This is a genomic window from Streptomyces sp. HNM0575, assembly GCF_012726265.1.
Lineage (GTDB): Bacteria > Actinomycetota > Actinomycetes > Streptomycetales > Streptomycetaceae > Streptomyces.
Genome location: NZ_JAASAG010000006.1, coordinates 400,543 through 457,706, shown reverse-complemented (window position 1 = coordinate 457,706; position 57,164 = coordinate 400,543). Strand labels below are relative to the sequence as shown.

The following is a 57,164-nucleotide window of genomic DNA, read 5'->3' as shown; positions in this document are numbered from 1 at the left end:
ACCGGCAAGAACAACCCCGAGAAGATCAGGAAGTTGAAGGACCTGGCCGACCCCAAGCTGAAGGTCGTGCTCGCCGCGCCCGAGGTGCCGGTCGGCCGCTACAGCCGGCAGGTGCTGGACGAGCAGAAGATCAAGGTCAAGCCGGTCTCCGAGGAGGCCAACGTCCGGGCGGTGCTGAGCAAGGTCGAACTCGGGGAGGCGGACGCGGGGATCGTCTACAAGACGGACGCCGCCACCGTCCCGGACAAGGTCCAAGCGATCAAGATCCCGGACGACGAGAACGCCGTCGCCTCCTACCCGGCCGCCACCCTCAAGTCGTCCAAGAACTCCAAGGCCGCCGCCGCCTTCGTGAAGTGGCTGAGCACTCCGGAGGCGCAGAAGCTGCTGCGCGACGCGGGCTTCCAGAAGCCCTGACCTGAACGCAGAGCTCTGGGGCTGTCCGGTGACGCGCGTCGCCGGACAGCCCCGTGCTACGCCCCACCCCCCCCCCAACTCCCCAGTCTGGACACGTCGATGAGCCGCCTCCGCGCACCCGGCACCCGCACACCGGCTGCTCTCGCCGTGCCCGCCCTGGTCGCCATCGGGTTCCTGCTGCTGCCGCTGGTCGGCATCCTGGCCCGTACCGAGTGGAGCGAACTCGGCTCCCATCTGACGAGCCCCGAGGTCACCGTCGCGCTGCGGCTGTCGCTGCTGGTGTCCTTCTGCGCGCTCGGGCTGTCCCTGCTCCTGGGCGTACCGCTGGCGTGGCTGCTGGCCCGCGTCCGCTTCCCGGGGAAGGCGCTGGTGCGTTCGCTGGTGCTGCTGCCGATGGTGCTCCCGCCGACCGTCGGCGGTGTCGCGCTGCTGCTGGGATTCGGGCGGCGCGGGCTCCTCGGGCCGTGGCTGGAGGACGACCTGGGCATCGTCCTGCCGTTCCACACCTCCGGCGCCGTCGTCGCCGCGACGTTCGTGGCGATGCCGTTCATGGTCATCAGCCTCGAAGGCACGATCGCGGGACTGCGCACGACTTACGAGGAGACCGCCGCGTCCCTCGGCGCCTCCCCGGCAAGGGTTTTCTTCACCGTCACGCTGCCGCTGGTCGCCCCGGGGCTGGCCGCCGGGGCCGCGCTCACCTGGGCGCGGGCGCTCGGCGAGTTCGGCGCGACGATCACCTTCGCGGGCAACCTTCCCGGTACGACGCAGACGCTGCCGCTGGACGTCTACCTCCTGTTGCAGGACCAGCCGGAGGCCGCAACGTCCGTGTCGCTGCTGCTGCTTGCCGTCGCCATGGCCGTCCTCGTCGCCCTGCGCGGACGCTGGGCCGGCGCGGCCGGACAGCGCATCGGGAGCAGGGACGAGCAGCAGCCGGACGAAGAGCGGGAGGAAGAGGGAAAGCGAGAGGAAGAGGGAGCGGCGGCGGCAGAGACCGTTCGCGGCACGCCGCCCGCCCCCGCGGAAGCCCCGGCTCCGCAGCGGCTCTGCTCCCTGAACACGGAAGTGACCGGCTTCAACGACGTCGTCCTCGATGCCGCGGGCGGCACCACGATCGCCGTCGTCGGGCCCAACGGCGCCGGCAAGACCACCCTGCTGCGCGCCCTGCTCGGACTCACCCCACGCGCCCACGCCCGGCTGCGTCTCGGCGACACCGACGTCACGCACCTGCCCCCGCACCACCGCGGCGTCGCCTGGGTCCCGCAGGACGGCGCCCTCTTCCCCCACCTCACCGCGCTCGCCAACACCGCATACGGGCTGCGCACCGGCGGCGTGCCACGGGCCGAGGCCCGCCGCGCCGCACAGGACTGGCTGGGCAGGCTCGGAGTCGGGCACCTCGCCCGGCGCAGGCCGTCACAGCTCTCCGGCGGCCAGGCCCAACGCGTCGCACTGGCAAGGGCGTTGGCCGCCCGTCCACGGCTGCTCCTGCTCGACGAGCCGCTCGCGGCGCTCGACCAGACCACCCGCGCCCAGGTCCGCCACACCTTGCGCACACATCTCGAAGGCTTCGGCGGCGTATGCCTGTTGGTGACACACGACCCGGTCGAAGCCATCTCGCTCGGCGACCGCGTCCTGGTCCTCGACGACGGACGGACCCTTCAGTTCGACACACCCGGCGAGGTCTCCCGGCACCCGCGCTCGCCGTGGGTCGCGCGGATGCTCGGCCGCAACGCCTGGCCCGGCACGGCGACTTCGGAAGGCACGCTCTCCCTCGCGGGCGGAGGAACCCTCGTCCTGGCCGATCCGGTGGCCGAAGGGACGCGCGCGCTGGCGGTCATCGCCCCCGAGGCCGTCTCCCTGCATCGCGAACGTCCCAGCGGCAGCCCCCGCAACAACTGGCCCGGAACCGTACGCGAGATCACCGCCGTCGGCAGCCGCCTCCGAGTCCTGATCACCTCCGACGAGGTCCCCGACCTCGTCGCCGAGATCACCCCGCAGGCCGCGAGCGAACTCCGGCTCGCAGACGGCACGACCGTGTGGACCAGCGTCAAGGCGACCGAGATCACCCTGGTCACGCCGTAGGCAGCGAGCGGTTCCCGCGTCCCGCGGGCCGGAGCCCCGAGTCGCCGGCGGCCCGGCCGCCGCGTGCAGACGTACGCGTGCAGACGTACGCGTGCAGGCCTACGCGTGCAGGCGCGCGTCTCGGTGACAGGGCAGCCGCGCCGGCTGAGAGGGGCGTCTCAGCCGGCGCGACGGGCTCAGCGGTCACCTCGGGCCGGGCATCGGGAATCCGCGGTCATCTCGGACCGGGCATCGGGAATCCGCGGTCACCTCGGACCGGGCACCGGGCACCGGGAATCGCCCTCACCTCGGCGATGGCCTGCGGCCCGAAGTGCGAAGTGCTCACAACCGGATCGACTTCTTGTTCATGAACTCCTCGATGCCGAGCGCCCCGAGCTCGCGGCCCATGCCGGAGCGCTTGATGCCGCCGAACGGCAGGTCCGCCACGGAGCCGCCGGACTTGTTGATGTAGACCATGCCCGCCTCGATCCGGTCGGCGACCCTGCGGTTCCGCTCGGGGTCGGTTCCGAAGACGGCGGCGCCCAGACCGAAGGGCGAGTCGTTGGCGATGGCGATCGCCTCCTCCTCGGTCCCGGCTCGCAACAGCAGAGCGACCGGGCCGAAGATCTCCTCGTGGTAGGCGTCCATCTCAGGTGTCACATCGGTCAGGACCGTGGCCTCCAGGAAGGCGCCGGGGCCGAACCGGTTGCCACCGGTCCGCAGCGTCGCACCCTGGTCGACAGCGGTACGCACCTGGGCGGCCACCTCGTCGGCAGCGGCGGCGGAGGCGAGCGGGGGCAGCTTGGTCGCCGGATCCGTGGGGTCGCCGGGCTGGTAGTAGTCCGCGACGCGCTTGGTGAAGCCCTCCACGAACTCCTCGTAAATGTCGGCCATCACGATCATCCGCTTCGGCGCGTTGCAGGACTGGCCGCAGTTGCCCATCCGGGCCGTCGCCGTGGCCTTCACGGTCCGGTCCATGTCGTCGGTGTCCAGCACGATCAGCGGGTCGGAACCGCCCAGTTCGAGGACGGCACGCTTCAGGTTCCGCCCCGCCTCCGCCGCGACGGAGATGCCCGCCCGCTCGCTTCCGGTCAGCGACACCCCCTTGATGCGGGGGTCCGCGAGCACCCACGGGACCTGCTTGCTGGACGCGAAGACGTTCACGTACGCGTCCTCGGGCACCCCTGCGTCGTGCAGGATCCGTTCGATGGCGACGGCGGACCGTGGGCAGATGGAGGCGTGCTTGAGCAGGATCGTGTTGCCGAGCACGAGGTTGGGTGCCACGAACCGGGCGACCTGGTAGCAGGGGAAGTTCCACGGCATCACGCCGAGCAGCGCACCGATCGGCTCCTTCGCGATGGCGGCCTCGCCGGTCTTGAGGGTCAGCGGTTCGTCCGCCAGCAACTCGGGGCCGTTGGAGCCGTAGAACTCGAAGATGTCGCGGACGACGCCGATCTCTCCGCGCCCCTCGCTGATCCGCTTGCCCATCTCGAGTGCCATGATCCCGGCGAGCTCGTCGGCGCGTTCGGCGAACAGCTCCGCCGCCCGCAGGGCGATGTCCGCGCGCTCGGCGACCGGCCGGCGCCGCCAGGAGCCGTATGCGTCGTCGACGCGGCCGATCGCCGCGAGGACCTCCTCGTCGGTCGCGTTGGGGAGTTCCTCGATCAGTTCCCCGGTGGCCGGGTTGGTCACTGAATACATGCCGGACGGACCTCCGATGAATACATGCCGGACGGACCTCCGATTTCTAGGCAGGGCGACAGGTGCGCCGATCTCACCGTCGCCGGGTCCGGAGTGATCGTCAAAGGGAAGTCTTCTATGGGCGCATAGCGGTCCGCTATGAGCGCGGGTGCCCCTTGAGCAGGACGTTGGGAACGCTCAGCGGACGCGGACGGCGCGGGCCACGAAGTGCTCGGTTGCGTCCTCGTAGCAGTCCATCCGCCAGCCGCTGTCCTCCAGCGCGGGCCGCAGATTCGGCTCACCCAGCGGATCGTCCGGACTCAGCGGACGGCCGTGGCGGGCGGCCCGCTCGGCCCGGCCGGACGGATGGAAGAGCAGGAGGACGCCGCCCGGAGCGGTGACGCGGGCCCACTCGTGCAGGGCCGCGGCCGGGCCGGGAAGGTGGTCGAGCAGCCCGGCGCTGAAGATCCCGTCCACCGTGCCCGGCGGCAGCGGCAGCCGCTGGGAGTCGGCGACCAGCAGGCGGGCCTGCTCGTCGCGGCCCTCCCTGACGGCCGACAGCAGCATGGCCAAGGTGACGTCCACGCCCAGGACCGCTCCTTCGGCCCCCACCTGTCCGCGCAGGGCGGGCAGAGCACGCCCCGTACCGCAGCCGAGGTCCAGAGCGCTCTGGCCGGCGCTCAGTCCCATACGGGCGACGGCCGCCGCGTACCGCGGGCCGTCGTCGGCGAACCGCGCCTCCCACGCGTCCGCCCGCGGAGTGAAGAAGGCCCGGGTGGCGGTGAGTTCGGCCCGCTCGGCCACGAGCGCCACGAACCGCGCCAGCACCCGGTCCCGGTACGCTGCCAGCGCCGTCAGCTCATCCGGCGCGGCTTCCCGGAGACCGGGAGCGGTCGCGGCCTCCTCGGGGAACGCCGTCGCGAACGCGTCCACGGCCGCCTCGTCGACCTCCAGATGGAACTGCATCCCCCACGCCGCCCCTCCCACCCGGAACGCCTGCACCGGATACCGGTCGCAGGAGGCCAACAGCACCGCCCCGCCCGGCAGTTCCATGGTGTCGCCGTGCCAGTGCAGGACTCGCAGCCGCTCCGGCGCACTGGCGAACAGCGGATCGTGCTCCGCAGCAGGGCTCAAGTCCACCTCGCCCCAGCCCACTTGCAGCCCGGCTCCCTCGCGGGCCTCGCCGCCCGCCGCCACGGCCAGCAACTGCGCGCCAAGGCAGATCCCGAGCACCGGCACTTCGGCGGCCAACGCCTGGCGCAGCAAGTCCAGTTCGGCGCGGCGCGTGGGAAAGCCGTCATCGCTGTAGGCGGCCCGCGACCCGCCCATCACCACCAGCGCCTCTACGCCGGACAGGCTCTCCGGCACCGGGTCTCCCGCCCACACCCGGCACAGCCGCACATGCAGCCCGGCAGCCCGGCAGCGCCTCCCCGAGCACGTACGGGCCTTCCTCCCGCGCGTGCTGCACGACCAGTACACCCACGGCTTCACCCCCATCAGCAGATGCATGCCAGATTACGGCTGACACCTGCACCTGCGAGCCGCATTCGCCTGTCGGCTGGGTATGCGCAGCACCAACTGTCCTGGCTGTCCTGGCCGTCCTGGCTTTTCCGACCGTCCCGGCCGGTCCGGCCGCCGGATCCGCCGCCCTCCTCCGGCGGCCCCGGCGAAACCTCGAACCGCACTCGCCGCCGTGCCCGAAAAGGCGGGAAGCGGCACGGAGAAGCCGAACTGCCGCCCGCCCCATTGCCGTTCCTTGGATCTTTCTTGGGGCAGCCAATTCCCTGGCATGTGCAGATCAGCGAAATATTGGCGCAGCACGGTGTCTCCCACCGGACACCACGGCTCGCGACGGACCTCGCGGCCGAATTCGAAGGGGGTTTGCATGAGAATTGCCCGTCCGAGAACGCGCGCCGGCATAGCCGCGGCAGCCACACTGCCGCTGCTCGCCGGCGCGATCGCCATGGGCGTGCCGGCGCACGCCGACGGTCCACAGCACGGCAGGCAGGTGCTGAAGACCACCAAGCCGAAGTGGGCCACCACCAAGGCCGACCGCGGCAGCACCGCCAGCTCCGCGAAGGTGACCGCCCGGGTCTACCTCGCCGGGCGCGACGCCTCAGGGCTGGCCGCCTACGCCAGGTCCGTATCCGACCCCGGCTCCGCCTCGTACCGGAAGTACCTGTCGCCCGAGCAGGCACGTGCGCGCTACGGCCCGACCAAGGCCCAAAAGGCCGCTGTCACCGCATGGTTGAAGTCCTCCGGCATGAAGGTGACCGGCGCAAACGAGCACTACCTGTCGGTGTCGGGCGACACGGCGGCGACGGAGAAGGCGTTCGCCACCCGGCTGCACGACTACACCAAGAACGGCAGGACTTACCGCGCGCCGCAGACCGCCGCGTCCGTACCGTCCTCGCTGCACGGAGCGGTGCTGACCGTCGTCGGCCTGGACAACGCGCCCAAGCTCGCCAAGCACGACGAGGAACTGCCGCCGCCCGGCCCGGTCTTCCGCAACTCCGGCCCGTTCTCCGGCTATTACGGCTCGAAGACCGCCACCGGCCTGCCCAAGGCGTACGGGAAGCACGTGCCGTACGCCGTCAAGGGCTACACCGGCAAGCAGCTGCGCGCCGCCTACGGCGCCACCGGCTCGGGCCTGACCGGCAAGGGCGTGACCGTCGCGATCACCGACGCCTACGCCTCGCCCTCCATCGCCGAGGACGCCTCGCGGTACGCGAAGCGCAACGGCGACAAGGCTTACCGGACAGGGCAGTTGAGCCAGGTCCTGCCCGACGACTACAACCACACCAAGGACTGCGACGCGGCCGGCTGGTACGGCGAGGAGACCCTCGACGTCGAGGCGGTGCACGCGCTCGCACCCGCCGCGGACATCACCTACGTCGGCGGCGCCTCCTGCCAGGACGCCGACCTGCTCGACTCGCTCACCAAGATCGTCGACCGCAGGCTCGCCGACGTCGTCTCCAACTCCTGGGGCGACGTGGAGGAGAACGAGACACCGGACGTGGCAGCCGCCTACGACCACGTCTTCCAACTCGGCGCCATCGAGGGCATCGGCTTCTACTTCTCCTCCGGCGACGACGGCGACAACGTCGCCAGCACCGGCACCAAGCAGGTCGACACCCCCGCCAACTCCCCCTGGGTGACCGCGGTCGGCGGCACCAGCCTCGCCGTGGGCAAGGGCAACTCCTATAAGTTCGAGACCGGTTGGGGCACCGATCAGGCCCCGCTGTCGAAGAACGGCAAGAGCTGGAAGGGCCTGCCCGGCCCCTTCACCTCCGGCGCGGGCGGCGGCACGAGCAAGAGCTACGACCAGCCGTTCTACCAGCGCGGCGTCGTACCGGACGCGCTCGCCAAGGCCAACGGCCCGACCCGGCAGCGCGTCCTGCCCGACGTCGCGGCGGTGGCCGACCCCAACACCGGCTTCCTGGTGGGTCAGACCCAGCAGCAGACCGACGGCTCGGACAAGTACAGCGAATACCGCATCGGCGGCACCTCGCTGGCCGCGCCCGTCATCGCCGGCGTACAGGCACTGGCGCAGCAGGCCGGGCACGGCAGGCCGATCGGCTTCGCCAACCCCGCCCTCTACGCCCGCTTCGGCACCAAGGCGTACCACGACGTCACCGACCACCCGCTCGGTCCGACGACCGAACTCGCCGTGGCCCGCGTCGACTTCGCCAACGGCGCCGACGACTCCGAGGGCCTGAGCACCACGCTGCGCACCCTGGGCAAGGACAGCTCGCTCAAGGCCGTACGCGGCTACGACGACGTCACCGGCGTCGGCTCACCCACGGCGGGCTACCTGAAGTCCTTCAAGCGTCACTGAGTCCCGTCTCGTCCGTGGGTCCCCCGGGCCGCCCCTCGCGTCCCCCGGGACCCACGGATGAGGCTCCCCGCGGCCGGTGAGGCGGCCCGAGCGCCGGCGCGTGCACCATCACTCGGAGCCATCGGCTAACCTGTCCAGGGTCGCCCCTCGCGGGCGGCCCTGGCGCTTGCGCGACCGGGTGCGTCCCTCACCGGGGGTCTTCACCAGGCAGGTCACCAAGCCCCGCCTCCGTAGCTCAGGGGATAGAGCACCGCTCTCCTAAAGCGGGTGTCGCAGGTTCGAATCCTGCCGGGGGCACCAGCAAAAACACCCCGGACCGATCATGGTCCGGGGTGTTTGACATCCAGATCTGACATCAACCGTAGGGGTCGGTCACGACCCTGGACGCCGCTTGAGCAGCCGGTCCATGTGACTGATCGCCTCGCGCTGGGTGTCCTGCACGACGTGCGTATAGACGTCCATCGTGATGCTGATCTGGCTGTGCCCCAGGATCTCCATCACCACGCGGGGAGCGACGCCGGCAGCGACGAGGAGCGTCGCGCACCCGTGCCGAGCGTCATGCAGCCGCACGACGCGGAGACCGGCATCCTTGGCGACCCGGGTGAAGGACCGATAGACGTTCCGCGGCTCGACCGGCCGCCCGTTCCGAGTGGTGAAGACGTACTCGCTCGCCTGCCACCTCTCCCCCGCGGCTTTCTTGGCCGCCGCTTGCCGCATCCGATGCCAACGAAGCGGAGCAACGCACATCGCGGGCAACGGCACGACCCGTCGACGGCGCCCCTTGGGATCATCTTCGTAGAGCCGTCCCTGCCGGCGCTGAGTCTGCTGCCGCACGTACAGAACCCGGTTGTCCAGGTCGACATCGCCCCAGCGGAGACCGACGATCTCCCCTCGGCGAAGCCCCATGGTCACGGCCAGCACGAAGGCCGCGTAGAGCGGATCCTTGCGGGCAGCGGCCAGGAAGGTCAGCGTCTCGTCGAGCGTCCAGGGGCTCAGCTCGCGTGAGACGACTCGCGGCGGCTCGACAAGGCTCGCGACATTGCGCGTCACCAGCTCCTCGCGACTGGCGGCCGTGAGAGCGGAACGAAGCACGCTATGCGACTCCTTCGCAGTTGCCGCGGTCGTCTGCTTCTCCAACCGGGTCAGGAAGCGTCGGACGTCCCCAACGCTCAGCGACTCCAAGCGCTTTGCACCGATCATCGGTACAAGGTAGAGCCGGACGTGCGCCTCGTACTTGTCGAACGTGCTCAGCTTCCACCGTGACCGGACGACGTTTTCCAACCAGTACGGCAGCCACTCGGAGAGCTTTGCCGAACGCGTGGGAACGGGAACACCCTGGTCCACCTTGGCCAGCAAGTCCCGCCGCTTGACGTCGCATTCGGCCCACGTCTTGCCGTAGGCGAACTTCCGGGCACGAGTACCGTCCGGCTGCAGGACGTACACGGCAGCCTGATACCGCCCGTCTTTGCGCTTGGTGATGGTGCCGGCTCCATTAGGGTTTCGCTTCCGCTGCTGTGCCATCAAGCGGCCTCGTCAATCTCGTGCTCGATGAACTGACGCACGGAACTGGCGGGGATACGGCGTGAACGGCCAATGGTGATCGAGACCAGGCGACGGGACCGAATGAGGTCGTAGACCGTGGACCGTCCTAGCTTCAGCCGGCGCATGACCTGCGGCACCGTCAGCAGTTCGTCAATCGCTTCGTTCATCGTGAGGCTCCTTCCTGTGCGCGTAGGTCGTGCAGGGCTTCGCGGGCGGTCTCGCGGTTGAGTTGGAGATCGCGCGCGATGGTGCTTGCGAGCAGTGATTCGCCTGGGCTGTGGCCGTGGCCGGCGAACTGCCAGTCGGCGAGGACGAGCACGGTGTCCGGCTCCAGGTACTCCAGGCCGAGTGCTGCAGCTTGTTCGGCAGCGCGGTAGTCGGCTCGCGTCTTGCGGAGTGCGCCGAGGGTGACGGAGTAACGGCGGGACTTCGTCGAGAAGTGGCCGCGGAAGCCGAGCATGTGAGCCCAGGCCCACAGCCGCCGATCGGGATAGAGAGCGTTGAGATCTCGGCAAGCGCGAATGAGGCATCGCGTGTGATCCGGCACCTCGTGGCGGTCGAGTTCGGCGAGCTCGCCGATGCGCCGGTCCAGCGTGCCGGTGGTCTCAGCTGCCTTGGTGGCGTACTTGGCGACGTATGCGGCGACGGCCTGTTCGGTCAACTCCTCACCGGCGCCGAGAGCTTTGATGGGACGGATGTCGAGCTGGGTGCCCCATCGAATGGTGCGGGTCGGTTCGTCACCAGCGGCCGGAACAGTGATCGTGGTGTAGGCATGGACCGCGGCGGCGCGGATTGCATCGTCCAGGAGTTGGGTGCGAGCCCAGTACGGGGGCGCGTCCTCCGGTCCGCCGGGTCCGTCGATGCGGACGACGGCATGAAAGTGGATCGCTCCACGCTTCTGGAATTCGGCGACCTTGCCGAAGGAAATGCGGCAGACCTCCCGCAGTTCGCGTTGCGTCAGTCCGGCGCGGGAGGCGATCTCACGACGCAAGCGCACCGTGAAGCGCTGCCAGAGCTGTCCCGCGTGGTTGTTGAAGAGGACTGCCCCGGCGTAGTCGTAGGAGTCGGGATCGAGCGGTGTGCCCAGGGCCGGGTCGTCGTCGCTGTGGCGGGTGCCGCAGCGGCAGCGGCCGGAATCGGGTCGGTTGTGCACGGGCCCGAAGCTCGGTGCGGTGAGGGTCGCGAAGACGCGCGGATGGTCCCGCACGGTGACTGGGATGTCGCGTCGATCGTCGCCGGCAAGCCCGGCGCGGATGAGGTGGTAGGTGTCTCCCGCGTACGTGTAGGCACAGGACGGGCAGCGGGAGGCGCGGCGGTTGCCGCAGGCGATGCGGAGTCGGCCGCCCGGCTCCTTTTCGGTGCTGTAGTGGTGCAGCGTCTCGCCAGTGGTGCGGTCTTTCGTCAAGGTCCAGCCGGTGAGGTGGATGGGGTTGGAGCATCCTCCGGTGCGGCGAATCTGGTCTTCCCAGCGGGCGAAGTCGGCAGACCCGGCCACCCTCAGCGCGTCGCCGAGGGTGATCGAGTCCACGCCCGCGATGCTTGCGGGCTGGGTCATGCGCGTCCCCCAGTCACCACGGGGGTGCTTCGACGCAGAGAAGTCTTGCCAGTGCCCCGACAGGACGGGCAGGCGACTCGGAGAGTGACGCGGCTTCCATCGCTGTGGCGGGCGCCGGTAGTAACCGCTACGACGGGGAAGCCGTAGCAGCAGCGGCACAGCCGGCCCGGTGCATTGGCCCGGTGGGTCATGATGGGTGTCTCCTTTTCGATCTCGGTCGGGAAGGGGCACGGCTCTCGGGGCGGCAGATGCTTGGCGGTATCGGCGCCGCACCGAGGGCCGGTCAGTAGCGCTTGTGCTGCGATTTCAGAAGCGAGCGGAGCACCACGGCGCACACGGCCACGGATGCCGCGGTGACTGCGACTGTGAGAAGCAGGGAGACCAGGACCGCACCGACGACGAGCGCGACAGCGGCGCCCCCGCCAACGACCGCAGCCAGCCCACCGGGCGTGAGCTGAACGGTGCTGCGAGGAGCCGGGGCCGGCGGAACACTCGGAGCGGGCTCGTGGTGGCGGTGAACATCGGTCGGCACCACAGCAGCCGAAGGGACTGGGACGTTCGGGTACTTGGGACGAAGCACGCTGGTTCTCCCTTCACTCAGTCGTTGGTGCCGTTGACGACCTCAGTCCCGGTGCGGGTGCCTGAGTCGATGGCGGGTGCGAGGAAGGTGTCTGCGAGCAGGAAGCCGCCCAGGAGCAGAACGACGACGAGCCATATCGGCGGCCGGAAGAGGCGGATGCCGAAGTAGCCGACGAGGGCAAGCACGAACACCAGGGGCAGTTGGACGGTCATGACGTGGTCCCCTTTCAGCGGACGCGGCAGCGGTGGGTACGAGCAGCGAGTTGAGCTGCAGAGCGGGAGCCGTAGTCGGCGGACCAACCGCAGCGTTCGGCGGTGCATGCGGCCGCGTGCCGGGGCTGCCCCGTACGGCGGTCACGGTGGGTGCCGATCTGTACGGGACCGATGCGTTGGACGGAGTGGAAGAAGTTGCGTGCGGGCATGGGTGGTTCTCCTTTCAGGTGAGGTGCGCGGCGATTGCGTTGGCCATCGGTGCAGGTACGGCGAGTTGGGCCCGTAGCGCGTCGGTGCCGATGGGCGAGCCGGTGCGGGCTTGGTGTGCGTCGGCGAGCTTTCGCGCGTGGTCGACCAGTGCCGGCGGCACGGACGGCAGCGGCGGCGAAGGCGGCGCAGTCGGCTCACTAGGCCGAGGAGCGGGTTGCGGCAGCTCGGGAACATCGCGCTCCTGGGCCGTCACGGGAGCGGCTGCATCCTCCGCGGCAGGCGTGGGGGCGGCATCCGCCGGCGCTTCCGCTTGCGGCTCCCCCACGGGCGAATGCGCCAACAAGGTTCCGCCGAAGAAGGCGAGCGCGGGCCACCCGGCCACGAGGATGCGCAGCCATGCGGGTACCGCCTCCAGGTCGAGAAGTCCCGCCGTGGCGATGTTCGCGCCGAGGGACGCCGCGAGCGCGACGACGAACCACCACCAGGGCAGTCGCGCCGAATCTCCGGTCTCCTGCAAGGCCCGGATGCGTCGCCATGCAGCCACGAGCAGCAGGTCCACGCTGATGGGGTAGGCCCAGGCTTTCCAGCCGTCCTGCCCGGCTGCACGCGCGATGTCATGCAGGTGTGCGAAGGACAGGGCGCCTGCGATCACAGCCTGGATCAGTACGGCGTCCACGCGCGGCAGCCGGGTCATGATCGATTCACCTCCTGTTTCGGGCATGGGTCGGGTAGGGACGTGGCGCGAAGCGGTCACGCCAACCGTGTTGGAGAAGGGTCAGGCTGCCTTGTGGATCGGCTCGACGGCCGACAGATCAGCCTTGGCAGTTGCGAGTTCGAGCGCGGGCCGAAACGCTGCCAGCTCGGGCAGTTCCGGAGTGCGCTCGGCTTCCGCATTGCAGGTATTCACGGCCTGCCGAAGTGACGTGTACGGCGTACGAGTCGTGACCCACCCGCCGGACGAGTCACCGGCAACGGCCATGCCTGGCCGGTCAGTTGGAATCTGCGTCGTGGCAAGCACGGCATCCGGTGAGATGTCCGCGAACGCCATGTTGGCCGAGGCCTCATCGTTCACCCGGTGGGCGACACGGCCGGTCAGCTGAGCACGGAGCATCGTGATGCCCTTGCCGAGCTCGGAGCCGAATCGCTGCCCGCAGATCTCCACGTAGATGCCGGCCGCACGGCCGAGCTGGACCAGCCGCACCAGTGCGGTGACGATCCGGTCGCGTCGCTTCTCCTCTTCCTTGCTTGCGAAGAGGGCAAGTTCGGCGACCTCGTCGATCAGGAGCACCACCGGTAGGGGCCGCAGGTGCTCGGGCAGCCCCCAGATGTCCGCGGTGATCTCAGCATCGGGTACGTCCACGCTGATGCGCTGTTCCGAGCGAATGAGCTCGTAGTTCGCGTCCATGCGCTCGATGAGCGCTTCCAGCAGACCCAAGGCGTCATCCTGGTTCGAAGCCAGAGCAGAGAACCGGCGTGCGAGCGGCGCGAGTTCTACGCCGTTCTTGCAGTCGATTCCGACCAGAGCGACCGGTTGTCCGGCGAGAGCCGTGACGAGTCGACGCTGGTAGACGGACTTCCCCGACTGAGTAGCCCCCAGGTTCAGGGCGTGCGGCACCTCTCGATAGTCCCGGTAGTGAATCGCTCCGTCCTCACGCAGCGACACCGGGACTCGCAGGACACCAGCTTCGTTCCTCGCCGGCATCTGCACCCGCTTGAGCACGTCATAGCCGGTCATCCGCAGCTCGACCACACCGGCTTTGACCTCCCGGCAGGAGACTCCTTGCATCGTGAAGGAGTGCCGCAGGCGGTCAGTTGAGGCGATGAAGTCGTACGCGTCCTGCCCGGGTCGGAGCTTGATGCGCAGCACCAGACCGGTACGCGTCGGGCGTATTCGAAGGATGTGCGGTACCCGCGAAGACGGCGCTTCGGTACGGGTCGCCCGTGCCAGCGCGAGCCGCATGCGGGACGGCGGAACTGTGAGCCCGCAGGCGTCCATCACGGAGCCGTACCGCAGCAGGACCCGGAAACCCGCGATGAAGACGCCGACCGCGAGCCAGTACCAGGCGGGGCGGCGCCACCGAAGCAGCAGCGCCAGCCCACCGGCGATCAGTGAAGTGATCAGTGCGGCCGTCATGTTCAGGCCGCCTGGTTCTGTCCGGTCTCGGCGAGAGAAGTGACGGCCACGGCGCGGAAGGCGATTCCGTGCCGCTTCTGGCCGTTGAACTCGTTCTCCCACGAGCGAGCCCGAAGGTTGGTCACCGCGACCTGCGTTCCGGGGGTCAGACCCTCCGGGATGCCGGTCTCGGGCACCGAGACGTTGTAGACCTCGGCTTCTCCTTCGTCGGTGACCATCAGGCCGACCGTCATCATCTGTGCACCGGTCTCCCGGTCCACGGCGATTTCGCCGGTCTGCCGGTTCACCAGCTTCTTGGCGGGCGGTACGGCGACGAAGACGACGGCGGTGTTTGTGTCGATCTTGAAGGACGGCACAGTGAAGCAACTCCCTTGCGCAGCGCGCTTCGTAAGCACGCATAGCTGACAAATGACTACGCAACGGGAGGTTGACCGCATACGGACTGGGCGCGATACGCTGCCTGAGCGTTGACATCAACAACGCACCCGGCCTGAGTGGGCTGCCTCCCGCTCAGGCCACATCTATGTCTGTGGCCTTGTTGCTCACGCGCCGGTTCAGGTCTGCCTACCTGTCCGGCGCGTTCGCGTGTCCGCTCAGCAACTCCGTTGACAACGAAGGGCGTTGCGAACACCAACCACAGTAACCCGTACTCTAAGTATTGTCTAGTACTTCAAGTACCAATCCGTACTCCGAGTACGCCTAGCTCCGTGACCAGCGACCGAAGGTCGTCAGAGGGTGGCTGACTCATAGTTGCGAGGTCCGCGACGAGCTGCTTGACGGCAGGCATAGCCCCAACGATCTCGGGCGAGAGCTGCTGCGCGGCCCGGATCGAGGCGACAGATTCGCCGATCTGCCGGCGTTGCGCGTGGGCCCTCGCGACATCGAGATGGAACCTCGTCTGACGTTCGGCTGAGAGCCCAGACGCATCCACGCGGTCAGCGGCGCGGAGCGCGACGCCGGCATCTCCCAGGTCGACCGCAACGGCTACCTCATAGAGGTCGACGTTCGCCGGGCCGAACTCGGTGTTGTAGTCGTTCCGTCCGGAACCGACCACCTCAGCCATCTCACGTGCCGCTCGAATGAACTCGTAGGCGTCATCAGCCTGATTGGCCTTGCCTGCCGCCACCGCCCTCTGGAGGGTGAGCGCACCACGAAGCGCGATCGCTTCGACGTTGCCGGTTGCCGCCAACGGCTCCATCGCGTCAGCGGCACTGCCTGATGCCTGCGCCGCCTGGTCGTAGTGACGAGCACCGAGGAAGACAATCGACAGCCGAAACTCGCCGGCAGCCATCAACAGCGGATCATTCGCACGCTCAGCAGCCACGACGGAGCGGTCCACGGCGATCCATGCCGCCTCCGGCTCCCCCATGTTCGCCAGAGCCGCACTGCACGTGTGGTAGACGGTCGCAAGCAGACGGAACAGCTCTGGACGGTCGTCCTCGGGTGCGGAACGTGCAGCAGACTCTGCCCGCGGCACCAAGCCTTCCAACAGCTCAGCCAGATCTGCGTAGTTGCCCTCATGCGTCAGCGTCCAGGCACGGTCAACGTCGCCACGCAGCTTGTCCACGTTCGGCGGTTCGCGTTCCCCAAGGATCGCCTTCAAGGAGTGCGCGGCACTCAGGGCGAGACGTAGGCGACTGGCCCCCGGCGGCTCAGCCACAGTCGAAGCGACAACGGGCGCCTCCGCCGCCAGTTCGGAGACAGGGAGGTCCAGGACCTCAGCCACCTTCTCCAAGACTGTCATCCGGTCGATGCGACGAACTCCCCGCTCCACCTGGGAGACCCAAGCTTCGGAGCGGTCCAGAAGCGCGGCGAACTCCTTCTGTGAGAGTCCACGGCGCTTCCGGTTGAACGCGATCTTCCGACCGAGCGCCTTCTCGTAATCAGGACTCACCCGTCCACGCCCTTGCCGGACACGAAGTCCAACTTGTCGACCTCTGTCGACGACAGGTACTGCTCACGAGCAGCAAGGAACTCCATGACGTAGCCCTGCGACTCGTGCACCTCGAAGGCATCCCTGTCCGCGTACAGCTCATAGAAGATCCGCTCCAGCGGACGCCCCTCCACGCGGTGCACGGTGTAGATCAGCGTCCCTGGCTCGTTCGCCTTGATCTGCTCGCCGGTCCGCGAGACCAACTCGTCGAATCCGGCTGCCGCTTCCTCGTCCTTGCAGGTGAAGCGGACCATCAACCCGAACATGCAGTGATCTCCCTCCTGATCGTCTCGGGCACCCCTCCCCGTGTGAACACCTGTCCATGAATGACCCGCATCAAAAGTACGGTCTAGCATTCAAGGTACTCACACACCGAGTACGGTGCTAGTACTTATTGTACGGCTCTCCAGGGTTCCGGTCAGCCACTCGGGACAACAAGGTTGGATAGCCGCTGGTCAGTGCCGTGGAGGAACACCATGCCCACCTACAGCCGCACCTTCCCCGGTCTCATGGAGCAGGTCGGCCATGCACGCCAATGGACACGCGACATCCTCGCCCACAGCTCGCATGTCGACGACGCCGCCTTAATCGTCACCGAGCTGGGCACGAACGCCCTCCTCCACAGCGCCAGCGGCAACGAGGGGGAAGCCTTCAAGCTCAAGGTGGCGCACACACCTGAGACGGTATGGATCGCAGTCACGGACGCCGGCGGCACACGCACCACTCCCCACGTCGAGCACCCCGGCGAGAACAACACCCACGGCCGCGGCCTCGCTCTGGTCGCCACTCTCGCGCGACGCCTCCACGTCCACGGCAACGACGAGGCCGGCCACACCGTCACCGCCGAACTCCACGCCAGCCCGTCAACCACCCTCTTGATGCACGGCTACTGGTGCGAGTGCACGGTCAACGGCGGCCAGCTCGGCTCCTTCGACGCCACCGACCCCGAACAAGCTCTGCGCTGGATCCGCACCAGCCTCATGATGATCGCCACTTCACTCGACGAGGAGCCCTACCGCGAAGCCCAGCGCTGGATGACGCACGAACAGCCCCTGGCCCTGCAGGCGTTGCGCAACGGCGATCCCCAAGACATCACGCTCAAGCACCGGACGACCGAGATCACGTGGACTGCCCGGCGGGTTGCCTTCCTACCCTTGACCAGCCGTCAGGGCAGCATCCTCCCGGCATGCGCTGAACAGCACTCAAAGGCTCAGCTCGGCCACGGCATCTCCCAGTAGAGGCGGCGAGTTAGCGCTTCAAGAGTCACTACAGGCCGCATCTCCGACGGTTCACGCATCCACCCAGGTGCGGCCCCAACGTGCAGCCTCGTAGATCGAATCGATCTGATGTCCCTCGAGCACGCCGGTCCTCGCGCCCAGTCCTGCAAGCTCGCGCTCACGTATCGCACGCACGCCAGACAGTGACGAGTGGATGTCGAGCTCTCTGATCCCAACGAAGACCAGGAGCGGTTGAACCTCCACGGTGAACCCGCAGGCCCGCGTCAGTGCCTTCGTCGCTCTCTTCGCTTCGCTGCGACTCCGTCGTACGTACGGGTAGGACTGCCCACGGATCATCACGGAGTCGTCCCCGACCCAAACCTTCGCGTCCTTGTGCTTCTTGGCGTTGATACAGAAGACCCCGCCAGGCCCCATCCACAGGTGATCGATGTCCACATGGCGCGGCAGCGGTATGGAGTGAAGAACGCGCCAGCCCTGACGGGATAATCGCTGCAGTTCTGCACCAACAGCGCGCTCACCCTCCCAGCCGACGCGCCAGGAGTCGTCTTCGCTGCGGGCGCCCCTCACACGGCGCCACATATAGCCGGCCCTGCTCATCCCCTCCGTGACCATCTTCTGCTTCAAGGCATGACCAGGCTTGCGGAGAGCTAAGTCCTCGTCAGGAATCTGAGCAGCTGTCTGCTCCGGATCGCGTGGGGCAGCCGCAGAAGAACCCTGTGGTGTGAGGTACGGAGCGAGTACTTCGAGCACGGCATCACGATGGTCTTGCAGCACGACGTGGAGCTGTCCGCTCTTGCGATCGAGCCAGGCGACCCTGGTGTCGTCCGGCAGGCTCACATACAGCCGATCATGCCCGTACCGCTTCCATGGCGAGACCCGTAACTCCGTCATCCATCGCCCCCACAAAGAGACTTGGCCTGCAAGTCCATGGGAGCAGCCGCACCAGCACGCCCACAAGGACGCCTGAGCGCGATAAGACTTTCCCTACTTCATCAAGGGCTCGCTCCGCTCGCTGCGCGGCCCGGCTTGCCGCCGGGCCGACGCTCATGTCTCCGCCCCGCTCCGACCCGGCCGCCGGCCCGCGCGCAGCAGCGAGCCACAAAGAAGAGAGGCGCCATCGTGGCTGGGACGGCCGGCTCCGCGGCTTTACGGAGCCAACTTGGGGCGAGGCTCTACGATCATGGCCCACATCGGGCTATTGCGGGCAGGCGAGGAGCCAGCCCGATTCGCGGCCAGCGTATGGGCCATGATCTCTCGCCCCAAGCCAGCTCCACCCCAAAGCCGTTCCGCTCGGCCTCAGTCACATTGCTGCCCCAACAGCCGTCGTGTACCTCTATCCATATAGCTCCCTATGGGCGACCCTCGTGCAAGCGACCACCCTGGACCGCCTAGGTGGCTTAGGGTTGGTCCGTCACAGAAGAAAATGGAGAGTGACCATGACAGTAATCCGACAGCTCACAGGAATTCGCGTCCGCGGACTCCTCGGCCGATTCGACCACGAAATCTCTTTCCCAGAAGACGATGAATTCATTATTTTGCACGGCCCAAACGGTGTCGGCAAGACCATGTTGCTCGAACTAATTCGAGCTCTATCTGGTCCACTTCGCCTTCCAAGCATTCAGCGCATTCCTTTTAGCCAGATTCGACTCGGCTATTCAGATGGTAGTCGCCTCGACATTTCAAGGGCGCAGCAAGAAACTCTTCCTCTAGGGGAAGAGTACGAGAAGCAGATACAGCTACTCTTCTTCTCTCTGCGTCTTCCAGACGGCCAAGAATTTGAATCTGAAGCAGGCTTCGATGGGGAGGCGTTAATCACACCGAGGTTCCGAGAGTGGGCTTATCGGTACTTGAATGTAGAACCTCTAGGCCCTGATCTGTGGGAAACACCGGCAGGTTCCACCATCTCTACCGTCGATCTGGTCCACAGGTATGGTGACCGACTTCCCCATCGTATTCTACGCCAAAAGGAGAACAACGTCGATCCTAATATTCTGCAATTTCTTCATGATAATGAGGTGCATCTTATTGAGACACAGCGCCTCTTGAAATTGGAAGACGAAGAATCCGACGAATATCGAAGCATGAGTGGCCGGCGATCTCCGGCCGTCAGCAAGGTGGAAGCTTTCGCTAGGGATCTCACAAGGAGACTTGGTGACGCTTTGGCCGAAAACTCACGAACTTCGCAGGAATTGGATAGAACCTATCCAAGGCGTGTCCTTCAGCCACGGGTAGGAACTCCAAGCGAGAAGGAGATTCGCGAACGCTACTCTCAGCAGAATGAGCTACGCAAGTCTCTTTCAGCTATTTCTCTACTTGACGAAAATGTGAGCCCCATCGAAATCCCCAACAGGATGGAACCATGGCAGAGAAATGTATTGTGGACATACTTGGAAGACGCAGAGAAGAAGCTATCCACCTTCAGTGATATCCTCGACAAAGTGAGCCTGCTCCAAGAGATCGTAAGTACGCGATTCCTCTTCAAGCGCTTGGAAATCGATCGACGACAGGGCTTGCGTATCGTCAGCGACGAGGGTACCGAGCTCGGCCTCTCGATGTTGTCTTCGGGAGAGCAGCACGAGCTAGTTCTCCTCTATGACCTCCTTTTCAGCGTTCAGCCCGGTGCTCTGGTCTTGATCGACGAGCCAGAGATCTCGCTTCACGTGTCCTGGCAAAAGCGGTTCATTGAGGACCTACAGAGAATTGCCCGCCTCGTTAAGTTCAGGTCTGTCGTCGCGACGCACTCCCCACAAATTGCAGGGAAGTGGGTTAACCGAATGGTCCCGTTGGGGCCCGAGACGACAGACTAGGGGCCACGTTGTTCTCTAATCTCACGGGCGCCGAACTCTACGCTGAGATGATCATGCAGCGCACGAATGACGCACGTAACTTCCTCGTCGTTGAAGGTGATGGAGATGTTGCGATATTCGACCGGTATGTGGCACCCGATCGGTTCACCGTAATTCCTGCAAATGGTAAGAAGCGTGCTTGCGATGCCTTAGCCTTGGCGTTCGCCGATAATTTCGAGGGCGTCTATTCGATCCTCGACAGAGACTGGCTGGAACTAATTCCAGGGGAAATGCGGGATCCTCGTATTGTGCACACAGATCGCTATGATCTTGACGTGTGCGTTTTCTACCTGCCAGGGGTTTATATTTCGGTAGCGAGTAGTTTCTGCGTCAGAGGTGGGTTTCGAGTTGACGCTTCGGGATGTTCTGAAACAGCTATTCGCAATCTATGCATAGCGATGGCTTTCCCAGTAGGGGTATTGAGGTACATATCCGAGAGAGATGGGCTCCAGCTTCGAATGCGGGACTTCCCGCTCCACCTGGTGGTGAACGAAAACGACCTTACTGTCGACACAGATTGCCTAGTGTCCACTACCCTAAATCGATCCAAAGTGGCAACCATTGAATTCCAGTCCCTCAAAGACACCCTACTGGAAGAAATGACGGGAATCAGCGATACCGCGAGGTACTGCTCGGGCCATGACATCGCGCGGGCCTTCTCCATCCTGGCCAAACAGCGCTGGTCGACGACCATATCGGTCGACAATGTTGAGCGAGCAGCTCGCACGGCAGTGAGCTGGGAGAAATTCCGAAAACTTTCGGTCTATCTGGACTCCGCGCGATGGTTTGGAGGTAATACTGCATTAGTTTGGATCGAATGATTTTTGGTACGCTGATTCTCCTACCCAACCGCAGTAGACGAGTCCTCGACAAACGGCCACCGTTGGGTTCGATATCTGAACCACGAAGAGCGCTTTGCGCGCCTCAGAGGCCGAGCGGTCGAACTGCTACACGTGCTGTTCCCTCTGAACCCTCCGCATGTACCTCCTGCTGGAGTCGCGGCGGATACCGGTGATCATAAGAAGAACCGGCCCTTGACCGTTGATCGTGGTCAGGGACCGGGTCTCTCATCTGTGGCAGCCTCTAGGAGTCGAACCTAGGAAAGCTAAGTCGGCAGATTTACGGACTGCCCGACGCATCGCCAGCCCAGTAGGTCATGACCGCATCGCACTAAACGGACTAGTACTGGGTGACTGGCCTGGTAGCGCCCACCAGCACTGCTAGGAGTACGGGCCCAGGAACCGTTCCCCGTTGTAGTGCACCATGTGGGTCCTATTCTCCGCGATCCACACCTCGGTCTCCCACGCAATATCAGGTGCGAACCTTCGGAAGGTGGGCTTGTCCGGGAAGGCCGTCACGAAGACAAGGCCGGGACGCGCGTCCTTAAAGAGCTCCTTCAACTCGTCGACTCGCACACTGTTGACCGGCCCATGCGAGGTGACGGCCTCCACCAGCACCAGCCAGTCCCGCTCCTGGTCGTGGAGAACGACGTCCGGCATCTTGCCGTGAGTGTTCACCGTGACGCCGAGCCCTTCCAGGTAATCCACCTTGTTCACGAGCCACTTCGTACCCGTGTCACCGATGTACACCACGGTTGCGCCGGGCGTGAAATGTGGGGCAAACGACTCGACGACAGCCCGGATCACTTCGCTGTGCTTTCCAGGGCTGAGGGCGATCTCCTTCCCGTCGCCGGGAAGCACCACAGGTACTTGGCGGGCCCTGCGTTCCGCTTCCCACCGCTCCCGCAGGATTCCGCACTCGGCATGGAATCGCTGCAGTTCCGTCTGCCAGTTTTCCGTACCGAACGTTGCGATAGCCGCTAGAGCGATCGGGGTCGGCTCGTAGCGGTTGTTCTGGTCGTTGGTAGTGCGATCGGGCATGTCGGAGTTAGCCGTCAGAACACCCGCGACGACGAGCTGTTTGACCGACTGACGCCTTATCGACTCGCGGCTGTTCGGCTTGTATCGCGTAGGGTCCTGGCGGCCCTTCTTGATAAATGGGTAGTGATCTGCCATCCAGTCCATGGACTCGGTGATGCCGAGCGGGTTCGACCGTACAGCTGGCCAGGGCGAGTCCGGCTCCAGGCCGAGCATCGCCAGAAGCACCAAGGCTGTCCGCGTCGACTGCTGGGGCTTCGGTAGCCCCAGCTCCTTGAGGATCTCCCGGGCCTCACGAACCTTCTGATGCTGCGCTTCCGATGCCGGCGGCATCTGCCCTCCCCAGGTCGAGTTCTGGCACCACTTCGGCCAGAGCGGCATCGACCATATCGGAGGTCCCTGACGGCCCAACTTTCACACCAAGTGACTTGAGTTGCTTGAGACTTGGATACTTGAGGCTTCGCAGGTCACCTGCGTTGATCTGGGTGTGTCCACTGAAGATCCGCACATACTGGTCCACGACGGAGCTGTTCAGGTACGCGGTTAGTCCAGCCGCCAGGTCGGGGTCAAGTCCATGGTGCGCTTGGTGAAAAACGTTGATGTGGTTCTCGATTGCGACGTCTTCCCCATGGAGGTCGTCCGGCAGCAGCAGGCTAGCTGTAACACGACGTGGCTCTTCCTTCGCACTGAACCGCTTCGCCAGGCAGTAAGCCCCCGATGGCAGTACTAGGGGGCGTGTGTCCTCGTTGAAGGCCAAGGCTTGCGGCTTGCGGCTTCCGGAGACCGGCCACACCACGCGGCCAGCACTGAGATTCACGGGGTACAGGAGCGGCACTGACTCCTTCTCGGGTTCGCGGAGCAGATTCTCCTTGGTGCGGAAATCGACGACGCGCCCCGTGCTCACTTGGACGCCGAGGTCACGCATCGTTGCGGGGAGCCGCGCCATGCGGCCTGCCGTAGAAAGATCCTCTGCGTTGGTGGCAATGTGGATGAACTGCTGAGGGTCGGCCTGGTCCACGACTTGCTCGTACGGCACGGAGTGACGGACCGGCCGGTCCTCATAGCCACGGCTCACCGACACGATCACGTTGGACGACGCCTGATCCACAGTGGTGTGGAAGATAACGTTCTCTTGCAGGACCTCGGAGTCGGAGAACACCTTGTCACGGCGCTCGAAGACATGGATGTGTCGCAGCCGTGTCCGCCTGAGTAGGTCGTGGCGGAACTTTCGGAAGTAGCTACCGTTCGCGAAGCTTCGGGGCGTGATGGCGACGAGTTGCCCCTCAGGGGCTAGGAAGCGCAGGGCCAAGGCTACGAATGCCGTGTAGAGGTTGCTGGTCTCGATGCCGCAGGATTCCAGAAGCCCCCGCTCTGCACTCTTGGAGTTGATCTTCCGGTAGGGGGGGTTCATCACCACCAGATCCCACTGGGGCGAGTCGCTGCCCTTGGTCAGAGCCGCGGCCGCCCAAGTGATGAAGTCAGCGGTGTGCTGCTCGCAGGTCATCGAGTGAGTGTCAGCACACTCATCAAGGGTCACGGTGAGATCGCTGCTGATCTGTTCGTCGATCTCGAACGTCGTGACGTCTAGTTTTAGTTCAGGTGCCTCAGTGGCCGCGCGAGCAACCAGCGCAGCGGCGAGGTTCCCCACACCCGCACCTGGGTCCAGGACACGAAGGACACCGCTCTCCGGCAGGCTCGGCAGGCTCGTGATAAGCGTGGCAGCGGTCGAGGGAGTGAAGTACTGCCCCAGGCTGGCCCGCACCTCAGCATCGAGAGCGTTAGAACGCGCAACACGGCGGGCCTCGGTGCGCTCAGTGAGAGACTCTGGAGACAGTTTGCTCATGTGCAACATGATGCCGGAACTCCCCTGCCGTTCGGCTCGGCCTGCGGCAACTCGCCGATGCCTTGGTACAAGTCCTCCCATGCCCTGGAACGACAAGCGCGAAGGGGGGCCAGGAGGAGAAGCATGAGACCGCAATGAGCGGTGGCTCCGGCGGACATCAACAGCGAACGGACGCACGCGCAACATCAGGTTTGACATGTTCTCTCATGCCACTCGGTGACACTGCCGGGCCTCGCGAGGGCCGAGTTCCTAGAGGGTGCTTCTGAGGGCGTGCCCGTGCCGCGCCCGCAGGACGGCAAGCCAGAGACAGCAGGGCCGTTGCTGGCGCCGCTCGGATGGTCGTAGATCAGGACTCCCGAGGTCAGCGCCGGCAACTCCGCGAGTAGGCACGTGATCCTGAAGCCCTGGTGTATCGCCAGCTAGACGCCTCTGCCAAGAAGATCTGGCGCGGGTAGAGCGCCCCGCGACAGGCGGTGAACGCAGTCGCGCAGTGTCACGGAGATGGATCCTGGACCTAGTTGGGTCACGAGATGCACGGCAACGGGAGCTGACATCAACGAGTGACATCAACAATGGGAGATAACCGTGAATTGTTCCGGCTCGGAAAGAACGAACTGACACCAGGCCAAGTACGCAAGCAGGCCAGACCTATTGCATGGTCGAACTCCTAAAGCGGGTGTCGCAGGTTCGAATCCTGCCGGGGGCACCAGCGCATCGAGTCGCTGACCTGGGATTTCGACCCCGGGGAGGTGCTCTACTCGGCCTCGGACCCTACGTCCGGGGCCGTTTGCGTGAGCGGTGCGTGAGCGGACAAGGCACCAGGCTCGGGTGTTTCCCCGGATTCCACGGCACCATCCAGCACAGGTTCTGCACCGGACGCTGCGGTCTTGTCAAGCCTGGGCTCGGCTTCGCCCTCTACGGCGGCGCACGGCTGCCCGGCGTCAAGGTCGTCCACGCCGAGACCGGAAAGAACTCCGTCCGCGTATGGCTCATGGACCGGAAGGGCTCCGGCGCCATCGCCGACACCGGCCAAACCGTCACCGAGTTCGGGCCCCGCGACCTGTGGGCGCAAGGCGCAGATCCTCGCCAACCGCCCCGACCTCAACGTGGTACGCGTCCGCGGCGCTGTCGGCACCCGCCTGGAGAAACTGGACGGCACGAAGGGCGACCTCAAGGCCGATGCCATGGTGCTGGCCCGTGTCGGCCTGGAACGCCTGGGCCTCACGGACCGCATCGTCGCCGAGTTCACCGTGCACGAAATCCTGCCCGCCGTCGGCGCCGGCGTCCTCGCCCTGGAATGCCGCCGCGACGACACCCCCGTGGCCACCCTGCTGGAACGCCTCAACCACCCCAAGACTCAGACCGAAGCCACCGCCGAGCGCGCCATGCTGCACGGCCTGCGCGATCACTGCAATTCGCCGATCGCCGGATACTGCACCACCGAACCCGACGGCCAACTCTCCCTGCGCGGCATGGTCTTCTCCCGCGACGGCTCCAAATTCGCCCACGCCCACATCTGGGGCGAAACCTCCAACGACCCCGCCACTCTCGGCAGCCGCGTCTGCGCCGAACTCCTCGGCCAGGACGCACGCGACATCATCGAAGGCATCCCCCACTGAACCGAAGCACGGCTTTGTCGATCAACTGCATGGTGAGCAGGAAGCGCTGCACGACCCCGTCGAGGAGCGCAACACAGCGCATCTGGCGGTGCTTCGTGACGTGCCCATAACTCGCCAGGCCCGCCGTCGCGGACAAGATCGTCGCCTGGGAGTACGTGACCGGCCTCGCGCTTGAGAGTGCTCACCCTGGAGGGGACTTGGGCCCGCCGAGCGGCCTTCACACGTCTGCTGCCCGACTTCGCACATCCGTGAGACGGCTCTCGTGTACGTGCCCTCGCCCCACCCGACGTATGCCGACCCCTTGCCTCACCGAACAACACCACGCGCCGCTCCAAGCGGTCATCAGCACAGAGAGATCGACTCGTATGAGCAATGACCCGCCGCTGCACGAGAACGCCGGGGGTGGCGCGTAATGGCCATGGTCCTGCTGCGGGTGGACGACCTCACCCAGGAGCAGGCGGCGGAGACCGTCTTCTTCGAACTCGACGCAGACTCCTACGAGATCGACCTGACCGCAGCCAACGCCGCCCACCTCCGCGCACAGCTTCAGCCTTACGTCCGCGCGGCCCGTCGCACGGGCCAACTCCGCCTCCCGCCCCGGGCCGTGAGCTCCTGGCACACCTACCCGCCCACTCCGCCTCTGGCGAGCGAAGACGGCCACCCACAGATGCACGCCGACCCGCGCTCGCCTCAGGTAGGGAATGACAACCCAACCGGCCCGGCCGCGGCAGAACCGGTCCGGTGAGAACGTAGGTAGTCCCGCACAACTCAACTAGAACTGCAGCAGACCCCTGCATGGTCAGTCCGGGGTAGTCGTGCCGCGTGGACGACGACCTGTCCACCTTCACCTCGCTTGGTCAGCTGGATCACCTGATCGTGCGAGGAAATCCGGTCGTCATTCGGTGGCCTGGGGCCCGCACACGGGCTGTCTGGCCAGTTCGGGAAGCGGGGGACGAGCTGACTGACACGAAGCTTCCCCGGAGATTCGACGGCATCCCCGTTGACCGCTTCCCCGCAGGCGCTGTTTGAACTCCTGCGTACGTCAGCCCCGAACGCCGCCTACCCGCCGCCGAGAGGAGCTGCCCCATCCCGGTAAATAGCCCACGTCTTCGGCGTCTCGGAGACCAAACGGCCACCAATTCGGGATACGTGCTACCCAGAGTCCGTAGATCCAATGAGCGAGCCGCTCCGCCGGCGGTGACAAGCCGAGGCCGCCTTGGTGGCGGCCACGCGCGAAGTGGACCTGTTGTACCGCAAGTGGTCCGGCCAGAGCACGGCCCAGACGGCACATCAACACAAGGACGAGCGCGAGACGCGGATGGCGGTGGTGGATGCCCGGGTGCGGGAGCTTGCTGAACTCGGCTGGCTCTACGAACCGAGGAAATGATGGTTCTGGCTGACCAGGTGGAGGACAGCAAGCTGTTAAGTGAGGTCGACGGTTCGCCCCTGCTCGAATCAGCGGGCGAGACTGCCACACGTGGCTAGCAGCTCGCCCAATTTGGCGCTAACTTCATGTGCATGAACAACGATCACGATGACGATAACCGAGCCCATGACGAAAGCACCCACAACAAGTTTGAGGGGAAATCCGACGGCCCTGTCTTCCAGGGGCGTGACTTCCTTGGCGATATCCGCGTTGAGTCGTCCGCAGACGCCACACGCTTCTACGAGCGCATGCAGGGCAGGTTAGACGCTGAGCATGCCGAGAAGGCCCGACTGACCAGGCAACGACAGGAAGCATGGGATCGGGAGTGGAACGCACTCACCAAAGAGCGCGCACGAATCAGAAAAAGGAAGCTGGCAACATCATGGCTGCTTCTCGTGGGGCTAATCGGTTTTATTGCAACTGAGATCCGAGGGAGTCTTTTCGGGGCATCGCCCCCAGAAGAATTTCGCCTGATATTCGGATTCATCATCATCGGAAGCGTGTCATCCTACTTCCTCATTCGTACGGCTCTAATGAGGGCTGAAGAGCTGGGAAATAAGCTATCCAAGAAAAGGCCATGATGGTTTTCTGGTGGGCGATGCTCAGCCAGTGGCCACCGAAACTTCGTAGACGAGCTCGCACAGCGCCGTCGGTACGACGGTGTCCGCCGTCTCCACCGGCCGCCCGTCCTCTGCGTAGTACGCCCGCTGAATCTGCGTCACCAGCGCGCCTCGCGGGAGGCTGAGCAGCGCGATTCCCTCCGCTGTCGCACGCCGCGGCTCCGGCTGCAGGTCCATCTCCTCCGTGACGAGCGCCCGCCAGCCAAGCGCGTTGTCACCTGACGGTACGTGGGCCGAGAGCGTGCTGGATCGAGGGAACCGGACACGGAGGGCTTGCCGGCCCCTAGCCTCCCGCTCATGACTGCAACGGTTGTCACCATCGCTTTGGCGTTCGTCGGCTACCTCGCCACGTACTTCAACGGGGTACGGCTGACACAGCGGCAGGAAAGACTCTCACGGGTGAACCGCCAGCTCAGCGACTTCTATGGGCCCCTGTTCGCGCTCACGGAGACCAACAACAGAGTCTTCAAAGCTTTCATGGAGCACACCGCGACGCGCCCTGATGGGCGCTCTCCCTTCGCTGCTGGCGGGGAGCCTCCAACGGATGAGGAGTTGGCAGAGTGGAGGTTGTGGGTGACAACGGTGTTCCTGCCGACAATCCGGGCCATGCGCGACATCGTCGTAACCAAGGCGGACCTACTCGCTGAGCAGCAAGTACCCGCGGTCTTGCTCGAGCTGAGTGCGCACGTCTCCGGATACGAGATCATGGAAGCTCAATGGGCGCGTGGCGACAATACGCGGCACTACTCCGACGTGTGGTTTCCGGCCGAAGAGCTTTCGTTGTACGCGCGCCAGGCGTTCGCTCAGCTCAAGGAGGAGCAAAGCAGCCTTCTGGGACGCCGACGGAAGCAAGGCAACCCATAGCCGGACGACGGTGCTGATCAAGTCCGTTGGCATCGCCTCGAGCCGCGCCGACTAAAATCCACTCCTGACATCCACGAGGGTGGGGGCGAACGGATCACGACGGTTCTCCATGAAGGACGCCCAGCACTGTAGGCACGGGGTCCCGGGACGGGGCCAACCTCTCGGTCGAATTCCTGAAGCGGGTGTCGCAGGTTCGAATCCTGCCGGGGGCACGTGGCTGCGCTCTGCGCTGTCCGCAGGGCAGGGCTAGCAATTGCCCTGCCGAACTGGGCTGCTTCTGACTGCGTTCAGCACGCACGGATCGGTCACCTCGGTGACGCGCTCGGAGGACGTATGCAGGGGCTGACGTCGGTGTAGAGGCGGGCTTCCCCGCCTTCACCTCCGCGCGCTCCGGGTCTAAAGTCCTTGTTTCAGACTGAGGCGCCTCGACCCGAGGAGAAGGCATGGCCGGAGAGGAAGTAGCGGTCTCGTTCGAGGATCTCTACCGGCTCGGCGACCGGCTCGGCCGGGTCTACGAGTGGTCACGTGACCTCGCCGCCGACCTCCACAGGACCCCCGCCCCCGACGTGGGCGACTCCGCGACCCGGCACCGCCTCGTCACCGCGGTCGATGACCGGATGCCGAAGGCCCGGAAGCTGGCCATGGAACTGGAAAAGGCCGCCCGTGGAGTCAAGAAGGCAGCTGCCGAGTACCAGCGCATCGACGGCGAGATCAAGAAGAAGGTGGAGAGCGGCGGACTGGACCCCGTCTCGAGTGGGGTTCTCAACGTGATCGAGGACGTCGTCCTGAAGGGCCCGCCCTCGTTACCCAGCAGCACCAAGATCCTGGACGACTTCGGATGAGGGATCCCTCGCAGCTCGTCAAGGGCGACCCGAACGAGGTCTGGCGGTATGTGGAGTTCCTCAAGCGCCAGATCGGCGGCGTCCAGGACGTCCTACGGGCACTCAACGAAGCCGAGGGCGACGCCCGGCAGTGGTTCGGCGAGGCAGGGGACGCCTTCCTCCGCTACCTCGAGGGGATCAAGAGGAACGCGACACGGCTCGGCAAGGAGCTGGCAGATCTCGAACGCCGCTACACCGAGTTGGCCAGGGGCCTCACCGACGCCTGGAACCACGCGAAGGGGTGCGAGCGGATCGCCGACGACCTCGGCTTCGAGGCCACCGATCTCGTCCACCGCGACGAGCTCGACCGCGTACTGCTGAAACTGGACGAGTACATCGCCGGCTACAGCCGCGAGCAAGTCCGGGAGAAGCTGCACAAGTTCGACACCATCTACGAGCGGGCCAACCAACTCGCCGACGCCGCCCGCTGGGGGGCGACGCGCGGCCTTCCGCACTGAACCTCTCTCCCTCCCCCACCTCCGCATGCGCCCCGCCACCGCATCCGCAGAGGCGTACAGACAGCTCCATGAAGCGGGCGGCTTCGAACTACGGTCGCGGGCTGACCTGTTCGGCATTGGCCGCGCTCGTTGCCCGTCCCCTCAGCAGGCCGGGGCCGGACCGGAGGCGTCCGTGGTGCCCGGCTCGTCGTCTTGGCCGTCCATGCCTATGCCCGGGTAGAACTTGCGCTGGTTGGAGAGCACCATCTGCTTGGGCGTGGAGATGCCCACCGCCTTGCGTACCTTCGCCGCGAACGCCCGTGACGACTCCGGGCCGAGGCCCTGCTCCTCGCACCAGCGCCGGTAGCGGCTGTAGAGGCGGGTCTGCTCGGAGCGCCTTCCGCGGCCGAGCGTGCAGCACTCGGCAAGGAAGCGCGTGGTGGGATCCAGCCACGCGGCCCCGGTCCCGGCCGCGGCACCGGCGGGCAGGGAGGGCCCGGAAGGCACGGGGAGGTCCCGCGGGCCCGACAGATAGCGGCGGGCGCCCGCGATCAGCCAGTTGAGTATGCCCGGGCCCTCCTCGCCGACGAGGGCGTCGGAGAGGCGGGCCGCCTCCCGGGCGCCGCGGGGGAAGTCCGCCGACGGTACGTGCTTGGTCCGCCGGGCGAGCAGACGGCCGCTGGGGATCGCGTCCGGACGGGCCGCGCCCAGCAGCCACAGCTTGTGCGTCGGCCGGAAGCTGAAGAAGTCCTGGCGCAGCCGCCGGGCCTTGATGCGGTCCGTGCCCGTCAGGAGACGTACCCGTGCCTCGTCGAGTCCGGTGCCGGGTTCGGGCATCGAGCAGACCAAGACCCGGCGGCCGTGCAGTTCGGCGAGGTCGGCGGGGCGCGCGGCGGAGGAGCGGGAGGTGAGGAGGGCGGGCGGGACGGTGTCCGCGTAGTCGCCGAGGAGCCTGGTCACGACGTCGAGCAGCACGCTCCGGTCGCCGTCGAGCGCCCCGTGCGGGAACGGCATGACGCGGGCGCCGGCCTCCCCGGTGATGGAGTAGCCGAGTAATTCGTGGAGGTAGGCGATGATCCGGTGGCCCTGGTCGTCGTCGCCGAAGGCGTCGCTGAGGGTGCGCCGCCAGCGCGGTATCGGCGCGGGGTCCGGCGTCACGGCCGTCGCCCGGCAGTGCAGATGGTGCCGCGGGTCCGGCGGGGTGAGGTCCCCGCTGCGCAGGTCGACCACGCCGCCGGGGGTGCACAGGGCGTACGGATCTGCGTCCAGGCGGGCGGCGTTGAGCACCATGCCGGGGGCGGCCCTGGCCTGCATGAGCATGGACTTCATCCCGGCCGTCGACAGTGCGCGGCGGCGGTGGCGGCGCAGCGCCCCGTCGGAGAACCTGCCGGCGGGGTCGGTGTCGCCGAGGGCCTCGGCCATCTCGCCCGCCGCCCACAGGACGGCGTCGTCCTCGTCCAGCTCCCAGCGGTAGCCGGTCCACAGGTGCCAGCCGAGCCCCGTCACATGCCGGAACTCCTGCCCGTACAGGCTGACGAAGAGCTTGGCGTTGCCCCGGTCGGTGAGGCTGTCGGGCACGAGGCCTGCGGGCGGTGGCAAGGGCCGTCGTACGGGCGCGGGGCCGTGCCCGCCGGCGGGCGCGCCGGTGCCGTTCGGCGGAGCCGGTGTCCGGGAGAGGCCGGGCGGCCGCGGGCGGGACGTCGCCGGAGCGGGGAGCGGGTACGGCGGGCGCCGGGGCTCCTGGGCGGAGCCGCGGTCGGTGACGGTGCTCGGCACGGGTGCGGAGTGTGTCACCGGCGGTCGCCACCCGCGGGCTGCGGACCGGCCTCCTGCCCGGGTCTCGTCGGCAGGTGCCGCACCGCGTGCCTCCAGGAGGCGTACGCCGCAGGGGAGTTCGAGGGAATACCGCGATGAGACGGCTGGTGCACACGCATTCTCGAAGGTTTCCCTTTCGTCGGCACGAGATGCCCCCGAATCTCCTGTGTAGCACGTCCGCACGCAGGCAGGAGGCGAGTTCTTCGAGCTTTCACCGAGGGTTTGTGGAACGCGACGCTGAATTGTCCGCTGTCAATGTCTGAGTTACGCCGGATCATGTCCGCATCGCGACCGGATTACCTTTCGGTAATGGGGAGTTGGGCGGTCCCGGCGCTGTCCGTACGGGCGCGGCGTTCCGGCCGTCGCAGGGGCGGGTCCGTCGCGGTCATCGGCGTCTTGCCGGAGCGCGCCCGACGGGTTTGACTGTTCGATCATGGAGTACACGCAGCTTGGCCGCACCGGCCTCAAAGTCAGCCGGATCATCCTGGGGACGCTGAACTTCGGGGACCAGACCACAGAGGCCGACGGCCACACCATCATGGACGCCGCGCACGCCGACGGCATCAACGTCTTCGACACCGCCAACGTCTACGGCTTCGGCGAGAACAAGGGCCGTGGGGAGAAGATCATCGGGCGCTGGTTCGCGAAGGGCGGCGGCAGGCGCGAGAAGACCGTGCTGGCGACCAAGGGCTACATCAACATGGCCCCGGACAACAAGCCCTGGCCCAACGACGAGAAGCTCTCCGCGCTCAACATCCGGCAGTCCGTCGAAGCCAGCCTCAAGCGGCTCCAGACCGACCACATCGACCTCTACCAGTTCCACCACGTGGACCGCCTCACCCCGTGGGAAGAGGTCTGGCAGGCCATGGACGTGCTCGTACAGCAGGGCAAGGTCCTCTACGTCGGCTCCTCCAACCACGCGGGCTGGCACATCGCCAAGGCCAACGAGAGGGCGGCGCGCCGCAGTTCACTGGGCCTGGTCAGCGAGCAGTGCATCTACAACCTCGCCGAGCGCCGCGCCGAGATGGACGTCATACCCGCCGCCCAGGACTACGGGGTCGGCGTCATCCCCTGGTCACCGCTGCACGGCGGGCTGCTGGGCGGCGCGATCCGCAAGGAGCAGTCGGGCAGCGCGAGGCGCACCGCCACGGGCCGCTCCAAGGACGGGCTGGCCAACGGCAAGGTGCGTGAGCAGGTCCAGAGTTACGAGGACCTGCTGGACAAGCACGGCCTCGAACCCGGCGAAGTGGCCCTCGCCTGGCTGCTGTCCCGCCCCGGCATCACGGGACCGGTCGTGGGGCCGCGCACCCTCGACCAGCTCGCGAGCGCAGTGCGCGCGGTCGAACTCAAGTTGAGCGACGAGCTGTTGGCCTCGCTCGACGAGATCTTCCCCGGCCCCGGACCCACTCCGGAGGCCTTCGCCTGGTGACCGCCCGCCCGGCGGGCGGGTGCGCCCGCCGGGCATCGGCCATGACTCTCCGGCGTTACAGGGGCGGGCCCGTCACGGTCAGCTCGCGCTCCGCCTCGGTCAGCCTGCGGTCCACCTCGTCCGCGCTGGTGCCGGTGGCCATGACATAGCCCGCGCGGCCCCAGAAGTCGGCGGGCGGCGGCGCGATCTCCGTGCCGCGCTCGCGGAGTTCGCCGATCTGCACGATCCACGGCTCTGCCCGGAGCCGTTCCGCGTCCGCGAGCCCGTCGAAGCGCTGCGGGCCGCGTGGATAGAGGAACTTCACGCCTGCCGCGCGGTCCGCGGCCTGCTGGAACTCCGCGGGCTCGGGAGGAAGGCCGAGGGCCGCGCTCGCGAGCAGCGAGCCGATGCGCTGACCGGTGCCGAGTTCAGTGACGACGGCGGCCATGTCGCCCGAGGGCCGGGCGTTGACCTCGACGACGCGGGGCCCCCGCGGCGTCAGCTTTATCTCGACGTGTACGAGGGCGTGGTCGATGCCCACGGCGAGCACCGCGCGCCGGGCGAGCTCGAACCCCGAGGCCACGGCGGGGTCTTCGGTGTCCAGGGAGCCGGCGCCCGTCACGTAGCCCGTCTCGATCGGGTGCGGGTCGTACGCGAAGTACTTGCGGGCCCAGTAGACGGGCTGCGCGGTGCCGTCGCTCGTCCACACGTCGACTTCGAACTCCTCGCCCTCCAGGTACTCCTCGACGAGGATGCCGTCGCTGGCCATGCCCTTCTTGTCGATGCCCATGGCGGTACGGAACGCGGCGGCGAAGCCGTCGGAGGAGTCGACCCGGCTCACCCCGGCGCTGCCGGAGAGGCCGCGCGGCTTGACGATGACGGGATAGCCGGTGTCCTCGGCCGCCCGCAGGCCCTCCTCCAGTGAGGAGACGAGGGTCGAGCGGGTCGGCGATATGCCCTCGCGGGCGAGGAGTTGGCGCTGGCTGTGCTTGTCCCGGGCGATGCGGGCGGCGGCGAGCGGCAGCCCGGACAGCTTCAGGTCCTCCGCCAGCTCGGCGGCGCGCAGCACGTGGGACTCGTCGTACGAGACGACCGCGTCGGCGCCGTGCCGGGAGCACAGGCTCCCGGCGGACGCGAGCAGGGAGCCGGGGTCGCCGGGGTCGAACACCTCGGCGTCGGCGATGGATTGCCGCTCCCAGGTCGGCGGGTCGGGGTTGAGCAGCAGCACCGAGGCCCGGGAGGCGAGCTGCGCCAGCAGCCGCTCGTGCCCCAGGCGGTAACCGGAGCCGACGAGGAGCAGGGCGGGACGGGCGCCGCCGGAGGAGCCGTCGGGCCGGGCGGACGTGGCGAGTGCGTCGGACGTGGCGGGCGCGTCGGTCGGGTCGGACGCGTCGGACGGTGAACTCACGCTGGGTCTCCATTGGTTGCGGAGTCGGGACGGTGGTGACGGGGCCGGTACGGGTGCGTGTGCCGATATCGGTTCAGGCCTGAGCGGGGGTCTGTGCGAGAGCCTGAGCGGGGGTCTGTGCTCGGGTCCCGGTGCCGGCGGTGGGCGGCGACGGGGGCGACCGGATATTCCGTACGCCGGGGCGCCCCTGCTCCCCGGCGAATTCTGAACTCATAGGCGTCATGGCCCCTTTGGCGGGTGAATTCATTGGGGCGACGGGAAAACGCGGGAAGTTCGCGGAAGTTCGCCGATGTCGGTGTGATTCCGAAGAGTTGGAGGATCGGAGGTGTGCGGTTGTTTCCTGGGTGCGTAGGAATTCGTATTGGTCTGCACCAGTTTTCCATGTGGTGCCGGTACCGGTACGTGTGCCGGTACGTGTGGCGGGCGTCCGGCACCGGGCATCCGGCGGGGCCGGGGCGGCGTCACCTCCCGCCGTCCGGCGCGGCGCCGACGAGCTGCTTCCCGTCCTCGCGCTCCTGCCGCAGATGCCGGGTGCGCCTGCCCAGGGGCACCAGCGTCCCGGCCGCGGTGGCGTAGCCGACGAGCTGGAGTATCAGGTAGGCCTGGATGCCGCCCGCGGTGAAGACGGGCAGGCACATCATCGGCGCGAGGAAGCCGCCGAGCCCGTGCACGAGCGAGGTCGCGGCGGCGTAGGCCGGCATCCGTCCGGGCGGCGCGAGGGCCACGACGAGCGGCTGCACGCTCGGTGCGATCAGGCACTCGCCCACCGAGAAGACCAGCGCGAACAGGGCCGCGAGCGTCAACTGGAGCCACTGGCCCGTGACATGGACCGCGCCGAAGAGCGCAGTGAGGCTCACCGCCCACACCCCGACGGCGGCCCGTAGCGCGTTGACATAGCCGATCCGGTGCACCACGCGCAGCGCGAGCGGCTGGATCAGCAGCACCGAGAGGGAGTTCACCGCCAGGACGAGGCTGCCGGCCGAGACCGACAGCTTCGCCGCGTCCCGCAGCACCACCGGCAGGACGGTGTCGAGTTGCACGAGGCCGAAGGTCACCAGCGCGCCCTGGAGCAACAGCAGCAGCAGGAACGTGGTGTTCGTGAACGGTGTCCGGCGGCGGGCGGCCCCGCGCTCCCGCGGGCCGTCCTCCAGCCCGCCGGAGAAGGCGCCGGGTCGCGCGCCCGCGCCGTACCGCAGCCTCAGCACGCGGGCGAGCGCGATCCCGTACAGCAGATAGCTCACGCCGTTGCCCGCGATGCCCAGTTGGAAGCCCGTGGTGCCCAGCCGGTCGGCGAGCTGGCCGCCCGCCACTGCGCCCAGTGCCATGGTGGCGGCCGTGATCTGGTTCTGCGCCGACAGCACCCGGCTGAGCGAGGACTCGCCGAAGGCGCCGCTGAGCACGGGAGTCTGGACGGCGTAGTACGTGCCCGTGCCGGAGCCGGAGAGTAACGCGGCGAGCATCACCGTGCTCATCGAGTCCGCCTGGACGAGCAGCAGCGCCCCCGCCGTCTGCGGCACCGTCGCGAACACCGCGACGCGGCCCGGGTCCCAGCGGGCGCCGAACGTTCCGATGAGCGGGTTGACGGCGAGCCCGGCGACGGCGAAGAGACCGAAGTAGAAGGACACACCCGAGGTGGGGAGTCCGACAGTCTCCTTGAGATAGACCGCCAGCAGCGGCTGGGCCAGGCCGGCGCCGAACGTCGTCGTCCCCCACCCCACGAGGAAGCCCGGGAGCAGGGGAAGCGACCGGTTGTTGCGTGAACTCATGTGCTGTTTACCTTGTCGAGGATCGATCAGAGTGCGCGCGGTCCCGCCCCAGGGGACGGAACCGGCCCGGCACAGCCCCCGATCGGGGCTGCCGGGCCGCGCGGTGGTGCGGGTCGTGCGGTGGTTCGGTCGTGCGGTAGGCGGTCAAAGGTATCCGTAGCTCAGCCGTCCTCCGTCCACGGTGCTCGTCTGTCCGTAGATGTACGCGGCTGCCTGCGATGCCCGGAACATCACAGGCCCCACGATGTCCTCGGGCCTGCCGCGGCGGCCCGTCAGATGCCCCGTCCGATGCCCCGTCAGCCGCCCGCGGCGGGCTACTGGGCAGCCGTTACGGGCGGGCCCTGAACTCGCCGATCCAGTGGATCTGGTCGGGCTTCTTCTGCGTCGGGATGTTGCGGTAGGTGCGCAGCCCGACGCACTCGAAGCGGTCCGCCGTGAAGGTCTCCAGGATCTCGGCGCTGGTGATACGGCGCGGGCCGGTGCCCTCCACCATGTGGTCGGAGAAGGAGTTCAGCAGGAACGTGCCGCCCGGTTTGAGCAGCCGGTGTACCTCCGCCGCGAACGGCTCTCGTGCCTCGTCCCGCATGTTGTGGAAGACGAAGGAGTCGTTGACGACGTCGGCCGAGGAGTCGGGGAGCGGCACGTCCAGCACGTCGCCCTCGACGAACTCGGCGGACGCACCGGCCAGTTCGGCCCAGCTACGGGCGCGGCGCACGGCGTCCGGCGAGATGTCGACGCCCGTCACGTCGAGCCCTTGGAGGGAGAGGAAGACGGCGTCCACGCCCGGACCGCTGCCCAGGTCGATCAGGCGCTGTCCGGCCCTGAGGCGGCCGTCGATGACACGCTCGATGAGCTGTATCCCGGGGGCGCCGGTGAACCAGGACAGCTGGGCGAGGGGCTGGTCGGCGTAGATGTTGCCGAACCTGTCGTTCCAACTGACGGTGAACGCTGTGGTCATGGGTGCTCTCCTGAGAGGTCCGAGGATCTGGGAGGTGTGAAGGTCTGAGGGGCGTGGGTGTCCTGCTGAGCGATCTGCCTGAGCGGTCTGGCCGGGCGGGGCCCGGGATCCGCGGAGGAGGGGGCGGGCTTCCGCGGCTCCGCGCGGGATCAGCCCTCCCGCGGCACGTCGACGGTCAGCTCCACATACGGCGGCGGAGCCGGGGCCGCCCCGTCCGGCAGGACGAGTTCGGTCAGGCCGCCGCTGCTCCGCTCGGTGCGGAAGCCCATGAACCGGTAGGTGACGAGCATCTGCCGGTTGCGGTCGGTGGCCCGGAAGTGCGCCGCCAGCGCGGCGTTCTCCCGTTCGGCGAGCCCGGCGACCGCGGCGACGACGGCGGTGCCGATGTTGCGCCCCATAACGCGGCACGACATCAGCAGCAGCCGGATGGTCCAGCGTCCGGGGTCGGTGCGCACGACGCCGAGGCCGATGGTGCCGTAGCCGCCGAAGGCGTCCTCCAGCTCGCACACCAGCACCACGTGCCCGCTGCCGTGCAGCAGCGCGGACAGCTCCTCCTCGTCGAAGGTGACGCCCGTGGTGTTCAACTGGTGCGTGCGCCGGGTGAGTTCGGCCGCCCGTACGAGATCGCCGGGCCCGGCCCGCCGTACGGTCAGCCGCATCCCCATGGAGCGCAGGAACTCCTCGGCGGGGCCCTTGAAGGATTCCTCATGGGTACGGCGCCGCTCCTCGGCGAGGTACATCGCGCGGCGCTCCCGGGCCTCCGGGGTGATCCGGTCGGGAAGCACCCCGCCCTCGGCGACGGACCGGTGCAGCTCCTCCCGCGTCATGGCGCGCACCCGCGGGAGTTCGCTGGCGACCTCCGCGCGCTCGAAGGCGGAGTCGTCGACGAAGACCACGCTCTCCGGGCCGATGTTCAGCAGCTCGGTCAGCTCGCGCAGCGACGCCGACTTGGCGTCGAACCCGATGCGGGGATGCAGGAAGTACTCGTCCAGGCCGAGGGTGCGCAGCCGGTCCATGGCGTCGTCGTGGTCGTTGCGGCTCGCGACGGACTGGAGGACGCCGTGCTCGTCGAGCACGCGCACCAACTTGGCGTTCTCCTCCGGGACTTCGACCTCGTCGCCCTCCAGCAGGGTGCCGTCCCAGAGGGTGTCGTCCAGGTCCCAGACCACGCACTTCACCGGCTCATGCGGCTGGTTCATCCCGCGCTCCTCTCCCGTCCGGCTCCTCGGCGCCGGCCGCGTACGTGCGCAACAGGCCCGCGGCGACGAGGTCCTGGAGCACCTCGGTGGGGCCCTCGATGACCTGGTAGACGCGGGCGGCCTGTTCGAGCCTGTTCACCGGATGCCTACGGTCCAGGCCCTCGGCGCCCAGCAGGCGCACCGCGTTCGCCGTGCACAGGCCCGCCGCTCTGGAGGCCAGCAGCTTGGCGCGTACCGCCGTCTGCGGTGCGTCGGGCGTCCCCTCCTCGACCTGTGCCGCGGCGTGCTCGACGTAGCAGCGGGCGGAGTCGGCGGCGACGGCGGCGTCCGCGAGCAGCCCGCGTACGAGCTGCCGGTCGCCGAGCGGCCCGCCGCCCCGTGAGCAGGCCGCCGCCCGCCGGGAGGCGAGCCGCAACGCCTCCTCCGCGACGCCGACCGCCCCCGCGGCGACCAGGACGCGGCCGAGCGTGAGGCAGTCCGTGGCCACGTGCGGCAGCCCGAACCCCGGCCGCGAGACCGCCCGTCGGCCCGCGACGGGAGCCTCGTCGAGAGTGAGGGCGGCGAGACCGGCGGCGCCCAGCCCCGTGGTCGCGGGCTCGGGCGAGACCGTCACACCGGGGCCGCGGGAGACCAGGGCGCAGGATCCGGCGCCGCCGGTGTGCCCGAAGACGAGGAAGACGTCGGCCGTCTGCCCGAACGACAGCCAGCGCTTGGCGCCCGTCACGCGCAGCGAACCGTCCGCCGCGCGCCGCAGTTCGGTCCGCAGCCCCGAGATGTCGCTGCCCGAGGCGCTCTCCGTGAGGGCGAAGGCCGCGATGCAGTCGCCCGCGGCCAGCCCGGGCAGGAACTCCTCCCGCAGCGGGCCCTTCGCCCAGCGGCCCAGGGCCCGGCAGACCATGGAGTGGACGACGAGCAGGCTGTGCAGGCTGGGCGAGAGACCGGCCACGGCGCGGTGCACGCCGGTCACCTCCGGGAGCGGTACGCCCGTGCCGCCGTGCTCCGGAGGGACCGTCAGGCCCAGCAGGCCCGCGGCGGCCAGCTCGCCGATGTCCTCGCGGGGCACGGTGCCTTGGCGTTCCCAGCCGTCCGACCGGGCACGCAGGGCGGGGTCCCGTACGAGCGCGGCGAGCGGGCCCGGCACCGTTCCGGTGGTCTGCCGAGCCGTCGTCACACGCGCTCCAGATTGCGGTGGACGAGGGCCACGAGCCCGTTCACCGTGTCGAAGTTGACCAGCTCCAGGTCCTCGTCGGCGATCTCGATGCCGAAGGTGCGCTCGACGTACACGACGATCTGGACCGCGGCGAGGGAGTCCAGCACCCGGCCCGAGATCAGCGGCATGTCGTCGGAGATCTCCGGCAGTCCCGAGAGCTTGGAGAGGTACTGCCGGATCTCCTCGGTGATCTCGTGCTGCGTCGCTGACTGCCATCCGGACATCGCTCAGCTCCCGTCGTAGGAGTAGAACCCACGGCCGCTCTTCACTCCGAGCAGGCCCTGCTCGACCATGTGCCGCAGGCGGGGGTGGGTGACGAACTCGGCCGATCCGTAGTGCTCGTGCAGCACGTCGAGGGTGCGCGCCACCGTGTCGAGACCGATGAGGTCGGCCGTGCGCAGCGGCCCCGAGCTGTGTCCGAGACACCCCTTGAAGAGGGCGTCGACCTGGGCGGGGGTGGCCGTGCCGTCGTCGACGACGGCGGCCGCGAGGTTGCAGACCACCATCAGGATCCGGTTGATGACGAAGCCCGGCGCGTCCGCGACGACGACGGACTCCTTGCCCATCCGGTCCAGCAGCGCGCCGACGGCGCCCATCGCCGCATCGGAGGTGGTCTTCGCACGGATCACCTCCACCGTCCCGATCCTGGCCACCGGGTTCATGAAGTGGACGCCGACGACGCGTTCCGGCGAGCGCAGCGGCTCGGCGAGGCGGGCGATGGGCACCGCCGAGGTGTTGGCGGCGATCACCGTCCCGGGACGCAGCGCCTTCTCCAGCTCCGGGTACAGGGCGCGCTTCGCCGTCTCGGACTCGGTGGTGTTCTCCACCACCAGGTCCGCGGTGCCGAGCGCGTCCAGCTCCGTCGCCGTGCTCAACTCGCCTTGCGTACCGCTCTGGCGGCCGCCGCCGAGCCGTTCGGCGCGCCGGTGGCGTTCGATGCCGCGGCGGGCGGCCTCCAGCGCGTCGGGGTCGGTGTCGACGAGCGTGACGTCGAGCCCCGAGGCGAGGGCGGCGTGCGCCACGCTCGAACCGATCGTGCCCGCGCCCAGCACGCCGAGGGCGTCGATCCGCGGGGTGGCCGTGCGGCCTGTGGTCTCGTCGCTCATGTCGGTCGGGCTTCCTCCCTGGCGTGGTCGTGCTCCCCGTCGTGCTCCGGGTCCTGCTTCCCGTCGTGGCCCGCGTCCTGCTCCCCGTCGTGGCCCGCGTCGTGGCCCGCGTCGTGGCCCGGCGCACCGGCGTGGCCGGACTGCCCGGCGCGCTCGGCCCGTTCGCCGTCCTGGCCGCTGCGCGCCGGGGGCGCCGCGGCGGCGGTTCCGTCGCCGGGCACCGCGTCGGTGTCGTGCTCTTCGAGCCATGTCCGTACGTGCTCGGTCATGCCGCCGAGCGTCGCTTCGGCGAAGACCACGGACGACGGCACGTTCCGGCCCGTCAGCCTGCTCAGGCCCGCGATGAGATGGACGCCCATCAGGGAGTCGCCGCCGAGGTGGAAGAAGTGGTCGTCCCGGTGGACCTCGCGCAGCCCCAGCAACGTCCGCCACTGCCGGGCGAGATGGGACTCCAGCGAGCCGTCCGCCTCGGCGGGCGGCAGGGGCCGGGGCTCCCCGGCGGGAGCGTCGTCCGGGGCCGTGCCGTTCGCCGTTCCGTTCGCCGTGGCGTTGGCCGTTCCGTTCGCCGTGGCGTTGGCCGTGGCCTTCGCCGCGCCGTTCGCCGTTCCGGACGCGGCGGCGTCCACCGTTCCGGGGCTCTCCGGCGGAGGTGTGTCGGGCAGATGGCGCCGCCGCTGCTGCCGCCCGGCGGGAAGCGTCACCCGGCGCCGGGGGCCGTGGTGCAGCCGCCGCCAGTCGGGCTCGACGCCGTGCGTCCACAGTTCGCCGAGGGCTTCGAGGAACACCTCCTGGTCGGAGGAGTTCTCGTAGGACTGCCGCGCCGTACGCACGCACACCGCGTCCGGGTCGGCGTGGGAGAGCCAGGGCCGTGCCGTGCCGGGACCGACCTCGATCAGCAGCCGGTGCCGGTCCAGCACCAGCCCGGCGGCCTCGCGGAACCGTACGGGACTGGTCATGTGGGCGTTCCAGTAGCCGGGGCCGGGCACCGTCCCCTCCAGCCAGGTGCCGAGCACGCTGGAGGCGATGGGGATGGTGGCGGGCCGCAGCAGCACCCCGCCCATGTCGTCGCCCAGCGTCTCGGCCGCCGACGCCAACTGCGGGGTGTGGAAGGGGTGATGGGCCCCGACCGGCAGCACGGTGAAGCCGTCGTCGCGCAGCTTCGCCTCCAACTCGCCCATGGGGCCGGGACGTCCGGAGAACACGCAGTGCTGCGCCGAGTTGTCCGCCGCGAGCCAGGCGCCGTCCGTCGCGAAGCCCTCCACCTCGGACGCCGGGGCCAGCACCGCGAGCATCGCGCCCTCACCGGCCATGGTGACCAGATCCGCCCGGCGGGCGACCGCCTCCATGGCGTCCGGGAGCGTGATGATGCCCGCCAGCACCGCCGAGACCCACTCGCCGAGGCTGTGACCGAGCAGCGCCGCGGGGCGCAGACCGAGGTCCATCAGGGTGCAGGCCATGGCGTGTTCGAGGCAGAACAGCGACAGATGCAGGTGGCGCAGCGGCGGACGGGCGGAGTCGTCCGGGGTCTGCGGAACGGGCGAAGTGCCCTCCGGTGGGCGGCCGTTCTCCCCTGAAGGGGCGTCGTTGTGCGGGCTTCCGGCCTCCCGGGGGCGCCGGCCGTCGCGTGGCCGTTCGCCGTTGCGGCGCAGCATGGCCCGTACGTCGATCTTCGCGCCGCCGCGGCCGCCGTCGGCCCGCCCCGGCTGCTCCTCCGCGAAGCCGCGGCCGACGGAGCCGCCGGTGAGCCGGTCGGCGATCTCGGTGACGGCCCGCAGATGCGCTGCGAAAGCCGGGTTGGTACGGGCGAGTTCGGTGCCCATCCCCGGGTAGTGGCTGCCGATGCCGGGCAGGACGAACGCGAACTCCGGCTGTTCCCGGAGGAGTTGCGCCCGGCTCCGGCTCCGGCCCGGGGTGCGGGCAGGCGTGCGGGCCGGGGCCTGGGGCGTGGCGAGCTCCGCGCGGGAGTCCTCGCATATGCGTCCTGCGGGCCCGGCCGTCCCGGGCGTCCCGGGCGTCCCGGCCGTACCGGCGTCATCGGGCCCCGTCACCACATAGCCGCGCCGTGCGTGGCGCGTGCGCGCGGTCTGCGTGGTCCACGCGATGTCGCCCAGCCGCTCCGGGTGCCGGGAGGCCAACTCCCGCAGCGCCGCGGTGTCTTCGGCCAGGGTCTCCTCCCGGTGGCTGGAGACCAGCAGAAGCCGGCTGCGCTCCCGGCCGCCTTCCGCGGGGGGTGCCGCGGAGGGTGCGGCAGCGGGCGCCGGCGCCTCCTCCAGTACGACGTGGACGTTGGTACCGCCGAGGCCGAAGGCGCTCACGCCCGCCCTGCGTACGCGGTCCTCGCTGCGGGACCACGGTGTCGCCTCGCTCACCGGCTCCAACGCCGGTGACATGCGCCGCAGATCGGCGGGCAGCCGCTCGAAGTGCGCGGTGGGCGGGAGCAGTTCGTGCCGCAGCGCCAGCACGGTCTTCAGCAGTCCGGCGAGGCCCGCCGCCTCCCGCAGATGCCCGAGGTTGCTCTTGACCGCGCCGACCCGGACGGGGTGCCGCACGCCCGAGAAGACCTCGGAGAGCGCCGACCACTCGGCGGCGTCGCCGAGCCGGGTGCCGCTGCCGTGCGCCTCCACGTAGTCGACGTCGCCGGGGGCGAGCCCCGCCGCGCCGAGCGCCGCGCGCACCACGTCCCGCTGCGCGGCCGGATTGACGCCCGCGAAGCCGGACTTGGCCGCGCCGTCGTTGTTCACGGCCGAGCCGCGCAGCACCGCCCATACCTCGTCGCCGTCGCGCACCGCGTCCTCCAGCCGCTTCAGCACGACCGCGCAGGCGCCGTCGCCGGGCACGGAGCCGCCCGCGTTCAGATCGAACGGGCGGCACACGCCGTCGGGCGACCCGATGCCGCCGGGCGGCGCCGCATAGCCGCCCGGGCCCGGGACCCGTACCGCCGAGACGGCCGCGACCGCCGTCTCGCAGCCGAAGCCGAGCAGGTCCTGCGCGGCTAGATGGACGGCCAGCAGGCCCGTCGAGCACGCCGACTGCACGTTGACGGCGGCGCCGCGCAGCCCGAGCCGGTAGGCGATGCGGGTGGGCGCGTAGTCGCCGACGGTGCCGATCTCCAGGGCCATCTCGTCGAACCCGGGCCGCCCCGTGAGCGCGGAGCGCAGCCAGTGCTCGTAGTCGTTGCGCCCGACGCCCGCGTACACGGCCACCGGGGGATCCGCGCCTGTGTCGACGTTGGCGGACGCCAGGGCCTCGTCGGCGACGTCGAGCAGCAGCCGCTGCTGCGGGTCGATGACGACCGCCTCCGCCTCGGAGATGCCGTAGCGCGAGGGGTCGAAGTGCGCGGGGCGCGGGATGCTGCCGTAGGCCCGTACGGAATGGGGGCCGGTGGAGGCGCCGCCGCGCGTGATGCGGTCGCCGCCGTCGGTCAGGGCCCGCCAGAAGTCCTCGGCGGTCTCGCTGCCCGGCACCCGAAGCGCCGCGCCGACCACGGCCACCGCGAGGTCGTCGGCGGGTTCGCCGGGCGGTGGCCCGTCGGGTGAGGGCGCCCCGGACGTGCCGGGCGTGCGGGGCGTGCGGGGCGTGCCGGGTCCCTGCGGCTCACTCACCGGTGCCTCCCGTGCCGCCGTCGGCCGCCTCGGCTCCCCCGCCGTTCGCCGCCGCTCCGCCGCGCCGCCGCCGCAACCGGGCGGTGCGTCCCAGGAGCGCGCCGCGGCGCCCTCCGGCTGCGGCACCGGACCGTTCCCGCTGCTCCGGCTGCCGCTCCGGAATCCCGTTCCCGTCCCCGTCACCGGCCACGCCTCTGCCGCCGCCGGCGCCTACGCCTTCACCGGCGCCGACGAGGGCGAACGCATCGCCCGACTCCCCGCCGGACAGCAGGAGTTCGGCACATCCGCGCGGCGTCGACGCCTCCAGCACCTTCGCGACGGGCAGCTCCCGTCCCGTCTCGCTCTCCAGCGCGCCGCGCAACAGCATCAGCCGCAGCGAGTCGCCGCCGAGCGCGAAGAAGCCGTCGTCGAGACCCACCGAGTCGAGCCCGAGGACCTGGCCGAACAGCCGGGCGGCACACCGCTGTTCGTCCGTACGGGGCCGGGTGAACGGCACGTCCAGCTCTGGCCGGTCACGCGGCGGTGTCCGCAGGACCGCCCGGTCGACCTTCCCGCTGTCGAGCAGCGGGAGCGCGGGCACGACAGCGGTGTAGCTGGGCACCATGAAGTCGGGCAGCCGCTCGCCGACGAACGCGCGCAGCGACTGCACGGTGGGCTCCTCGCCGCCGGGCACGACATACGCGGCGAGCACCGCGCCCTGGCCCGCGTCGGCCACGCCCACCACGGCGGCGTCGGAGACCGCCGGATGCGCCCTCAACGTCCGCTCCACCTCGCCCGGTTCGACCCGCTGGCCGCGCACCTTGACCTGGGTGTCGGCCCTGCCCACGTACTCGACCTCGCCGTCAGGGCCGAACCTGGCGAGGTCGCCCGTACGGAAGAGCACGCCGGGCCCGCCGGGGTCGACGTCGTTGGCGACGAAGCGTTCGGCGGTCAGGTCCGGACGGCCGAGATAGCCGTCGGCAAGCCCCGGCCCCCCGGTACGGATCTCGCCCGGTACGCCGGGCGGCACCAGACGGCCCGCGTCGTCGCACAGGTACACCCGCATGTCGAGCGGACGGCCGACGACGGTGCCGGCCCTGCGAAGCCCGGGCACGTCGGGGAGCGGGCCGCCGCGGTGGCAGACGTAGTCGGCCTCGCTGAGCGTGTACGTGTTGTGCACCAGCCGTCCCTGCGCGCGCAGTTCGGCCTCCAGGTCGGGGCCCAGCGCCTCGCCGCCGACGAAGACGTGCCGCAGCGCGGAGGCGTCGCGGAAGGAGGGCTGGGCGGCGAGCAGCCGCAGCATCGACGGTACGAAGCTGACGGTCGTGACGGCCTCCGCGGCTATCAGGTCCGCGAGATAGCGGTCGTCGCGGTCGCGACCCGGCTCCGCGAGGACACAGGCGGCACCGGTCGCCAGCGGCCACACGAACTCCCGGAAGCCGATGGGTGCTTTGAGCAGCACACGGTCGCCGGGGCCCAGCGGGTACATGCCCTGTTCCAGATGGACGCGCGAGGTGTGCATCCGGTGCGGACGGACGACGCCCTTGGGCTCGCCGGTACTGCCCGAGGTGAAGACCACGTACGCGGTGCTCTCCGGCCCGGCGATCTGCCGGGGCGGGGCCGCGGTTGCCTCCGCCTCCGCGTCGGTCTCCGTTCCCGCGTCCGCCTCCGTGAACATCCCCTCGTCCAGCAGCCGTTCGACGGAGACGGCCTCGGGGCCGCAGACCGGATGCCCCGAGAGGGTGGCCAGCACGGCGGCAGGGTCCGTCAGCCGCAGCATGGTCTCCGCCCGGGCGGCCGGCAGCGCCGGATCGAGGTAGACGTATCCGCCGCCCGCCTTCCAGATGCCGAGCACGGCCGTGTACAGATCGAGGCCCGGCAGGCCGGAGAGCACGACGAGGGCACCGGGCCGCGGCACGCGGGGCGCGAGCCGCGCGGCGACCCGTTCGGCGCGCTCCTCCAGGGCCCCGTACGTCAGTTCCGCCTCGCCCTGCCGCAGGGCGACGGCGTCCGGGGTGCGCGCGGCCTGCTCCGAGACGAGCGCGTGCAGCGTGGTGTCCGGATGGCCGGACGGCGGAGCGTTCCAGTCGCCGAGCAGCAGCGCGCGCTCCTGCGGCAGCAGTATGTCGACGGCGCCCGAACGCTCATCGGGACGCTCCGCCGCGGTCTCCACGAGCGCGGCGAGATGTTCGCCGATCCGCTCGGCGGTGTCCGCCTCGAAGGTCCCGGTGTCGAACTCGATGCGCAGCAGGGGCCCTTCGGGCGTGACCGTCCAGGGCGCGGACGGCGGCTCGCTCCCCGGCGGTGCCACGACGAGGCGCACGGCGTCACCGGGAGGCGGCTGCACGGGGCGCCACCCCGCCGCCGACCCGGGACCGCGACCGGAATCGGGACCGGGGCCGGAATCGGAACCGGGACCGTCCGCGTCCCGGAGGCCGCAGAGCGCGGCGAGCGTCCCCGTCTCCGGATCGGCGGCCGGTGCGCACCGGCAGAGCGTGCCCTCCCGTTCGCCCAGCACCGGCCACGTGGTGCCGTACCGGTGCAGCACTAGCGTCAGCAGGGAGGCGAGCAGCGTCTGCGGGTCGGCGGCGGTGTCCAGTGCGCGGACGGCGGCCGGGGACAGCGGCACGTCCACGGTGCCGGTGGTGCCGGTGTCGGCCGCGGTGCCGGTACCAGGGACGGTTGCGGTGCCGGTGCCGGGAACGGGCCCGGGGGCGGCCGTGCCGGCCGTGGCCGCCGCCGTACCCGCCTCGTCCCTCAACTCGCCCGTGTGGCGCGGCAGTCGGAGCATCAGACCCTCCCGCCGACGGCGGTCTCCGCACGGCGGGCCAGGAGGGAACGGGCCGCCGCCATGCCGGTGGCCGCGCCGTAGGTGATGCCGATGATCTTCGACGAGGAGTCGCCCACGAAGTACAGGCCCGGCACGGAGGACTCCATGTCCTCGGTCAGCTCCAGGTCCGGGAAGAGCCGCTCCACGACGGGCGCCGCGACCGTCGCGTCGTCCGTGACCAGCCCGTCGTGCAGCGAGTTGAGCCGCCGCGCCATCTCCTGTACGTCCCGTACGACGGACGCGGGCAGGCACTCGCGCAGATCGCCGTGCCGGTAGTCGATGAGGCTGGTGCGCGGCGGGCCCTCGGGCGGCGGTCCGCCCGCGAGTTCGCCGATCGTGCACACCACGGGGCGGCCGTCGCCGAACTCGGCGACCCTGGCCGCGTATCGCTGTGCGTAGTCCGTGCCGTCCTCGCCCTCCGGCAGGTCGACGCTGACGACGACTCCCAGGTTGGACTTGGCCGTCGGCTGCGTCAGGCAGTGCTGCCCGTCCAGGGCGACCGCGCCGAGGAACCCGTACTGCATCACGCGGCCGCCCTCGCACACGCAGAAGGTGCGCACCGAGTGCCCCTCCTCGTTGAGGAACGACAGCTTCGGGTTGTGGCACCCGTCGAGCAGCGGCGCCAGGGCGTCACGCCGCGTCTCCAGCCGTACGCCGACGTCCACGCGCCGCGAGGGGCGGTGCCGTACGCCGAGCCGCCCGGCCACCTCGCGCACCCACGGCAGACCCAGCTTGCCCACGCCGACGACCACGGAGTCGGCGGTGAACTCGGCCTCACCGCCGGGGGTTTCGGCGTCCACCGCGAAGCCGCCGCCGGGCAGCCTCCGTACGTCGGTGGCCCTGTGCCGCAGCAGGACGCTGCTTCCGGCCTCCTCCAGCTCGCGTACGAGGTTGTCGATGACCACCAGCGCGTCGTCGACGATGACGGACTGGGAGGGCGCGGTGTCCACGTGCTGGAAGGAGCCGTCGCCGTTCAGGGCGGGCCCGTGGTCGGCGCCCGTGTCCGCGGGCGGCAGCCCGAGCCCGTACATCGTCTCGTAGCACTCGGCGATCAGGCCCTGGGCGCGTTCGAAGGAGCCCAGCGCGCGTTCCAGTCCGCTGTAGGCGCGGACCTCGCCGGTCGCCGTCGACTCGATCTTGGAGCGGGTCAGCGCGGAGATATAGCCCAGATCCGTGTCGAAGTGGAAGGCCGCGCCGCCGAGTCCGGTCAGGCAGTCGCAGCGCGCGCACTGGATGCGGAACTTCTCCGCGTCCCGTACGTTCCGCCCCTTCAGCCGGGCCACGACCCGGGGGCACAGGCTCTGCGCCATGTCGCCGCCCGCTTCGAGCAGGACGGCGCGGCGGCCCGCGCGTGCGGTGGTGAGCGCGGCGAACAGGCCCGCGGGGCCGCCGCCGACCACCACAACGTCGGCTTTCTGCGCTGCCGTTTCAGTCATCGAGGCTCCCCACGAGGCTCGGTCGGCGGTCCAGGTAGTGGTCTCTGAAGGGTGCGTAGAAGAGGTGTGCGGTCTGCCGTCCCTCGGCCTCGATCCGCTCGATCAGCCACTGGCAGGTCAGCGGCAGCAGGTCGAGCACCGGGGCGGCGGCCTGTGCGGTGCCGCGGGCGTAGTGCGCGATGCCGCGCAGCAGCACGGAGGAGAACCAGTGGTCCCCCGAGAACACCCGCTCGTACAGCCAGTCGAAGCCGCGCTCGGGGTAGTCGGGGAAGACGGGCAGCGCGCAGGTCACCAGCAGGTTGACCACGTCCATGGCGGCGACGCCGCGCTCGCGGTAGTCCTCGAAGTCCAGCACTCGCGCCCGCTCCGCCTCCGGTTCGCTGCGCACGTTCCACGGCCCTAGGTCGCCGTGGGTCTGGGCGAGCAGCGCGCGCCGCAGCGCCTCGTCCGCGTGCGCCACACCGAACAGCGGCTCGCGCACGTACTGGGCCGCCGCCTCGACGGGACCGCGTGGCGCGTCCGGCGCCTCCGGCCACGGCGGCGGGGTGCGGTGCAGTTCGACGATGTGGTCGACGGCGGGGCGCAGCAGCCGCCACAGCGCGTCCGGTCCCGCTGCCGGATCGACCGCGGAGGGCAGGTCGACGCCCGGCACATGGCTCATCGAAAAGCCGCCCCAGAGTGCGTCCATGGGGCGCGCGCTGCCCATCGGAGGACTGCCGCCGAAGCCGCGCAGCACCTCCAACTCCCGTGCCGGCTTGGGGTCTTGGGACGTGAGCGGGATCTTGGCGACGGCGAAGGGGCGCTCGTCGACGTCGACCTGCACGAAGATGCGGCGGCGGACCTTGCGGGCGCTGTTCGGCGTCCAGCTGCGCACCGCGACCCGTTCGGGCGCGGGCCGCGCCCGGCCCGTACGGACCGTGTACGCGGCGAGCAGGGCGTCGGCGGCCTCGCCTGGGTCGACGGTGCGCTCCGCTTCCGCCTCCGCCTCCGCCGGGCGGGCGCCGTCGGCGGTCGGGCGGGCGCCGTCGGCGGTCCCGGGCACCTCGGTGCGTGCTGCGCGCGCCATCAGCCGTTCACCCGGCCCGCCAGCGAGGGGGACGCCGGACCCGGCGCGGCCAGCAGACCGTCGACCGCCGACGCGTCGAGCAGATCGGCGAGCGATGGGCCGCCGAGCAACTCCCCCACCTCCCGGATGGCGGTGCCGCGCGCCGCCTCGGTCAGGTTCCGGTACGTGTCGAGCCGGGCGTCCATATGGGCGCGCACGGTGGCGTATCCGCCCTCGTCTTCGAGGAGTTCACGGGTCTGCCGGTCCAGCTCCCTGGTTCCCTCCAGGTCGTCCTCGGGCACGTCGAAGCGCTCGTCGAGAAGCTGGAGACTCGCCGACATCCGGCCGACGGTGGTGTCGCCCAGCGCCCGCTGGTTGGCGATGTGCCCGTAGTGCTGCTCGGGCAGCAGCAGCGGCATCCGGCCCAGGACGACCGCCTCGTGGAGCGAGGTGAGGGACGGCGGCACCGCGTACAGCTGCGTGTGCGTCAGATGCCGCAGGAAGTCCCCGTGCGGCAGGAACGTGAACTCGACCTCGACCTCGCCCACTTGCTCCGTGACGGTCTCCCCGTACGCGCCGCAGCACACCAGGATCCGGCCGAGGTCCGGGTTCCGCTCGGCCACGTCCCGCACCCAGCGCTCCAGCATCGCGAGGTAGGCGTTGTGCGAGTCGTAGTCGAGGAAGAAGTTCTGGAACCCGCCGAGGTTGACGAGGAGTCCGGCGGGCCGCTCGGGCGGCGCGCTGTCCAGCGAGGCGCGCAGCTCCGTGAAGTCGATGATGGGGCCGCACAGTTCGACGTGTTCGGCGCCCACGGCCGTGAACTCCGCGATGCGCTCGGGCACTCCGGGGAAGTTCTGCGCGTAGGAGCGCCGCGCCAGCAGATGGGCCAGCATGATCCGCTCGTGCGGGGCCAGTTCCTCGTAGACCACCCGCGCGGTCTTCAGGCTCGCGGACCGTACGAGCTCGGCACGCGCCGCCAGTTCGCGCATGCTCCGCCCGCACAGCCAGAAGGCCAGCAGGCTGTCGAAGAACAGCACGGGCACCCGGGCCCGCACCGCCCAGAACACCAACTCGGCGTCCATGACGCTCAGTACGAGATCGGCCGAGCGCAGGCCCTCGTCCAGGTCCTCCCAGCGCGAGGTGTCCCCCTCGGTGATCTCCCCGAACCGGTGCCTGTGCCGGTGGGCGAAGTCGAGCGAGATGTCCTGGCCGATGAAGTCGACGTCGTCGTCGGGGAACAGCGCGGTGACCGCGGTGAGTTTGGAGACCGGTCCGAAGCCGCATGCCTGTGCGCTGGAGAGAATCCTCATCATGATCCTTCAGTCGTGAGGTGCTGGAGGAGGGTGGTCCGGATGACCGTGGCGTCGACCCCGTAGAACCGGAGCAGCTCTTCGTGCGGGGCCACCGGCGGGTAGCGGTGGTCGAGTTCGAGACGTACGACCCGGGCAGGCGCTCCCGCCAGCGCGCTCTCGGTGCGCTGTCCCAGACCGCCGGACTCCAGCGCCTCGCACGCCGTGACCACGAGCGGGACTCCGTCGGCGAGCGCCCGCAGCCGTGCCGCCGGGAACGGACGCAGGCAGCGCACGGCGGCGACCCCCGCCCGCACTCCGTCGGCGGCCAGTCGGTGCGCGGCGTCCAGCGCCTCGGGGACGCACCGGCCCGCCGCCACGATCAGGGCGTCCGTGCCGGTGCGCAGCAGGCGCACCGCGCGCGGGTCCTCGCCGGGCGCGGGGCCGGGGTCGCGCCCGGGCCCGCCCTCCGGACCGTGCCCGGGTCCCTGTTCCGCTCCGTGCCGCGGGCCGTGGTCCGTTCCGTGCCGCGGGCCGTGGTCCGTTCCGTCTTCGGGGGCCGCCGCGGCGACCGGATCGGGACGTGCCGCCAGCCGCACATAGGCGGGCCCCGAGACGGATCCCGCCGGCGGCAGCAGCCATCGCAGCAGGTCCGCGGCGTCCTCGGCGTCCGCGGGGCAGAAGACGCGCATGTGCGGCAGCGCCGACATCAACGCGACGTCGTCGGGCGCGTGGTGGCTCGGGCCGAGATGCCCGTAGCCGACGCCGCCGCCGACGCCGAGCAGTACGACCGGCAGCCGCGGTACGCACACATCGAGGCAGATCTGCTCGTAGGCGCGGCGCACGAGGAAGGGGGCCATGGCGCCGACGACGGCGATCCGTCCGGTGCGTGCCAGGCCCGCGGCGACTCCGACGAGGTTGCTCTCGGCGATGCCGGTCTCCACATAGCGCCCGGGGTGGTCGCGCAGCACGCCCGTGAAGAGGGCCTGGCCGTCGGCCCCGAGGGTGATCACGCGCTCGTCGCCGGCGACGGCGTCGGCGATGACGGGGGCGCAGGTGGCGCGCATCGTCTGGGGCGGCGCCGTCATGCGGGACGGCCCGTCGTACGGGTGTCGTGGCCCGTGCCGGGGGGTGTGCCGGGATGTGTGCCGCGGCGCCCGCCGGGTTCACCGGCCTCGGGCGGCGGGGCTGCCTCGGACGCCGGGGCTGCCTCCGGTGGCCCGGCCGTCTCGGCGAGTGCGTCCCGCAGCTGCTCCGGGCCCAACTGCCCCATGTGCCAGGCGGGATCGTCCTCCAGGAAGGAGACACCCCTGCCCTTGACCGTGCGGGCGATCAGCACCGCCGGGCCGCCCTCGCCGTCCAGCAACTCCCGTGCGGCGGAGGCGACTTCGGCGGTGTCGTGCCCGTCGGCGCCGGCCACACGCCAGCCGAAGGCCCGCCACTTGTCGGCGAGCGGTTCCAGCGCGGAGATCTCCTCCGTACGCCCCTCCTGCTGAAGGCCGTTGCGGTCGACGACCAGCAGCAGATTGCCCAGCCGGTGATGTGCGGCGAACTGCGCGGCCTCCCAGTTGGTGCCCTCGTTCAGCTCGCCGTCGCCGGTGACCACGGCGACCCGACGGTCCGTGCCCGACATGCGGTCGCCCAGGGCCATTCCGGCACCGAGCGCCAGCCCGTGCCCCAGCGCTCCGGTCGCGGCGTCGATGCCGGGGATGCCGTCCGAGGGGTGGCCGGGGAGCGCGGCGATGTCCCCTGTGATGACGCCGAGTTCGGCGAGTACGCAGTAGAGCCCGTACGCGCCGTGGCCCTTGCTCAGCACGAGCCGGTCCCGGGTGGCGTCCTCGGGCGGAGAGGCCTGCCAACGTCCGCGCAGCACGTCGGTGTGCAGGGCCGCCAGAAGCTCCATCATCGACAGGGCCGCGCCGATGTGCAGCGCCTTGCCGCCCGCGAGCCGCAGCAGGCGGCGGCGGGCCCCCGCCGCGAGGAGGCGGGCGTCCGGGGGCACGGCCGCCGCGGTGCCGGGAGGTCCCGCGGATGTGATCGGCCTGTCCAGTGGCAAGCGGGCCTCCTAGGAACGACAGACCGGCGCGGGTCATACGGCCCGCGGATTCTGCGGCTTCTGCGGCTGGAAATCGAATGCGGCGCACAGAGCGCCGAATGGGAGTCCTGGCGGGCTTAGTGATAGGCATGCCAGGGCGTGCCGGATCACTCGATCAATGATTATCCGAGGAGTTGAGTAAACGCAATACCGATCCGGAGAATGCGTTTATCAGCGACCGGGATGATTTCGGTAGCTGGGACATTAAGACATGGAAGGCGCAGCTCAGGGCGCATGCGCACCCCCGCACAGCGACCGAAGCGACTGAAATTAACCATGTTTCGCCGATGCATTCCGGGGTGTATTGACACCCTCCGGAACGCTCGGCTTCACTCATCCGAGGACCGAGGAATTTCCGCCGCCCGCCGCACTTGGGAGAGTCTCGATGCCAGCCTTCACGCACGCCGTCATAGGCTGCGGCCGAGTGGCCCCCAACCACGTCGACGGTTTCTCCGCGCTGCCGGACACCGTGGTCGCGTGGGCCTGCGACCGCGACATCGACCAGGCCCGCGCCCTCGCACTCGACTGCGGCATCGAGCACGTCACCGACGATCCGCGCGAGGTGCTGGAGGACCCGGACGTGGACGCGGTCTCCATCGCCGTCGACCACGCCCAGCACGCCGAACTCGCCTCCGCCGCCCTGAGATCCGGCAAGCACGTGCTGCTGGAGAAGCCGCTGGCGCTGGACGTCGCCGCCGGCACGGCACTGACCGAACTCGCCCAGCAGACGGGGAAGTTGCTCTCGGTCGTCTCCCAGCACCGCTACGACCCGGTCGTCCGCGCCGTACGGCGGTGGATCGCCGACGGGCTGCTCGGACGGCTCGTCTCCTCGACCGTCGACCTCCAGTGCGCCCGTACGCACGACTACTACGGCGACAGCTACTGGCGCGGAAGCTGGGCGGGCGAGGGCGGCTCCGCCGTGATCAACCAGGGCTACCACGCGCTCGACGTCACCCGCTGGCTCCACGGCGACCTGGACGTGGTCGCGGCGGCCGCCCGCACCTCGGCCATGCGCGAGGTGATGGAGACCGAGGACACTCTGGCCGCCGTGCTGCGCAGCCCCGACGGCGCGCTGGTCACGTACAACGTCACCGTCGCAGGGGTGGTCACCTGGCGCACCCGCATCGGCGTCGTGGGCACCGAGGGGTCCGTACTCTTCGACCTCGACCACCCCGGCACGCTCCATCTCGCCGAGGGCGGCGCCGAGTTGAGGCGCGCCGCGGAGGAAGTACGGCAGCGCGGCGAGCCCCCGGCGCCTCCCGGCAAGGGCTACTACGGCATCTCCCACCGCCGCCAGATCGCCGAGTTCCGCGAGGCGGCGCGCGGCGGCGACGTCCGGATGAGCGCCGGAGCCCAGGAGGGCCTTGGGATGCTGCGGCTGCTGAACCGGCTGTACGAGCACGTCCGTACGGGCGTCCCCGCCGCGAACGGCGCTCCGGCGGACGCGGAGCGCGCGGCGCCCGCGACGGAGATCGCCGCGGCCGGACGGGAGTGAGCCGCGTGGCGGAGGCCGTCGCCGCCACGGCCACGGGTGCGCCGGGCGACGGCGTGCCGAAGACACAACTCGGCCCGCCCGGCGGGCCGTTCGGGCCGTTCGGGCGGGGGCGCAGCCCGGCACATCGACACCCGTCCGACCGGCCCCGGCAGCCGGCCCTGCCGGCGCCCAGGCAACCGGCCCTGCTAGCCCTGCCGACCGGCACGGCTCTGCCGGCCGGCACGGCTCTGCGCGCATGGACGTCCACGTTCTCTGTCCCGTCCTTTCCGGAAAGGAACATTCATGTCTGCTGGCTACGGGCGGCTGATCTGGCGCAACGGCACCCTCATGCCGTGGGAGGAGGCCACCGTCCACATCAGCTCAGTGGGCCACGCCTCGGTCTCGGCCGCGTTCGAAGGCGTGCACGCGTACTGGAGCAGCACGCAGGAGACGCTGTACGGCTTCCGGTTGCGCGACCACATGCAACGCCTTCTCGAATCGCTGCGCATGAGCTGGATGGAGCCCGAGTTCGACGCGGACGCGCTCGTCGCCGCGACGGTCGAACTCCTCGCGTCCTGGCAGACCACGGGCAAGGACCTGCACATCCGCCCGTGGGGCTTCGCCGCCGGGACGCATCGCCAGCAGATGGTGGCGCCCGGCACTCCGGCCGAGATCGCCATCGAGACCTGGGAGTTCGAGAGCAAGCTGGGCCGGGGCCAGACCTGCACACTCGCGGTCAGCTCGTGGCCGCGGTTCAACCACGGCGCCTCACCGGCGTCGATGAAGGCGTTCTCCAACTACCACAACGGCCGGCTGGGCAACATCGACGCCCTGGCACGCGGAGCCGACTGGCCGGTCTTCCTCAACACCAACGGCCACGTCACCGAGTCGTCGGGGGCGTGCATCGCCCTGGTCAAACGCGGCCGGCTGGTCACCCCGAGCCTGTCCGACGGCGTACTGGACAGCATCACCCGGCGCACGCTCATCCAGCTCGCGCAGGAGGAGTTCGGCCTGGAGACGGAGACCAGGCAGGTGGAACGCACCGAGCTGTACCTCGCCGACGAGATCTTCCTCATGGGCACCTCGGCCGAGGTGCTGCCCGTCGTCGAGGTGGACGGCTTCCCGGTCGGCGACGGCAAGACCGCGGGTGAGATCACGCAGGCGATCGAGGCCTGCTACCACGACACCGTGCGAGCCGTGAGCGGCAAGCACGACGAATGGCTGACCCCGGTGCACCTCGACCGAGCTCCCGGCACGCCGTCGTTCCCACGGTGAATTCGAGTCGAGCGGCCGACTCGCGAGAAGGATCCCGCAGTTGGTTCCGCCTTGTTCGGCACTCCCGCAAGCGACGGAGGGGCAAGCCACAACTCATGTCACAGACCACCCACCGCACATCGCCCGACCGCACCTCGCCCGACCAAGCCGCGCCCGACCGCACCTCGGCCGACCAAGCCGCGGCCGGCCACGTCGTCACCGACGTCGCCGACGCCACACGCCGGCTCATCGGTCTGCTGGACGCCGACCAACGCGACCACGCGGTTCGCGCGGTCACCGACGACGCCCTCCGGCACCGCTGGGAGTACGCACCCGGCACACGACCCGGCCTGGTGCTCGGCGAACTACGGCGAGACCAGCGCAAGGCCGTGCACGGCATGCTCGCGGCAGTGCTCAGCCCGCACGCCTACGCACAGGCCGCGGCGGTCATGGCGCTGGAAGACGTCCTCGACAGCCGAGAGGGCGGGCACCGCGACCGGCACAGCGGCGACTTCTGGACGATGCTCTTCGGCACCCCGGACGGCGACGAGCCGTGGGGATGGCGAATCGAAGGCCACCACCTCTCGGTGAACGTCCTCGTCGCCGACGGCCGCATCTCGGCGACACCGTTCTTCCTCGGCGCGAACCCCGCCCGCGTCACCTACCGCGGCCGCGTCGTCAGCCAGCCGATGCAGCTCGAAGAAGAACTCGCCCGCGAACTCCTCGACCGCATGGACCCGGCCGCCCGCGGCCTCGCCGTCGTGTCCGACCTCACGCCGCACGACATCCGCAGCGGCAACTCCCCGCGCATCGACCCAGCAGAGCCGGTCGGCGTGACACCGGCCCAACTCGGCCGGCGCGCCCGCGAGTTGCTGGTCGACATCGTCCGCCTCTACCTCGACCGGCTCAGGCACGAACTCGCCTACAAGGAGTTCGCGCGGATCGACCAAGAGCGGCTGCACTTCTCGTGGGAGGGCTCGCAGCGTCGCGGCGACGGCCACTACTACCGCATCCAGGGCCCGGGAGTGCTCATCGAGTACGACAACACATTCAACGAGGCCAACCACATCCACAGCGTCTGGCGCCGCCATTCGGCAGACTTCGGGGACGACCTCCTCGCCGCCCTCTGCAACGGGTCACGGCACACCGTCGCGGGCTGACGCTCGCCGGTCGTGCTCGATGAGGTCGTAGTCACCACAGCAGGAGAGGAGCACGATGGACGTCCGTCTCGACGGCCGCAGCGCCATCATCACAGGTGCCAGCAAGGGTCTTGGGCTCGCGATGGCCAAGGAGTTCGCCGCCTCCGGCGCCGACGTGGCGATCCTGGCCCGCGATCCGGACTCGCTGGCCGAAGCCAAGGCCGTTGCGTCGGCCGGCGCCCGGGGACGGGTCGAAACCTTCAGCTGCGACGTATCCGAGCCCGCCGACATCCGGAATGCCTACGACGCGGTCGTCGGCGAGTTCGGTCACGTCGACATCCTGA

General features: G+C 69.2%; 50 protein-coding genes, 1 tRNA gene and 1 pseudogene (2 of these 52 only partly in view). 19 read left to right on the top strand and 33 right to left on the bottom strand.

Annotation, left to right across the window (positions count from 1 at the left end):
- Positions 1-414 carry the 3' portion of a molybdate ABC transporter substrate-binding protein gene (gene modA, locus HCC61_RS17495; protein ID WP_169136378.1) on the top strand. 381 nt of this gene lie to the left of the window's left edge, so the window shows 414 of its 795 coding nt (coding positions 382-795); the start codon falls outside the window, past its left edge; the stop codon is at positions 412-414.
- 99 nt (positions 415-513) lie between these two features.
- A complete protein-coding gene (locus tag HCC61_RS17490) occupies positions 514-2,493 on the top strand; it encodes an ABC transporter permease (protein WP_169136377.1) in 1,980 nt (659 codons plus the stop codon).
- Positions 2,494-2,814: 321 nt separating this feature from the next.
- On the opposite strand, the gene HCC61_RS17485 is transcribed toward HCC61_RS17490, so the two are convergent.
- Both HCC61_RS17485 and HCC61_RS17480 read right to left on the bottom strand, forming a co-directional pair.
- Positions 2,815-4,173: an NAD-dependent succinate-semialdehyde dehydrogenase gene (locus tag HCC61_RS17485; protein ID WP_169136376.1), complete on the bottom strand. Its 1,359-nt coding sequence runs from the start codon at positions 4,171-4,173 to the stop codon at positions 2,815-2,817.
- A 177-nt stretch (positions 4,174-4,350) separates the two neighbouring features.
- Positions 4,351-5,520: a methyltransferase domain-containing protein gene (locus tag HCC61_RS17480; protein WP_346777249.1), complete on the bottom strand. Its 1,170-nt coding sequence runs from the start codon at positions 5,518-5,520 to the stop codon at positions 4,351-4,353.
- A 517-nt stretch (positions 5,521-6,037) separates the two neighbouring features.
- Between HCC61_RS17480 and HCC61_RS17475 the strand changes: the two genes are divergently transcribed.
- Together HCC61_RS17475 and HCC61_RS17470 are read left to right on the top strand one after the other, a co-directional pair.
- Positions 6,038-7,990, top strand: coding sequence for a S53 family peptidase (locus HCC61_RS17475; protein WP_169136375.1), 1,953 nt, complete (start codon positions 6,038-6,040; stop codon positions 7,988-7,990).
- A 224-nt stretch (positions 7,991-8,214) separates the two neighbouring features.
- Positions 8,215-8,290, top strand: a tRNA-Arg gene (locus tag HCC61_RS17470).
- Between the two features lie 72 nt (positions 8,291-8,362).
- Here HCC61_RS17470 and HCC61_RS17465 read toward each other — a convergent pair.
- The 12 genes from HCC61_RS17465 to HCC61_RS17420 form a co-directional block, all read right to left on the bottom strand.
- Positions 8,363-9,511, bottom strand: coding sequence for a site-specific integrase (locus HCC61_RS17465; RefSeq protein ID WP_169136374.1), 1,149 nt, complete (start codon positions 9,509-9,511; stop codon positions 8,363-8,365).
- Positions 9,511-9,699, bottom strand: coding sequence for a helix-turn-helix domain-containing protein (locus HCC61_RS17460; protein ID WP_169136373.1), 189 nt, complete (start codon positions 9,697-9,699; stop codon positions 9,511-9,513). Before HCC61_RS17460 ends, HCC61_RS17465 begins: the two co-directional genes overlap by 1 nt.
- Positions 9,696-11,087: a replication initiator protein RepSA gene (repSA, locus tag HCC61_RS17455; RefSeq protein WP_169136372.1), complete on the bottom strand. Its 1,392-nt coding sequence runs from the start codon at positions 11,085-11,087 to the stop codon at positions 9,696-9,698. Before repSA ends, HCC61_RS17460 begins: the two co-directional genes overlap by 4 nt.
- Positions 11,084-11,278 carry a hypothetical protein gene (locus HCC61_RS30780; RefSeq protein WP_240969051.1) on the bottom strand — a complete coding sequence of 65 codons (195 nt, stop codon included), beginning with the start codon at positions 11,276-11,278 and terminating at the stop codon, positions 11,084-11,086. Before HCC61_RS30780 ends, repSA begins: the two co-directional genes overlap by 4 nt.
- A gap of 92 nt (positions 11,279-11,370) precedes the next feature.
- A complete protein-coding gene (locus tag HCC61_RS30775; RefSeq protein WP_346777248.1) occupies positions 11,371-11,622 on the bottom strand; it encodes a SpdD-like protein in 252 nt (83 codons plus the stop codon).
- Positions 11,623-11,684: 62 nt separating this feature from the next.
- Positions 11,685-11,879 (bottom strand): hypothetical protein, encoded by a 195-nt coding sequence (locus HCC61_RS17450; protein WP_169136371.1) that lies wholly within the window; start codon positions 11,877-11,879, stop codon positions 11,685-11,687.
- Positions 11,880-11,893: 14 nt separating this feature from the next.
- Positions 11,894-12,088 carry a mobile element transfer protein gene (locus HCC61_RS17445; RefSeq protein WP_169136370.1) on the bottom strand — a complete coding sequence of 65 codons (195 nt, stop codon included), beginning with the start codon at positions 12,086-12,088 and terminating at the stop codon, positions 11,894-11,896.
- A 14-nt stretch (positions 12,089-12,102) separates the two neighbouring features.
- Complete coding sequence (locus HCC61_RS17440; protein WP_169136369.1) at positions 12,103-12,783, bottom strand: DUF2637 domain-containing protein; 681 nt, start codon at positions 12,781-12,783, stop codon at positions 12,103-12,105.
- 81 nt (positions 12,784-12,864) lie between these two features.
- Complete coding sequence (locus tag HCC61_RS17435) at positions 12,865-14,223, bottom strand: FtsK/SpoIIIE domain-containing protein (RefSeq protein ID WP_169136368.1); 1,359 nt, start codon at positions 14,221-14,223, stop codon at positions 12,865-12,867.
- 2 nt (positions 14,224-14,225) lie between these two features.
- A complete protein-coding gene (locus tag HCC61_RS17430; RefSeq protein ID WP_169136367.1) occupies positions 14,226-14,579 on the bottom strand; it encodes a hypothetical protein in 354 nt (117 codons plus the stop codon).
- Positions 14,580-14,893: 314 nt separating this feature from the next.
- Positions 14,894-16,117, bottom strand: a complete 1,224-nt coding sequence (locus HCC61_RS17425) for a helix-turn-helix transcriptional regulator (protein WP_169136366.1) — start codon at positions 16,115-16,117, stop codon at positions 14,894-14,896.
- Positions 16,114-16,422, bottom strand: a complete 309-nt coding sequence (locus HCC61_RS17420; protein ID WP_169136365.1) for an antibiotic biosynthesis monooxygenase — start codon at positions 16,420-16,422, stop codon at positions 16,114-16,116. The genes HCC61_RS17425 and HCC61_RS17420 overlap by 4 nt, the downstream gene beginning before the upstream one ends.
- Positions 16,423-16,632: 210 nt before the next feature.
- On the opposite strand from HCC61_RS17420, the gene HCC61_RS30770 reads away from it, so the two are divergent.
- Positions 16,633-17,394: an ATP-binding protein gene (locus HCC61_RS30770; RefSeq protein WP_240969050.1), complete on the top strand. Its 762-nt coding sequence runs from the start codon at positions 16,633-16,635 to the stop codon at positions 17,392-17,394.
- 51 nt (positions 17,395-17,445) lie between these two features.
- On the opposite strand, the gene HCC61_RS17405 is transcribed toward HCC61_RS30770, so the two are convergent.
- Positions 17,446-18,231, bottom strand: a complete 786-nt coding sequence (locus tag HCC61_RS17405) for a nuclease-related domain-containing protein (protein WP_346777247.1) — start codon at positions 18,229-18,231, stop codon at positions 17,446-17,448.
- Positions 18,232-18,830: 599 nt separating this feature from the next.
- On the opposite strand from HCC61_RS17405, the gene HCC61_RS17400 reads away from it, so the two are divergent.
- On the top strand, positions 18,831-20,201 hold the full coding sequence (locus HCC61_RS17400; protein WP_169136363.1) for an AAA family ATPase: 1,371 nt from the start codon (positions 18,831-18,833) through the stop codon (positions 20,199-20,201).
- Between the two features lie 47 nt (positions 20,202-20,248).
- A complete protein-coding gene (locus HCC61_RS17395) occupies positions 20,249-21,061 on the top strand; it encodes a hypothetical protein (RefSeq protein ID WP_206322594.1) in 813 nt (270 codons plus the stop codon).
- A 399-nt stretch (positions 21,062-21,460) separates the two neighbouring features.
- On the opposite strand, the gene HCC61_RS17390 is transcribed toward HCC61_RS17395, so the two are convergent.
- Both HCC61_RS17390 and HCC61_RS17385 read right to left on the bottom strand, forming a co-directional pair.
- A complete protein-coding gene (locus HCC61_RS17390) occupies positions 21,461-22,450 on the bottom strand; it encodes a BsuBI/PstI family type II restriction endonuclease (protein WP_169136361.1) in 990 nt (329 codons plus the stop codon).
- Positions 22,410-23,960 (bottom strand): Eco57I restriction-modification methylase domain-containing protein, encoded by a 1,551-nt coding sequence (locus HCC61_RS17385; RefSeq protein WP_169136360.1) that lies wholly within the window; start codon positions 23,958-23,960, stop codon positions 22,410-22,412. The genes HCC61_RS17390 and HCC61_RS17385 overlap by 41 nt, the downstream gene beginning before the upstream one ends.
- A gap of 1,106 nt (positions 23,961-25,066) precedes the next feature.
- On the opposite strand from HCC61_RS17385, the gene HCC61_RS17380 reads away from it, so the two are divergent.
- From HCC61_RS17380 to HCC61_RS17365, 4 genes are all read left to right on the top strand, one after another.
- Positions 25,067-25,579, top strand: coding sequence for a hypothetical protein (locus HCC61_RS17380; protein ID WP_346777246.1), 513 nt, complete (start codon positions 25,067-25,069; stop codon positions 25,577-25,579).
- Between the two features lie 412 nt (positions 25,580-25,991).
- Positions 25,992-26,324 carry a histone-like nucleoid-structuring protein Lsr2 gene (locus tag HCC61_RS17375; protein WP_169136359.1) on the top strand — a complete coding sequence of 111 codons (333 nt, stop codon included), beginning with the start codon at positions 25,992-25,994 and terminating at the stop codon, positions 26,322-26,324.
- A 474-nt stretch (positions 26,325-26,798) separates the two neighbouring features.
- Positions 26,799-26,966 (top strand): hypothetical protein, encoded by a 168-nt coding sequence (locus HCC61_RS17370; protein ID WP_169136358.1) that lies wholly within the window; start codon positions 26,799-26,801, stop codon positions 26,964-26,966.
- 131 nt (positions 26,967-27,097) lie between these two features.
- On the top strand, positions 27,098-27,586 hold the full coding sequence (locus tag HCC61_RS17365) for a hypothetical protein (protein ID WP_169136357.1): 489 nt from the start codon (positions 27,098-27,100) through the stop codon (positions 27,584-27,586).
- Positions 27,587-27,607: 21 nt separating this feature from the next.
- Here HCC61_RS17365 and HCC61_RS17360 read toward each other — a convergent pair.
- Positions 27,608-27,793, bottom strand: a pseudogene (locus HCC61_RS17360) (GntR family transcriptional regulator); the annotation flags it as partial.
- 129 nt (positions 27,794-27,922) lie between these two features.
- On the opposite strand from HCC61_RS17360, the gene HCC61_RS17355 reads away from it, so the two are divergent.
- From HCC61_RS17355 to HCC61_RS17345, 3 genes are all read left to right on the top strand, one after another.
- Entirely contained in the window at positions 27,923-28,489 is a 567-nt protein-coding gene (locus tag HCC61_RS17355; RefSeq protein ID WP_169136355.1) for a hypothetical protein, read from the top strand.
- Between the two features lie 443 nt (positions 28,490-28,932).
- Positions 28,933-29,331, top strand: a complete 399-nt coding sequence (locus HCC61_RS17350; protein ID WP_169136354.1) for a hypothetical protein — start codon at positions 28,933-28,935, stop codon at positions 29,329-29,331.
- Positions 29,328-29,828, top strand: a complete 501-nt coding sequence (locus HCC61_RS17345; RefSeq protein ID WP_169136353.1) for a hypothetical protein — start codon at positions 29,328-29,330, stop codon at positions 29,826-29,828. Before HCC61_RS17350 ends, HCC61_RS17345 begins: the two co-directional genes overlap by 4 nt.
- Positions 29,829-29,969: 141 nt before the next feature.
- Here the strand turns inward: HCC61_RS17345 and HCC61_RS17340 are convergent, their stop codons facing one another.
- Entirely contained in the window at positions 29,970-31,406 is a 1,437-nt protein-coding gene (locus HCC61_RS17340; RefSeq protein ID WP_169136352.1) for a phage/plasmid primase, P4 family, read from the bottom strand.
- Positions 31,407-32,055: 649 nt separating this feature from the next.
- On the opposite strand from HCC61_RS17340, the gene HCC61_RS17335 reads away from it, so the two are divergent.
- Positions 32,056-33,051 carry an aldo/keto reductase gene (locus tag HCC61_RS17335; protein ID WP_169136351.1) on the top strand — a complete coding sequence of 332 codons (996 nt, stop codon included), beginning with the start codon at positions 32,056-32,058 and terminating at the stop codon, positions 33,049-33,051.
- 55 nt (positions 33,052-33,106) lie between these two features.
- Here the strand turns inward: HCC61_RS17335 and HCC61_RS17330 are convergent, their stop codons facing one another.
- The 14 genes from HCC61_RS17330 to HCC61_RS17265 all read right to left on the bottom strand — a co-directional run bounded on the left by HCC61_RS17330 (position 33,107) and on the right by HCC61_RS17265 (position 52,914).
- Positions 33,107-34,438, bottom strand: a complete 1,332-nt coding sequence (locus HCC61_RS17330; RefSeq protein ID WP_346777245.1) for an ATP-grasp domain-containing protein — start codon at positions 34,436-34,438, stop codon at positions 33,107-33,109.
- Positions 34,439-34,899: 461 nt separating this feature from the next.
- Positions 34,900-36,204 (bottom strand): MFS transporter, encoded by a 1,305-nt coding sequence (locus HCC61_RS17325; protein WP_169136350.1) that lies wholly within the window; start codon positions 36,202-36,204, stop codon positions 34,900-34,902.
- A 328-nt stretch (positions 36,205-36,532) separates the two neighbouring features.
- Complete coding sequence (locus tag HCC61_RS17320) at positions 36,533-37,162, bottom strand: class I SAM-dependent methyltransferase (RefSeq protein WP_169136349.1); 630 nt, start codon at positions 37,160-37,162, stop codon at positions 36,533-36,535.
- Between the two features lie 149 nt (positions 37,163-37,311).
- Positions 37,312-38,361, bottom strand: coding sequence for an HAD-IIIC family phosphatase (locus tag HCC61_RS17315; RefSeq protein ID WP_169136348.1), 1,050 nt, complete (start codon positions 38,359-38,361; stop codon positions 37,312-37,314).
- Positions 38,345-39,532: an acyl-CoA dehydrogenase family protein gene (locus tag HCC61_RS17310; RefSeq protein WP_169136347.1), complete on the bottom strand. Its 1,188-nt coding sequence runs from the start codon at positions 39,530-39,532 to the stop codon at positions 38,345-38,347. The genes HCC61_RS17315 and HCC61_RS17310 overlap by 17 nt, the downstream gene beginning before the upstream one ends.
- Positions 39,529-39,795, bottom strand: a complete 267-nt coding sequence (locus HCC61_RS17305) for an acyl carrier protein (RefSeq protein WP_169136346.1) — start codon at positions 39,793-39,795, stop codon at positions 39,529-39,531. Before HCC61_RS17305 ends, HCC61_RS17310 begins: the two co-directional genes overlap by 4 nt.
- A gap of 3 nt (positions 39,796-39,798) precedes the next feature.
- A complete protein-coding gene (locus tag HCC61_RS17300; protein ID WP_169136345.1) occupies positions 39,799-40,677 on the bottom strand; it encodes a 3-hydroxyacyl-CoA dehydrogenase family protein in 879 nt (292 codons plus the stop codon).
- Positions 40,674-44,279 (bottom strand): type I polyketide synthase, encoded by a 3,606-nt coding sequence (locus HCC61_RS31245; RefSeq protein WP_169136344.1) that lies wholly within the window; start codon positions 44,277-44,279, stop codon positions 40,674-40,676. Before HCC61_RS31245 ends, HCC61_RS17300 begins: the two co-directional genes overlap by 4 nt.
- Complete coding sequence (locus HCC61_RS17290; RefSeq protein ID WP_169136343.1) at positions 44,272-47,049, bottom strand: non-ribosomal peptide synthetase; 2,778 nt, start codon at positions 47,047-47,049, stop codon at positions 44,272-44,274. Before HCC61_RS17290 ends, HCC61_RS31245 begins: the two co-directional genes overlap by 8 nt.
- Positions 47,049-48,524 (bottom strand): NAD(P)/FAD-dependent oxidoreductase, encoded by a 1,476-nt coding sequence (locus HCC61_RS17285; RefSeq protein ID WP_169136342.1) that lies wholly within the window; start codon positions 48,522-48,524, stop codon positions 47,049-47,051. The genes HCC61_RS17290 and HCC61_RS17285 overlap by 1 nt, the downstream gene beginning before the upstream one ends.
- Positions 48,517-49,590, bottom strand: coding sequence for a hypothetical protein (locus tag HCC61_RS17280; protein ID WP_169136341.1), 1,074 nt, complete (start codon positions 49,588-49,590; stop codon positions 48,517-48,519). The genes HCC61_RS17285 and HCC61_RS17280 overlap by 8 nt, the downstream gene beginning before the upstream one ends.
- Positions 49,590-50,879: a hypothetical protein gene (locus tag HCC61_RS17275; protein WP_169136340.1), complete on the bottom strand. Its 1,290-nt coding sequence runs from the start codon at positions 50,877-50,879 to the stop codon at positions 49,590-49,592. The genes HCC61_RS17280 and HCC61_RS17275 overlap by 1 nt, the downstream gene beginning before the upstream one ends.
- Positions 50,879-51,946 carry a transketolase C-terminal domain-containing protein gene (locus HCC61_RS17270; RefSeq protein WP_169136339.1) on the bottom strand — a complete coding sequence of 356 codons (1,068 nt, stop codon included), beginning with the start codon at positions 51,944-51,946 and terminating at the stop codon, positions 50,879-50,881. The genes HCC61_RS17275 and HCC61_RS17270 overlap by 1 nt, the downstream gene beginning before the upstream one ends.
- Positions 51,943-52,914 (bottom strand): transketolase, encoded by a 972-nt coding sequence (locus tag HCC61_RS17265; protein WP_169136338.1) that lies wholly within the window; start codon positions 52,912-52,914, stop codon positions 51,943-51,945. The genes HCC61_RS17270 and HCC61_RS17265 overlap by 4 nt, the downstream gene beginning before the upstream one ends.
- Before the next feature lie 424 nt (positions 52,915-53,338).
- Between HCC61_RS17265 and HCC61_RS17260 the strand changes: the two genes are divergently transcribed.
- The 4 genes from HCC61_RS17260 to HCC61_RS17245 form a co-directional block, all read left to right on the top strand.
- Positions 53,339-54,448 carry a Gfo/Idh/MocA family oxidoreductase gene (locus HCC61_RS17260; RefSeq protein WP_169136337.1) on the top strand — a complete coding sequence of 370 codons (1,110 nt, stop codon included), beginning with the start codon at positions 53,339-53,341 and terminating at the stop codon, positions 54,446-54,448.
- Between the two features lie 282 nt (positions 54,449-54,730).
- The gene (locus tag HCC61_RS17255) at positions 54,731-55,702 is read left to right on the top strand and encodes an aminotransferase class IV (RefSeq protein ID WP_169136336.1); all 972 of its coding nucleotides are present in this window, start codon (positions 54,731-54,733) and stop codon (positions 55,700-55,702) included.
- Between the two features lie 95 nt (positions 55,703-55,797).
- Positions 55,798-56,841: a DUF3500 domain-containing protein gene (locus tag HCC61_RS17250; protein WP_169136335.1), complete on the top strand. Its 1,044-nt coding sequence runs from the start codon at positions 55,798-55,800 to the stop codon at positions 56,839-56,841.
- Between the two features lie 55 nt (positions 56,842-56,896).
- Positions 56,897-57,164, top strand: the 5' end (the start) of a protein-coding gene (locus tag HCC61_RS17245; RefSeq protein ID WP_169136334.1) for an SDR family oxidoreductase. The gene runs 515 nt beyond the window's last position; only the first 268 of its 783 coding nucleotides appear in the window; its start codon is at positions 56,897-56,899; the stop codon falls past the right edge of the window.

Excerpts from the sequence above, each read along its gene's own strand:
- HCC61_RS17435 (WP_169136368.1), bottom strand. The coding sequence starts at position 14,223 with ATGACGGCCGCACTGATCACTTCACTGATCGCCGGTGGGCTGGCGCTG.
- HCC61_RS17390 (WP_169136361.1), bottom strand. The coding sequence starts at position 22,450 with ATGCCGCCGGCATCGGAAGCGCAGCATCAGAAGGTTCGTGAGGCCCGG.
- HCC61_RS17365 (WP_169136357.1), top strand. The coding sequence starts at position 27,098 with ATGAACAACGATCACGATGACGATAACCGAGCCCATGACGAAAGCACC.
- HCC61_RS17345 (WP_169136353.1), top strand. The coding sequence starts at position 29,328 with ATGAGGGATCCCTCGCAGCTCGTCAAGGGCGACCCGAACGAGGTCTGG.
- HCC61_RS17320 (WP_169136349.1), bottom strand. The coding sequence starts at position 37,162 with ATGACCACAGCGTTCACCGTCAGTTGGAACGACAGGTTCGGCAACATC.
- HCC61_RS17305 (WP_169136346.1), bottom strand. The coding sequence starts at position 39,795 with ATGTCCGGATGGCAGTCAGCGACGCAGCACGAGATCACCGAGGAGATC.
- HCC61_RS17325 (WP_169136350.1), bottom strand. The coding sequence starts at position 36,204 with ATGAGTTCACGCAACAACCGGTCGCTTCCCCTGCTCCCGGGCTTCCTC.
- HCC61_RS17420 (WP_169136365.1), bottom strand. The coding sequence starts at position 16,422 with ATGTTCGGGTTGATGGTCCGCTTCACCTGCAAGGACGAGGAAGCGGCA.
- HCC61_RS17490 (WP_169136377.1), top strand. The coding sequence starts at position 514 with ATGAGCCGCCTCCGCGCACCCGGCACCCGCACACCGGCTGCTCTCGCC.
- HCC61_RS17445 (WP_169136370.1), bottom strand. The coding sequence starts at position 12,088 with ATGCCCGCACGCAACTTCTTCCACTCCGTCCAACGCATCGGTCCCGTA.
- HCC61_RS17285 (WP_169136342.1), bottom strand. The coding sequence starts at position 48,524 with ATGACTGAAACGGCAGCGCAGAAAGCCGACGTTGTGGTGGTCGGCGGC.
- HCC61_RS17395 (WP_206322594.1), top strand. The coding sequence starts at position 20,249 with ATGATCATGCAGCGCACGAATGACGCACGTAACTTCCTCGTCGTTGAA.
- HCC61_RS17385 (WP_169136360.1), bottom strand. The coding sequence starts at position 23,960 with ATGAGCAAACTGTCTCCAGAGTCTCTCACTGAGCGCACCGAGGCCCGC.
- HCC61_RS17270 (WP_169136339.1), bottom strand. The coding sequence starts at position 51,946 with ATGACGGCGCCGCCCCAGACGATGCGCGCCACCTGCGCCCCCGTCATC.
- repSA (WP_169136372.1), bottom strand. The coding sequence starts at position 11,087 with ATGACCCAGCCCGCAAGCATCGCGGGCGTGGACTCGATCACCCTCGGC.
- HCC61_RS17300 (WP_169136345.1), bottom strand. The coding sequence starts at position 40,677 with ATGAGCGACGAGACCACAGGCCGCACGGCCACCCCGCGGATCGACGCC.
- HCC61_RS17475 (WP_169136375.1), top strand. The coding sequence starts at position 6,038 with ATGAGAATTGCCCGTCCGAGAACGCGCGCCGGCATAGCCGCGGCAGCC.
- HCC61_RS30770 (WP_240969050.1), top strand. The coding sequence starts at position 16,633 with ATGCCCACCTACAGCCGCACCTTCCCCGGTCTCATGGAGCAGGTCGGC.
- HCC61_RS17400 (WP_169136363.1), top strand. The coding sequence starts at position 18,831 with ATGACAGTAATCCGACAGCTCACAGGAATTCGCGTCCGCGGACTCCTC.
- HCC61_RS17335 (WP_169136351.1), top strand. The coding sequence starts at position 32,056 with ATGGAGTACACGCAGCTTGGCCGCACCGGCCTCAAAGTCAGCCGGATC.
- HCC61_RS17290 (WP_169136343.1), bottom strand. The coding sequence starts at position 47,049 with ATGCTCCGACTGCCGCGCCACACGGGCGAGTTGAGGGACGAGGCGGGT.
- HCC61_RS17255 (WP_169136336.1), top strand. The coding sequence starts at position 54,731 with ATGTCTGCTGGCTACGGGCGGCTGATCTGGCGCAACGGCACCCTCATG.
- HCC61_RS17450 (WP_169136371.1), bottom strand. The coding sequence starts at position 11,879 with ATGACCGTCCAACTGCCCCTGGTGTTCGTGCTTGCCCTCGTCGGCTAC.
- HCC61_RS17485 (WP_169136376.1), bottom strand. The coding sequence starts at position 4,173 with ATGTATTCAGTGACCAACCCGGCCACCGGGGAACTGATCGAGGAACTC.
- HCC61_RS17375 (WP_169136359.1), top strand. The coding sequence starts at position 25,992 with ATGGCCATGGTCCTGCTGCGGGTGGACGACCTCACCCAGGAGCAGGCG.
- HCC61_RS30780 (WP_240969051.1), bottom strand. The coding sequence starts at position 11,278 with ATGACCCACCGGGCCAATGCACCGGGCCGGCTGTGCCGCTGCTGCTAC.
- HCC61_RS17355 (WP_169136355.1), top strand. The coding sequence starts at position 27,923 with ATGACTGCAACGGTTGTCACCATCGCTTTGGCGTTCGTCGGCTACCTC.
- HCC61_RS17465 (WP_169136374.1), bottom strand. The coding sequence starts at position 9,511 with ATGGCACAGCAGCGGAAGCGAAACCCTAATGGAGCCGGCACCATCACC.
- HCC61_RS17260 (WP_169136337.1), top strand. The coding sequence starts at position 53,339 with ATGCCAGCCTTCACGCACGCCGTCATAGGCTGCGGCCGAGTGGCCCCC.
- HCC61_RS17250 (WP_169136335.1), top strand. The coding sequence starts at position 55,798 with ATGTCACAGACCACCCACCGCACATCGCCCGACCGCACCTCGCCCGAC.
- HCC61_RS17460 (WP_169136373.1), bottom strand. The coding sequence starts at position 9,699 with ATGAACGAAGCGATTGACGAACTGCTGACGGTGCCGCAGGTCATGCGC.
- HCC61_RS17350 (WP_169136354.1), top strand. The coding sequence starts at position 28,933 with ATGGCCGGAGAGGAAGTAGCGGTCTCGTTCGAGGATCTCTACCGGCTC.
- HCC61_RS17280 (WP_169136341.1), bottom strand. The coding sequence starts at position 49,590 with ATGGCGCGCGCAGCACGCACCGAGGTGCCCGGGACCGCCGACGGCGCC.
- HCC61_RS17315 (WP_169136348.1), bottom strand. The coding sequence starts at position 38,361 with ATGAACCAGCCGCATGAGCCGGTGAAGTGCGTGGTCTGGGACCTGGAC.
- HCC61_RS17275 (WP_169136340.1), bottom strand. The coding sequence starts at position 50,879 with ATGAGGATTCTCTCCAGCGCACAGGCATGCGGCTTCGGACCGGTCTCC.
- HCC61_RS17440 (WP_169136369.1), bottom strand. The coding sequence starts at position 12,783 with ATGACCCGGCTGCCGCGCGTGGACGCCGTACTGATCCAGGCTGTGATC.